This is a genomic window from Candidatus Brocadia sinica JPN1 (assembly GCF_000949635.1).
GTDB classification, from domain to species: Bacteria; Planctomycetota; Brocadiia; order Brocadiales; family Brocadiaceae; genus Brocadia; species Brocadia sinica.
The window spans coordinates 1,671,819-1,729,489 of the sequence record NZ_BAFN01000001.1; the positions used below are offsets into that span (position 1 = coordinate 1,671,819).

Sequence of the window (57,671 nt, forward strand, 5' to 3'; positions counted from 1 at the left end):
GTGCGATATGGAGCGGACCTGAGTCATTGCCTAAAAACAAATTAGAAAGTTTGATAATAGCAGCCGTCTGTGCAAGCGTAGTCCTGCCCATTACACTGATGATATCAGGGCTCTCAACTTCTTTGAGGATTTTTTTGCCTGTTTCAATATCACCTTTGTTTCCGATTATGATTACTTTTAGTTGCTGTTCTTTTATCAGCCTCTGAATAAGAGATATATATTTTTCAAGTGGCCAACACCGGTATCCGGCGTTCCACGATGCACCCGGGTGGACAGTAATTACAGGGGAAGGGATTTCCCGGGTAAGTTTCGTTATCAGAAGCTCCGCTTCATGAATATCCTTTTCAGGCACGCTGAGGTCTATTTCTTCCTTTGTTACCTGTAATCCGGCGTTCCGTAAAATATCCAGGTTTTGCTTTACTATCGGGACGCCTTCTCTGAGTTCAATCATTATGGTATTTAATGAACCTGCCCTGCCTTTTTGAAAACCGATCCGGTGAGGTATCCCAGTGAGAAAATTCATAAGAACTTCTTCTCTCATGCCTTCTCCCCTGTCCGGAGCATAGATGAGGTCGAAATGCCTTTTTCTTAAAGAAAAAATAAGCAGGAACTTTCTGAAAAATCCCCTGTGCCTGCCTTTAAGGTCGTAATCAATTACTTCGGAAATGATATTTTTTTTAGAAAAAAGAGACAAAATCTCTTTTGCCTCCGGAGATGCCAGAACAGAAATAGAGGCAGCGGGAAAATTGTCCTTCAGGCATTCGATGGCAGGGAATACCCGTATAAGGTCTCCTATGCCTCCACCTTCAGCAACGAGTATCTTTCTCATCTCTGAATGAGCTAAGGACTTTTTGTCTCTATTGAGAAAAGGTGCAAATTTTTCAAAAAGAGAAAAAAAAACGTTTTTTATACTCGCCTTTAGGCCTAAAACACTACTCATGTTTTCGATACTATTCCTTCAGAAAAATCTCTTTTGCACGAATAATTCTGACGGCACAATCTATGAAGATTGTAAGGGTATATTGCAATACGCCCCTACGACTATTATCCTTTAACATACATTATTCCTTGTCCGATATTCGATGTTAGAATCCTTATAAATCGTAGGGATACGGAGCGCCGTGTCCCTTGTATGTATTATGTTTTGAACAGGGATTGGATAGGGCTATGCAGCGTTAAGGCCGTCTTTTGTTAGGCTGTGTTTTTTAAGGGTGTTGATAATAATCTCAGAAGCCTTTTCCAATCTGCCTTCCCATGTCCATCCCTGTGAGGCCTGAACATATTTCCGTACCAATTCTTCTTTTTTGCCATCCTCTAAAGCGGCTTCAATATTCTGGATAAATTCTCCAGAAGTACGGGAAAGGCGAATTATTTCCCGATAGTCTTCCAGCTCGGGAATCCATGAGGAAACTACCGGTTTACCGGCAGCCAGATATTCAAATGCCTTGGTTGGCTGGCATGCCTTTAAAAAATCTTCTCCCTGATAAGGAATCAGGCATACATCAAAACCCTTGATACAAGAAGGTAAAAGATTTTGTGGCTTAGTTCCCACAAAGAGAATGTTTTTTTGCTGTGTAATATAGGATGGAGGGTTCTCGACACATGGTCCAATAAAGACAAAATTCCACTGTGGTCTTGCGATTGCGGCCTCCCGTATCCATTCCCAATGCATCTTGGAGTTGACCATACCACCAACAAAACCGATAACTGGACTGGGAATATCTTCCAGTTCTGGTGCAATCTTACAGGCAGGGGATTGGGCTTGTTGAAAAAGTTCGCTGTCAACACCGGAAGGAAGATAATGGGTATTGGGATTTTGCCCTTTTCGGATTCGATAGAGATATTTGGATGTGGCAAACACGGCATCAGCCCTTTTTGCCAGTCTCTCCTCCATATCTGACAACCGGTTTCTCTTGTTGAAGTGATAACAAAAGAAAAAACCCACGTCGTCATTGCAATCATAACAAACCAATTTTTCACCAAACTCTCCCCGGGGATTGATGGCATAGGGATGATAGATCCATACGATTGGATTTGTAAAACCCAGACGTTTGGCTGTTTTTGCGATCGCAGATGTTAAGAAAGACTGATTCAGGCTGTCGACATTTTTATAGTGTCCGTACTGCAATAACAGCGGAGGCGGATAATAGACATACATGTTGTCGTTTACCTGGCGCACTCCGCGCAACCACAGAAATGTTTTTTTCAGGCGGTCTTTCCATAGTGAAGGGCGGATAATGAGGTTGCTATACGCCACGGGCGGATCCACAAACAAGACCCTGTTGTGCCTTGCCAACCGTGTCATCATCTGGTGCATTACGAGGGGGATCGAATCCCATACCAGCCACGAGATGCAGATAATGTTTTCATCGTTGATCATGTGAATCCCTTTTGAGAAATTTTTTGTAAAACCTTTTCCATAAAGAGGGTGTACCTCTGTGCACCATGCAGCATTTTTGACAAAGAGGAGGAAGGTTTTTGCGAAGGAGCCTTCGCATATTCATAGCCCGCTTGTTGTTCCAAATTTTACGAAAGGACATTTCTCTTACATTGCCCATTTTATATCCTGTAAACATGGCACAAGGTACGACATCACCGAATGGGGTGATCATAGCGGATAGCCATGGGGTATTACATCGAAGGACAGAGAATTTCCCTTTCAATAAATGATCTTTGTTTCCGCTGAGCAGTGCCTGGTCCAAATCACACTTGATTTCTGAGCCTCCCCTTTTCTTTATATTTTCTATGACAGACTCCAATTGGTCAATGTGCTCTTTCTGGAGCAAATACTCAGGGCTAATATCTGAAAAGGTATGAAAACCAATAATTTTTTCTCCCATTTCCTGATTCGTAAGTTTCACCGTATTATGATCTACAATGGAAAGATAATTGAAATTTATCCTTCGAACGGCAAGAGACTTTGCAAGATCTGTTATCGCGGGTAAGAAAAAAAAATTCTTTGAAGAAATTGTTGTGTTTATGAAGATCTCGGGAAAATCAGTGTTGTACTCCTTCTGCTTTTGCTTGATTAAACGTATTCCTTCAATGGCATGATCAAATGCTCCCTCAAACCCTCTGATCTCATCATGGAGTTCCTTATTAGCGCTATCGATCGAAATGCCAATGGAATCTATCCCGGAGATGACTATTTGTTTAGCCAAATCAGAGTTGATTAAATATCCATTTGAAATCGTAGAACAATACAGCCCTTTCGATTTACAATATTTGACAATGTCTAAAAAATCTTTCCTTAAAAATGGTTCTCCTCCGCAAAAGTATATGGATTTAATTCCTATAGTATAAAGTTCCTCAATAAGTCCTTCTATTTCGCATTTTGACAGGATATTATTGTCCTTTATTCGTGACGTTTTAAAATCTTTCGTCCACATCTGGCACATCACGCATCGGAAGATACATCTATAGTTAACCTCTATGGTGACCGATTCCGGAGGTGAAGCGTATCCCAGTCCTAAATTGTACGGAAGGTTTCTTTTTGTTGTCCTAATTAGCTTTACCATAGACAAAAGTCAGATTTTATAGAGGGTTTCTTCTTTGTTGAATACTATTCTGTTTACAACTTCCATCCCCTGCATTACCGAATGATCCATATTGCCAACCTCATATTTCCATCCCCCAAACCGCCCCCGGGAATAAATGTTCTGTTCTGAGAGAAAGGATTGAATATTCTTTATTGTAGTATCTCTCCCTACGAAAGGAACAGGAAAAGAGTGTGGCACATCAATGAGAAATGTTGAAACTATCAGCGACCTGTCTTCCTCCTTTAAGAGTTTTGAGTTGATCAATCCCTGGATAGTTTCCTCTACGATAGTTTCTTTTGACACGGTCTTAAACCTTGAGTAAGAGGTCTCAGCCAGAAAAGAAAAAAATTCCCCTGTTGGTGTCATATTGGGTGAATAATTGGAGAGATAGGTGATTCTGTAAAAAGGTGAATTATTTTCGGGGAAATAGATCCAGTTTTTATTGCTGGGGCAGGGTTTCCTGATGCCAATGCCTACCATGTAGCCTCCACTCCAGAGGAATTCCTCCACAGACCTTCCTAACCATTCGGGTTTGTCTTCTATTTTGCCCAAAAGCTCAGTGAGAGGTATTGTGGAGATTAATACGTCGTAAGAAGCCTTTTCTCCATCTTCAAAAATAACCTCTTTTCTGTCAGTGGCGATTCGTACGGCATTTTTGTTCAAATAAAGGTGATCTTGGGTATACGGTAAAAACTTATTGAACAAACCGCCAGTGCCCTCAAAAAGGGGATACCGGAATGTATTATTGGGCCCCCATTCACTGTCATCCCTCAGAGAGATAATATTTTTCAGAACCCTCTTGATATCGATAATGCTTACCCTTTCGGCTATCCAATTATAATCCATCCTGTTTAAAGGACATGCCCATACCTTGTTATTGTAGGGAACCATAAAGTGTCTGGCAATGCCTTCTCCAAAGAAATAGTAAATCCATTCCTCGAAGTTTTTGTAAGAACCTTTTCTCTGAAGGACATCAAAAAGTCCAGAAATGCATTCAAATACAAGCTCCTTATCCGGGTGCAAGTGAAAATTGTTCTGAAAAGGGTACTGAATAAAGCTATCCTTAAGCCATATCCAGCTCTCTCTCTTAAAAGTAAGCACATCATTGTGTAATAAATCATCTACTAACCGATTAAACCGGTCGTTGTTTGAAAAGAGGATATGTCCCCCGATATCCCAGGTAAAACCCTGTTTGTCCCTAAAACTGGCAGAAAGACCGCCGACATAATGGTTTTTTTCATAGATATTCCAGTTCTTATATCCGATTTCGTGGAGTCTGTAGGCGGCTCCAAGACCGGTAGGCCCGGCTCCTAAGATGACAATTTTTTTCATATTCTTCTCAGGATATTTATTTCCGCAGATTTACGATAAATATCTTCCATTTTGTGTGTAATGATTTCCCACGTATAATGATCAAGCATCTTCTTTTTTCCCCATTGTCCCATACGGTTACTGAGTTCCCAGTCCTGGAGCAGAAGTAATATTTTTTCCGCTATCTCTTCGGGGTCCGGATTTACCAGAAATCCTCCCTCTCCGTTATTGGTAAGTTCTATTAAAGGAGGTATCCTGGCCCCGATAACCGGTTTTTCAAACATCCATGCCTCGAGAAACGTCCCTCCCAGGCTCTCCTCCATTGACGGCATGCAGAAGACGTCGCATGCTTTCAATAAGGCGGTTTTTTGGCTTTCTGACACAAAACCCAGGACTTTTATTCTCCGGTCATTATACCGGTTGAATATCTTTTCTGAGTTACCCTCTTTTGGCCCAGCAAAGAAGAAATACGTGTCAGGCAGTTTCTTCCACACGAGGCGGGCTGCCATTAAAAGCTCTTCTATTCCTTTATATTCCACGTTGCGCCCAAGAAATAGCACCATTTTTTTATCTTTAAGATCATACTTTTGCCGAAAGTCTGATGTGGAATCATTGGCAACTAATGGCCCTACACCGACTTTATGTACTTTTTCGGCAGATATGCCATGATGGACAAAAAAATTCTTTTCAAAATCGGTCATAGCAATAAGAACATCTGCTGCGGAGGATACTTTGTACCAGAAATAATCTGTCCAGCCTCTCGGGCTGAGATGAAGTTGCGGGTTATACAGAAAGGACTTATTGCTGGCTCTGCTTTCTTTCATTTCTTTGAGCCAGTCTTTGTGATACAGGTGAAGTACAGGAGTATAAACAAAGGGTATCCCAAGCCTTCGTGCAGCCTTAAATGCTGCGTAGCCAAAGTAAGAGACGCCGCCGTGAATGCAGTGTAAAATATCAGAACCCTTTATCAGGCTGATTAATTTCTTCATATAAAAATTTGACAGCATTTCCATTGCCAACCTGATAACTATGTCAGGCAGTTTTGGGCTTTGTATTCTGACGAGAGGCAAGTTCATGAATTTTTCTATCAGACTTAATGGCAATCTGGTCACCTTTGCCCTGTTATCATTGTATTCAGTTGCTTGTGCGGAAGCATTCAGTATACATGCCACCCAGAGTTCGTGGGAAAGCTTATCCTTCTGATTATCAATTAAGGTTATAACCTGTATGTCATGCCTTTCGGATAGCCTCTTTACAAGTTCATGGGTGTGCAGTTCACACCCGCCTATTGCAGGCCAGTATACCGGTAACACATACGTAATTTTTAAGGAACCCATATTGTCCAAGGAATTTCAATCTTGTATGATTCCCCTCTAGAAAGAGGGGATACAGGGGTGTGTAAATCGGCCATAACACCCCCGCCCCCTCTTTTTAGAGGGGAGCTTAAAAGTCGCTGCTAAAGGCAGCCTAATTTAATATCTTCATTTTGCTCTTAATTGCTTCCTCATAAACCGTGAGGAGCCTTATAACGTGTATCTCTTTGCGGTAGAGTTCGTTTACCCGTTGCTGTCCTTTAAATCCCATCTTCTTTGCCAGGGAAGGGTCTTCCAGCAATTGAAAAATCCTATCGGACAATTCTCTCACATCGCCCCTCCGAACAAGAAAACCCGTTTCGTTATGGATAAGCCACTCCCTTATCCCCCCCGAGTCAAAGGCAACCACGGGTTTCCCAAAAGACATGGCCTCAATTCCCACAAGACCAAATGATTCGGGAACTATTGACGGTATAACAACCACCGTGCAGGCTGCATAGTGTTTATTCAATTCCTCTTTTGATAAATTACCGGGGAAATGAATCCGATCATTCAGTCCCAGTTTATGAACAAGGGTAGTTGCCTCTTCCCGCATGTAGCCTTCTCCAATAATCTCTGCCATCCAATTCCGTTCTTTTAAAAGGCTAAGACATTCTATAAAGTGCAGAATACCTTTAATCCTGTAAAATTTTCCAACAAAGAGGATCTTTTTGCTCTTGCTATCTTTTGTCTCTTTTTCTTGAATTGGGGCTTTATTGACATAGTGCGGTATTACTGTAACGTTGTCTTTCTGAAAACCGTTCCTGACTAGTTGTTCTTTCATATAAGAACTGGGAACTATTATTTTATCGATACTTTTTGAAATCCTGAGTTCATAAAGCATCAGGAAGAACTTATAAAGATTCCAGAAAGGACTCCTCTTCTCAGGATAAAAGGGATAACAGCCGTTTTTAAAACATTTCAATCCCATTGGATAATTACAGATTTTGCCGGAGTCTGGTATCACCTTCCATTTGAACCCGGGACAAATAAGGCGGACGTCATGAACAGTTTTGACAACAGGCTTTGCTCTCAGGAGATATTTTAAGATGAACGGACTGAGAAAAAATTGGGTATTATGGAGATGTACAATATCAGGATTTTCCTTTTTCAGTATTTCTTTCAGTAAACCCTGTGTCTTTAGACTGCTTCTTAACCCATAAGAGCATTTTATAAAATATTCCTTCCTTCCCGGAACATGTATTGTCTCTTTCTCGGAAGAAATGATGATAATTTCATGGCCCATTTCCTCGAGAGCTTTACAAATAGTAAACAGATATTGTTCTGTTCCGCCAAAGTCGCCATAGTACTCATTGATGTGCGCGATCTTCAACCTTAAAACCCATCCGTATCACCATAGGTGAGATGCCAGTTTTTCTGATTCAGGAGATATTCCGTATCAACCTCGCTTGCCAGGGGTGTAACAACTACCCGGATAGGTCTGATCTCCTGGTGTTCCCTGAATCCTATCCTTTTGAGGTACATACTCAGTGGATCCTGCCTCAAAAGACCGCACAAGACATAATCAACACCTTGCTTAAGAAAAAATTTCAAGCAACCTGCCACAAGAGGGGCTATTTTATCATTACGAGAGAAGATATCCATTATATAGCCTACCCTTACATCCTTGTAATTCTCTATCTTGGCGACTGCATATCCAGTTACCTCTTCTCCATTTTCTCCTATAAAAATCCGGTATTGTTTGTCCCTGTATCTCCAGTTTAAATACGACATGTTTCTTACGGTCATAATTTTGTATCTCTCTTTGATACTGTTCCAGAATGTGTTTATTCTCTCATCAAATGCATCAACTGCTTTCACAACAGCGCCTTTATCCAACCCTCTCATAAAAATCTCGAAGCGGTAAAATGCTTTACTGAAATGGTGAAAGAGATTTATTGTCCAGTCAGGACACCATGCAATGTTTCTTTTCAATGCGTTCTTCAGACTCAATCTTTTAAACAATTGAACCATCTCTCCCAGGTCTTTGTATCCGAGAAATCTCTTCCCAACCATGTATGCCGCTTCATTGGGAAAACCAAAGCCAAACAAGGCTATTCCATTAAGGTACTTGGCATGGCGGTCGTAAAGTTTGCCGATAAGATTTATACCGACTTTTGCTGAGGGGTCTATCATCGTATCTACCGGTTGTGCTGACTTAACCATGCGGTTGCCATACACTATCTCCGTTGCCAGGCTGGCATACTGACCGATTATCATGCCATTTTTCTCAGCAACAACGATCCAGCCTTCCGGGTCTTTACTGGCTGGATTATCACGGAACTTCCAATTCCATTCCTCAAGGGTCCTCGATTTATGAAATACATTGTTAAATAGGTTATTGATGGCTTTCTCGTCTCCTTGTCTGTATGGCCTGATCGTTACCGATGTATCTACCATCCTATTGCCACTCCAAGTCTTCGGTATTCATTCGATGGGCAGGCGATAAATATTTCAGCATATCCATCCCTCCCCTTCATCGCCGAATGGTATCTCGATATTCCCTTAACAGCTTCAGTAAAGTCAACGACTTCAAGTTGTGATTTATGTTCTTGCAAAGCCAGGATTTTTGTGTGTAAACAGGTGGTTATGTCTGAAACTATATTAAAGGCGGGCAGCGGTGTCCATATTCCGTAAGAATAGCACATGCAGGAAGCAACCGAGTTTGATATTGAAAAGAATATCTGACTGGTTGCAATATGGTCGTGATGGTTATCGAGAAAAAACGGAAGGAAGACCGCCTCCGGCTTAAGGTTTCTGAGTATTTCAGAAAGCTCTTTGGTAGTCCCGGGAGAAATGCGGAGCTCGGAGTCTCTGTTATCGAGGAATAGAAGTCTATCAATACCAATAATCACCCCTGCTCTCCTTGCCTCTTCTTTTCTTATAGATACCAATTCATCTTCCCTGTGCCTGATATTTCCTTTCCTGCCATCGGTCATGTATACCACGGTGATCTCAGCGCCCATCTGGTGATACCGATGGAGGGTTCCCCCGCATCCGATAATGTCATCGTCAGGATGAGGAGAAAGCACAAGGACTCTCTTTTCTTTCAAGCCATCGACTTTCGGCATTCTCAGGTAGGGAAAGATATCTATGAATTGGCGTATCCTCGCGGGGAGGAGGTTTTTATAGATGAATCTGAGCATTTTCTCGTCTATTTCTAAGGTTCAAAATCAAAAAATTCAACAGTAGCTTACCCTATATACCCGAGATCTCGTAAGGATTCTTTGATCTTTTCTGATTCTTCGCCGGAGTAAATACCTTTATCATGGCTTGGACTTGTTTCTGAGGTTGAGGAATATTGTATTGGATATTCATTGATAAATTTCCTCTCGAAGGCATCTATTAATACTTTCCCATCCATATCGTCCGGAACTGGAAGACCTGTTGCATAGAGGATAGTAGGAGCCACATCAATAATCTTACATCCTTCCAAAGTTACATTCTTTTTTATACCATCTCCTTTTATTATGAATATACCATTCATGCGATGGGTTGCAGAATTCCTGTCGTCTGTCCTGAAAAGTTTCTTGTAATGGATCTCCCTGTGAGAAAGATATGTACCACCTCTCATCACAAAACTTAGGTCTGGAGCATGGTTTATATAAGGTCCATGGTATATTTCTTCCTTTTTATATATTTTATCAAAAACCTTTTGACCTGTTTCTGGATCTACAATCTGATACATTTTGTCTCTTATGAAATCTCTAATTTCTTCATATTCAGAACCGGGTTCAACAATACCCATAGGCTCTCTTCCTTTCAGGTTTATATACAATCCTTGTTCTGTATAATTGGCTGCATATGCCTTGGTTCTTGTCCAGTCAATAAAGTAAGAAAGCTTCAGTCCATCCCGCGGGTCAACCAGATCTTTCAAAACACGATACGAATTCATGGGAATCGTCCATTCTATTCCGGGATGCTTCAATTTTTTCAGTACTTTGTAAACGATGTGCGGAAGTTTAAACCGCAAAAAGGGGAAAAATCCTCTTTTTAAGCGCAGCAAACCCTCTTTCATAAGCCACTTATTCAGGTAGAATGCCTTATGCTCCGGCCCCATACCATGATCCGAAACAACAACCACCTTTGTTGAATCGTTGAGCCTATCAAGAATCTTGCCGATAGAGGTATCGATTTTTTTGTAAAAATCCGGAATCACAGAAGCATATTTCTTTGCCTTATCGGGATCATATCGTGGGTGTGTTTTATCAGAATATTTCCAGAAACGATGTTGAATAAGATCTATAGAACTAAACACAACCATAAAGAAGTCCCAGGAATACTCGTCCATAAGATAGAAGAGGACTTCTTCTCTTTTCTTATGTATCCGATCCCACTGAGCAATATAATTATCTAACTCATGTGAATAGACCCCCATCAGATTGCCATAAGCTACATGGTATTCCCCAAATTTCTCTTTAATCTTTTTGATAAGTTCTGGTGGGTGGGTAAATCCACAATTTACATCAAGACCAAACTGTAATCCGGGTATAATAAATCCATTTACTTTTTCAGGAGGATAAGTAATGGGAACATTTATAACACCGATTTTTTTATTCGCTTCAGACAATAAAGACCAGATTGTCCTGGCTTTTATATAACCTGAATGTAAAACAGGTCTCTCGTAGCCAAAGAAAGGGGATGCGTAAAAGTCAAATACTCCATGTTTACCCGGGTTCTTTCCTGTCATAAAAGATACCCATGCCGGTGGAGTTACCGGAGGAATTGTAGACTCTAATGCCCCGGAACACCCCTCTTTCACCAGTCTTGTGAAATTAGGAAGATGCCCCTCTTTTGCAAGAGGTGTTATAACATCAAATGTTCCGGAATCAATTCCTATTACAAAAATCTTATCTTTTTTCATTTTGCGGCTCAATTCTTATTTCCTGTATCTTATCAACAGGGTGTGTGCGCCAGAGTGATTTTGGCGGAATTTTAGGGACCATCTTAATGCCTCTTTTTGTGAACTTTATTCCGTAATGTATTTCGATTTTATCCCGTACTGTTCTTACAAAAACAGAAAACCTGTTCATGGTATAATAGAAAATTTTCCTGTGCAATCTGACAAGCCTTTGCAGGCTATGGTACTGTTCATAATACGGAGCCGGTAAATCCGATAACCAATACCTGTCATCGATAAAACCTTCACCTTTGGCCTTTGCATATTGTGCAGTTCCGGGAAAGATCATTAATATCTGATTTACGATAACATCGGGTTTTATCACCCGCAAAATCTTCATTGTTTCGTTAATAGACCTGTCGTTCTCCCCGGGGTTTCCGACCATAATAAAAGCGCCAGTGGCTATGCCAGCCTTTTTTGTCAATTCAAATGCTTTTATGATCTTTTCTGTATCGGTTTTTTTTGAAACATTTTTCATTACTTCCTGAGATGCCGATTCAACGCCGTACATAATAAATTTACAACCCGCTTCCGCCGCCTTCCTCAGCATTTCTTCGGAAACATATCTCACCCCTGTTTCGAATCCCCAAAGTATATCTAACTTTCTCCTTAGTATTTCTTCAGATATAGCAATAACCCTCTTCTGATCCACAGAAAAAATATCATCAACAAAATCGATAATCTTGCAATTATATTTATTTACGAGCATTTCTATCTCATCCACGACGTTTATAGCTGTCCTGTCCCTCCACTTCTGTCCCGACATTGCTGATACCGAGCAAAAGGAGCAGTTCCACGGACAACCTCTTGAAGTTATAATTGCAGCGCTTTTGTAGCTGGCATAGTGCTGGTAACCCAGGACACTAGCAACCTTTGTGTGAAGTTCCCAGCCCGCATACATGTCCAGGTCAAAGAAGTGATAGGCGGGAAAAGGAATTGTATCAAGATCTTTGATTAATTCCTGATTTTTTGTTTTCACAACGTTGCCATCTCTTTGAAAGGCGATGCCTTTTACATTCTCAATATCTTCGCCTGCCTCCCATGCCCTGACCAGGTGCAGAAAGGGATTCTCGCCCTCACCCAATACTACTGCATCTACAGGAAAGTGATTTAACAACTGCTCATGCATCAGTGTTGCATGTGTTCCTCCCAGAACAATCCTGATCTCTTTATTAAGAGATTTTACCATGCTCATAAGTCTGTAAATGCTCGCTCTTTGGTCTGTCAGGCATGATATTCCCACGATATCAGGAGCATAGTCCTTCAGTATCTTCCCGAAATTGTCCCATGACATTTGATAGGCATCAACCGCTTTGACCTCGTAACCCGCTTTTTCTAACACCGAAGCGATATATCCAATGCCAATAGGCATGGTGTACGTCTCTATCGGTTTTTCTTCGAGTATCCTTCTATATTTTCCATGATCAAAGACGGGTGGATTTACTAACAATGTCCTCATATTCTTCTTCTCTCCGTTTCCAAAAATAGAGTAATCACCTTGATGCTTTCGGTGCACCCTTTCGCTGCAAACACCTGAAATATTTTTATGGTTTAAGGGTGTTGCTGCAGAGTTACGACGAGTGAGTTGGGCAAAATAGGACTTTCATCAGAAATACCCAAGATCTCGCAAAGATCTTCTGATTTTTTCTGACTCCTCTTCATCAAAAACTCCTTCTCCCCTTTTTATCTTGATCTCAGCGGCTGGACTATGGGTGACAGGATTGTTTCCTAAATATTCTTGTGTAAATACTTCATTGAGTACCCTCCCATCCATGTCTTCAGGAACAGGTACTCCCAAGCAGTAAAGGATTGTAGGTGCGATATCGATAATATCGGCGGTATTTACCGTATAATTTGTTTTAATGCCCTTCCCTTTCATGATAAAAATACCCTCCATCCTGTGTGTGCCGGAGCTTTTATTTGGCAAGCCGAAAAGTCCTGTGTGATATAATTCTTTTTGCATGAGATATTCAATGCCTTTTATTTTTATAAATATGTCAGGGGCTTCATCAACAAAAGGACCGTAGTATACGTCTTCTTTTTTGCAGATCTCAATGTCTAAAGGCTCTCCATTCGACGGATCTTTGATCTCCTTCAATTTTTTTATGATGGAGTCCCTGACTGCCTCATACTCTTTGCCTCTTTCAACTATTCCTAATGGCTCCCTGCCCTTCAGGTTAATGTAGATGCCCTGTTCTAACTGACTTCCGGAGTATGCCGTGGTCTTTTTCCAGTTAACAAAGAACGGAATATTAAACCCTTCTCTCGGATCAATGACTTTTCCAAGGGTCTTGAGTTTATCCAAAGGAACCGTCCATGCCACGCCACGAAATCCAAGCCTTCTTAAAACCTTATAAAAGATATGGGGGAACCTTATCCGCCGTAAGGGGGAGAACATCTTCCGAAAGGCGAGAAATCCCTGATCGTGCAACCAATTATTCACGTAAAATGCGCCTTTTTCCGGACCAGCCCCGTGATCTGAAACGACAATTACGGTGGTATCATCGCCAATTTTTTTTAATATTTCACCAATGGCTGCGTCTATCATTTCATAAAATTCAGGAATAATATTTTCATATTTTTTCGATACGGCAGGATCGTATTGGGGGTGTTTTTTATCAAAAAATCTCCAGAAATGGTGCTGTATGACGTCGATACTATAGAATACCGGCATAAATACATCCCACTCCTTCTGTTCCAGAAGATAGAGGATCGCCTGTTTCCTTATCTCGAATATCTGTCTCCACTCCTCGATGAATCTGTCCAGGTTGTTTGTATAAAGACTTTCAAGGTCTGCATACAAGACGCGATAATTGCCAAATCGTTCTCGTATCTCCTGCATGATCTCCGGGGGATAGGCAAAGTTTCCACTCCCTTCGTCAAAAGATTGCTGCATTCCTGGAATTAAGAAACCATTTACCGTCTCAGGCGGGTAAGTCATCGGCAGGTTGATAACTCCAATCCTTAGTCCAATGTCAGAGAGTATTCTCCAAATGGTCTTTGCCTTGATGTATTTTGAATTCAACGCAGGTCTTATATAGCCATAGGAAGGAGAAACATAAAAATTAAAAACCCCATGTTTACCAGGGTTTTTTCCTGTCATAAAAGAAACCCATGCAGAAGGTGTCGCAGGCGGGATAGTCGATCTTAACGGTCCCGACGCTCCGCCTTCCATCATCCGGGATAAGTTTGGCAACTTACCCTCTTTCAACATGGGGTTTATGATATCGAATGTGGCGCTATCGATACCTAGTATTACTAACTTTCCATTATGCATTTGTGTTCAGACCTCAATCGATACAATGAAGATTTTCCTCTGTTTTCCATCTATTTTGCACCGCACCTTTTCCTTAGGCCGTAACTGACCGAAACAATCCGCTGACGGATACCTTTAAAGGAAATGATGTAAAGGGAATATAATACCAAAGTAAGAATCAAAAGTCCAACATTGCTTAAAGGACTACGGTCAACTAATACCAGTATGACAAATAGGATTCCTGCTGGCCACAAGATCTTCAATAAGGAGCCTTGCGTCTCTAATCTCTTTATGCCCCAAATGCTCTTCAGCAAATAACTCCTTAAAAGGGTTTCAAACACTTTTGTTGCGAGAAAGGCTATTGCCGCGCCAACAAAGCTGTAGTACATGATCAGTGGCACGGCGAGGATGATGTTTATGCCGAACTCCAGCATTGCCCAGGGAATAAACTTCTTTATCTCCCGTGAGGCCGAAAGGGTCACGCTTACAGGGGAGTTAAAGACCTGCAATGCATAAGCCCAGCCGAGAATTGTCAGTGCAGAGGTTGACGGGAGATATTCTTTGCCAAAGATAAGGGTGATAATTTCTTCAGGAAAGAATGTGGTAGCAATGATCAAAGGAACTATGATTAACACGAGGAGTGATTTTGTTGACTCTGCGATAATGTTGCTCACAATGCCAGGATTTTCTGCATGGGAAGAGACGGTCGGGATGGCTGCCTGCCTGAAACTTTCAGGAAGCATCAGGGCGCTCTTACATACAGAAGCGGGGGGATTGTAGTATCCCATTGCTGCTTCTTTTGAAAAGGGTCCCGGGAGTTTGGAAAGAAGGAGGATGTTCATATTATTCGTGGCCTGCTGGAGAAATGAAAGAAGTGCAAAGGGCATGGATTGCAACAGCAAATCTTTCCAAACAGACAGATTAAAGGCAAATCTATATTTAAGGAATCTCTTCCATACCCAGATGCCGGTAATCACTGCGCCTACTATATTTCCGAAAAAAGAAACCAAAACAATACCTTTTAAGCCATAACCAAAATAGAGAATAAGGATATTGGACATATTACTGAAAAGGGATAAGAGAATAGAGGTAACTGCAGGCATCTTAAACCTCTCAAAGGCCATATACAAAATACCAAAAGAGTTTGAAAATGCAGAAAATATGGCAGAGAGTCCTGTTATATAAATAAGGAATTTAACATCTCCGCTGTATCCCAGTATGTTTATTACGAGCACAAGAACAGGATAGAGCAGTATAAAAATGCATACCCTGAGGGAAAGGGTGTGGTTAAACAGTACTTCCGCGTTTGTTCTGTCTCTGGATATTTCTCTTACAGCCATTGGGAAGATACCGAAGTTGCCAAAAGAGGAAAATAGCAACAGCACGGTACCGATAAAGGCATATAAGCCAAAATCCTGCAGTCCAAGAACTCTTGCAGCATAAGCGATGAAAAAGAAGGAAAAAAGTTTATTCGCTATCCCGGAGAGAAAGACAAATCCCGTATTTTTAATGAGTCTGTTACCGATTCCCAAAGGTATTCTCCCAAGTTAAATGGGTAGGGCGGGCATCGCCCACCAGAAGACCGCTCACGTGTCAGCGTTGCTTTGTTTTTCGGTGGGCGGTGCCCACCCTACATGAGGACACGGACAAACGTTATTTGTCCGTGCTACCCAGAAAAACCGCGTAATAAAATGTAAATCTCTATATTGATCGCAGAGAAAAGCAATTTATAGTGTATTGAGATGCGTATATAAAAATTCTACCACATCTGACACCCGCAGATCGTCAACGTTGCGGTCATCGGACAGAAAGAGCGTCTGGAAAGGCAAGCCCTGCCTCTGAAAGTGCTTTTCTATGGCGATGACAAGCTGAACTATCTGAATAGATGTTAATGCAAGATCTGCTACAAGGCGTGTCTCCTTTCCAACGGTACCGAAAAGACCATTTTCCCAGTCGCAAGACATTTCTTCTATAATTTTGATGAGATCGCTTAGAATTGTGTCCCGATCAAAACAATGGTTATTTTTCATCTTAAATTTCTCCGGACGGAACTTAATAATTGTCTGAATAAAAAACAGGGTATCACTACCAGCATAGCCTGCGGTTTGATTAGTCAGAAAACGGCAAGGTTGACCCACTGTTTCTCCTGAAATAGAGCTGCTGTCTTTTTATAATCTTCCTTCTTGTGCCGCCTGCCTAACAAGTTATTTAGCGATGCGTAAAAGAAAATTTGGAGGCAAAACCGATGCAATTTTCCGGGCCGGGCGGCTTCCCAAAACACGCAAGACAAATTTTGGGATATATCGTCTTATTCGTGGTCGTCGATTCAGTACCTGAGCAGCAAACAAAACTAGAGCAGTCTCGTAATTCTTCTGATATTGAATTTTACTTCTCGGTCCGAAAAACCGGATCATCTTTTCAAAAGATGAGTCAACAATACCATCCTTGACTGCCCTTTCATAGATCGGGCTGCCCGGGAAAAAAACCAGGAAAAAAACATTAATTTTCACCCACTCTGAAAGAAGAGAAATCATGTATTTATAGGTTTGAATGATATCGTCTTTCGTTTCATACGGATTATCAATAATAAAATCGACCAAAACAGTCACGTTATACATTTTGCAATATGGCAGGAGTTGCTGAATAACTTCCTTTGTTTTTGCCACTTTAATATTTCGGTTGAACACCTCATCAATTACCCGCTGACTTCCTGTTTGCACACCCATCTGAATAATTTTTAAACCCGTATCTAAAAGTATTTCCAGCTTTTCCTTGCGAAAGGTATTTGCGCTCACGCAAAATCCGAATGGGAGTCCTATCTTCTCTTTATATTGTTTGGCGAAATCCTCTAACTGTTTTTTGTCTCTCAGGAGAAAATCATCGTCACCAAAAAACACACGCTGAAAAAAACCAAGACGCCTGATTGTATATTCCAATTCTTTCAGTACCCGAGTGACACTGAGAAACCGTATGGGAATATGGCCATACAAACTAATATGCCTGACATTAGCGCAATACGTACACCGGTAAGGACAACCCCTGGATGTTATAATAATGTAGGTTGGAATTTTAAATGGGTAGGTTGTACAATTTTTCCTGAAATCTTCCAGGGTCATTTGGGAGACATCATGGTCAAATAAAAATTGATTATCTAAATCATAGTCATAGTAGGGAAGGCTGTCCAGATCGTGTAACGGCGGCAATACATCATTTTTCCTATATGAACCATTTACATGAAAAGCCATATTCGGTGTATTGAAATAATCAGCGCCGCTTTCCATCTTGTTTACGAAATCGACTATAGCCACATCACCCTCGGCAAAACAGGCACCATCGGCGTAACGGAGACTGATTTCTGGCGCAGAAATGCAGTGAGGGCCGCCCCAAATTACTTTCATGCCGGGATATTTTTTATGAACAAATTCTGTAATTTGTACGGCCTTCATGACATGACTCGTATAAACTGCGATCATAACCAGATCGCAGTCTTTCAATATCTCGTGCAACCGGTCAATCTCATGTGGTTCATAGGCAAAATTTTCACGTGTAGCAAGTAAAATATTCCTTACCGAATGGCCGGCCCGTTTCAACAAAGACGAAATTAAGCGTGAGCCATCGCAAGATATTACACCGGTAGTATTAAAAAGTGCGATTCTCATACATGTACCCCTTACGGTAAATGAAAATTCTCTAATGAATTGTTTTACACCATTGAAATCGCAAAAATGAAATCGCCATCATGCCGTGTATGGGCAGTAAAACTCATATCCTTGTAATCGTTCAATTGCCTCGCTAATTCTCCGGAAAGCGCCAATGATACTTCACCTGATTCTGCATCAATCTTCTGAACGAACAGATTGAGGGGATTTCCTGCCATTCCACGGCCAAGGGCTTTCGCTGCCGCTTCCTTGGCGCACCAAAGCCTTAAAATCCATTGTTCTCTTTTTGATACTGGAACTGCGGAAAGGAGCATCTGTTCTTTCGCTGATAAGGCGATTCTTTCCAGCCCCTCATGATTCTGGCCAACTGACTCCATATCAATACCTACACCCAGATGATTACCACACTTACCGGCTACGGCTGCTGCGCTTCTTCCCGAATGGGTAATGGAAATGGTTAAGCGGCAGTCTAACTTCCCGATGAGTTCCCCGCCAGCAAGGGGGCGCCCATGCTTGTCTGTGGTAATTTCTATGTCTGCCGGATTTGCCTTCAACTGGTACTGATCTTTCAGGAAGAGACGCACTGCATCCTTTGCTGCCAGTCTGCCAAGCAACCATTCCATACGGCGTTTCTCCGGTCCGGAAAGACGAAGCCATACCTCCAGTTCCCGGTGACTGAGAACGCCGGGAATCAATGTGTGAAGCAGGCTCTCATCTCCTGTTTCAGAGATACGGCAGCACTGGAACCCCAATGAGGACGGTAAATGAGAGACGATCTGAGGCCATGGGGCGCTGATCATAGTATCACAGGGGATTTTATATGATCCGGCCAGAAATGATGTCATGATTTCCTGCTGTGTAACCAGAAATTGTTCCATCATCTGCAAATGATCCAGCATAGCCCTGGATCGGGAACTGCTCTGAGATTGGAGAACCTTTGGCGCTAAAGAAAAACTCGAATAAGGTAGTGCGTCTGATGTATAGGGTTTACTCCCTGATGCTGGTTGCAATACAGGCAGTTTCTGCGTCAACCTGGCTGATTCCGGTTTCTTTCCTGGCTTTTCTCCTTGTTTATCCACTACGCCAAATGATAACCTTTCCGGCGCCCGGTGTGCATAGAGATAATCAAGACGCATACGGACACCATGAGCAGCCAGCAACCCAATCATATAATTGATCTGTGTTATACCTGAACGCTGTGAGACATTCGACGGTACGGCTATGTAGCGGCGATTTTGCAGGATATCATCAACAAAGCTGGTCAGATTTCCCCTGGGTCCTACCTCGACAAATATTCGTACCCCGTCTGCGTACATTGCATTTATTGTCTCGTGAAAACGTACCGGCCGGCACCACTGTTCAACTGCAAGCCGCCGGATTTCCTCCGGATCATCCTGATGTGATTGTGCTGTCGCACAGGAGTAAATGGGGATGCGGGGAGAGACGATTTTGAGCGCCTGAAAGAAGGGGAAAAATTGGTCGCATACGGGCTTGAAGAGGGGGGTATGATAGGCGCGATGAAACGGTAACAGGTTACATATGGCCCCCTGAGATTGTAGCCGATTCGTTACACTGGCTATGGTTGTTTCGGACCCGCAGAGGACTATCTGATGCGGGCAATTATCCATAGCCACATGGAGCAATCCTCCGCTTTCAGCTGCCACTGAATCCACCACTGAGGGATTTGCAGCGCCTACTGCCAGGAGTCTTGCATCGGGGATTTTTTCTTTTAAGGATTCATGTATGCGTAATAAATCAAGGGCGAGTTGAATAACCTGCTCCTCATTTTGGAGATCAACAGCACCTGAAGCCATCAGCGCTACGAACTCTCCGCTACTGTGACCAACCATTGCATCAGGCCGGATTTCCAGGTAATCAAGTAAAGTAAAGAGCGCCTGGTTCGCAATAAAAACCGCTGCCACGGCAAAGTCCATTTGCCAGAGAATTTGCTCAGAGGTGTCAAACCGTGAGGATTGAGCATGGGGCGGAGGAAATATTATCTGACTGGGCAGTATATTCCTCTTGTTGTTAAGAAATGCCCGGTCGATCCGATCGAAGCAAGCCCTAACATCCTGAAAATGCTGGTATAGATCGGCTAGCATATTGACATATTGCGATCCCTCCCCTGGAAAAAGAAAGGCGAGGGTTCCTTCCCTGCTTAAAGGTTCTTCAAAAAAGAATATTCCGCCTTTGTCCTTAATCCTGTTGCAGCGAGGATTCTCCAATTGTTTAAGGCTATGGTTCAGTTTTTTTTCTAAATCCTGCAGGGAATTTGCAACGATCGCAAGGCGGCATCCGGATTCCTGCAAAGGGCAGTTTAGAGTGAAAGCCAGATCCTTAAGTTCTAGCGCGGGGTTGCCTGAGATAAACCGGCAGAGCCGGTCGACTGCTTTCATCAGGTCATGGCGCGACTCTCCCTGAATGATGAAGACCTCTGTATCCCAGTGGTGAGGAAAATTCATTCGTTGTTTCCTCTGACTGGTGTAGCAACACCGGCGAGCCGATTCAGTGCTTTGCTGCAGGAAGCTTCTACCCCCTCCATGAAAGCCAGCATCCGGCCGGCAGTATCGAGGAAGTAAATATTCACTGAAAGAATATGCCCGCCACTGCGGGGATATGCCTCCAGAGAACACCGAACCGGTGAATCAGAAGGAGAACCAAAACGGCGGTAAGATTTAAAACCGGTAGGAAGCGGTGTCATATCGTAATGGAAACGCTCCCACAGGATAGCGAGCTGTAAGCTACAGTCAAGGAGTACCGGATCGATCAGCCATCGGCTGCCGGTATTCTGATTGAGGCATTGGTCTGGTAGCGACGGAAGAAGGAATGCACATATCCCCTGTTGATTGATTCCTTCAATCGTTGATATGCCTTGAAAACAAGGACCATGGAACAGCCAGCGCCGGTACATGTCATCTACTGTCATGGGAAATGGACGAAGCCCGCAGAGTACACCGGAATCGTACAGTGGGGGAGATGGAAGCCGCTTCCCTATCTGGACTATTGCGCGGTAACAGGGATGACTCGGCTTATTCAATTCGTAAATTTCCATTTTTATCTCGCGAGTCAGATTTTCATGGGAGGAATAAGTTTGTGGTTGAGCTACGATACGGATATCACGGGAGCCATTATCCATAACAATTCCCCGAATGAGAGCAAGGGATTGAATACCCGCAATCTCCCACTCCGGCCATCCCTTTTGAGCGACCTCTGCCATCAACTCCATTGCCATAGTCATCGGCAACACAGGCTTTCCATCAAGACGATGGTCATGCAAGTATAAATCAAATGCCGGATCCAGCGCCCGGACAAACTCAACGGTACCATCACTTACCAGCCGCAGTGGTGCACCATCAAGGAGAGGAAATGTGTTTGGAGGAGAGGCCATTTGTTCGACCTCAAAATCGGACCATGGCCCGTTTCCAACAACGACTTCGGTTTCACCCTTCCTGCCCAATCGGAGTTCCTCATCGAACAATCGCCGGCCTGTGAGGGGTGAAATGAGTTGCACACCGCGCCCAGCAAACTGTCTTTTCGCTTCCGCTGAAACCATTCCTGTCTTATCCCACGGACCCCAATTGATCGCCACAACCCGCCCAGGCCATCGGCTGTCCAGGTAAGCCGCCAGTTTATTCAGCACTTCGTTTGCGGCAGCGTAATCGCTCTGACCACAGTTGCCAAAACACCCGACTACTGAAGAGAAAAAAACCAGGAACTTGAGCGAATCGGGTCGAAGTTTACGACTGAGGATGAAGGCGCTATCGGCTTTTGTATGAAAGACCCGATCGAAAGAATCGGGGGTCTTATCTTCAAGCAGCTTATCTTCAATAACTCCGGCGCCGTGAATGACGCCATCCAGCCTGCCATAAGAACGATAAATCTCATTGATGAGGTTGCTAAAGGCCTCTTCGTTGCAGACATCTACCTGATAATAACGTACTGTTGCCCCAGCTTGCTGCATTGCTGACAGGTTATCCCGCATCTCTCTTTCTTGTAATAAATGAGAGTAGGCGGCTTCGACCTGTACAGGAGTAACTGACTGCCCTGATTGTCGCATCCGATTGATGAAAGCCGCTTTCAAGTCTTGTGGTGAGGTGAGTCTTGCGGTCTCAGGTGGCTCATGAGGTGCAGGGAGTGGTGCACGCCCCACCAGCACAAGGGTAGGTTGGTAGAGCTTTGCCAGTTCGCATGCCACCTCAGCTGTGATGCCTTTTGCGCCACCGGTAATAAGTATGACACTGTTTGAATCAATGGTCAGATTGTCCGGTGCGTTCTGATCCGGGAGAACTTTCCTGGGCTTAAGAATAAATCGATGCGAATCCCTGTAGATAACTTCGGCCTGTTTGCTATTACCGGTCATCTCACAGAGCAGATTATCTGCTATAGCTGGATTCTGTTTTTCTTCTTTGCCTAAATGAATTACCTTGCAACAGACACGTGGCCATTCTAAGGTTAATGTCTTGATCAGTCCGGCAATTCCACCCTGGTCTGGGGAAAAAGGTACAAACTCCTTCGTATTGTTATTGAACGCACAGCCCATGCCGGTTGCTGCTATCAGCCAACCACCTCCCGTTTCAGCAGCCCGTTTCAGGTCTTGACCGGCAGCCTTTGTAAGGTAGAAGAGGCTTTTGACTTCCAGACGAATGCGATCCCTCCAATTTTTCATATCCATCTCTTCAAAGGATATTCCTTTCTTCAAAGGAAGGAGATGTATGATACCAGTGATTGATCCACCTTTCTTACGAATAAGGGTTATAAGATCGTGTACCGCTGTTGGATTAGTCAGGTCTGTCGTGTAAAGGTTTGTTTCCGTTTCAGTGGTTTTATTACCCATTCGAACGAGAATAACATGCCCGCCGAGATTTCTGAGTTTGTCTGACAGGGTACTGGCAATTCCCTGCTCGTCGTCGGTAATGATGAAGACTGAATCCGGAGTTAATTTCAATGGTCGATTACTGAATGGGGCATTAACGGTCGTCAGGAGACAACGGGAGACTTCGGCTATATCAGTACTTACTTCGGAAAAGGTCTGAGTATGTGCAACTTCCTGACGATGAAGAGTTGCCCTATCTGCTTTCATATCAGGTTGAGATTGGAAGGAGTTACTGATATAGTCAATGATGCCGCGTAAGGTCTTGATTTTCGTCAATTCCTCCATTGCCATCTGTGTCTCTCCATAACCGGAAAGATAGGTACGCTGGAGGGCGCCGAGGATCTCTACCCGTTTAATGGAATCAATACCCAGATCGGCTTCAATATTGAGATCCAGGCCAAGCATCTCCGGTGGATAGCCGGTACGCTCGCTCACAATCTGGAGGAGCTGTGTTGTCAACCGTTCTGTATCAAAAGAAGGCCGTTGTTTCAAGTCAGAAGAGGTCTGGGTGGTTACAGCTGCCTGTTGGTCAGTGGCTGGCTTATCTGGTCTTGTCTCAGGCTGAGATTGAAAGATATTACTGATATAGTCTATGATACCCCGCAGGGTCTTGATTTTCGTCAGTTCCTCCATTGCCATCTGTGTCTCTCCATAATTGGAGAGGTAAGCATGCTGGAGGGCGCCCAGGATCTCGACCCGTTTGATAGAATCAATACCCAGATCGGCTTCAATATTGAGATCCAGGCCAAGCATCTCCGGTGGATAGCCAGTGCGCTCGCTTACAATCTGGAGGAGTTGCGTTGTCAGTTGCTCTTTGTCAAAAGAAGGCTTCTGTTCCTGACCAGGAATGGGTTCAGGTTCCTTAGGCAACAGCGGTGAATGTTCCGCCGATTGAGAAAGGGGGGATGTTCGTGCCTGAGGAGACATATTGTCCATGAATTTGAATAAGGCTGAAACTTCGGATTCTGGAATTTGACCACCATTTGAGCCCCGGAGATAAGCAAGCATGACCTGTTGTTGCACCTCCAGGAACCGGTTCATCAATTTCTGGAACTGGAGAATGACGTTTCTGTCTTCTTCGGTTGAAGTAGGAATTTCAATATTACCGGGTGGTATTGACTGTATGGGCGTATTGCTATATGTCCCTGCGGTTTGCCCATGCCTTGCTTGAGCCGTTTCACGAAGGGGACGAACCCGGCTGCCATCAACCAGCAAGGTTGTAAGAGGGAGCGGTTGTTCCCCGGTCTCTTCGGCGAGCGCATCGAGCCTGAGCTGGCGTGCCTCCCTCCCCTGATAGAGGCGATCAAGCTGGAGATGCACTCCGTGAACCGCCAGTTGCCCTAATGCGTGTAAAAGCTGAATGATGCCTGACCGACCAGATATATTTAATGCCACAGCAAGATAGGATTGACCTTCAAGAATCTGATGCGTCAGTCCTGTGAGTACATTGCGCGGTCCAACTTCTATAAAAATGCGGGCGCCTGCACCGTACATTGCCCCGATTTCGCCCGCAAACTCTACCGGCTGTACCAGATGTTTGCTCAGAAGGGCGGTAATGTCTTTCGGGTGCTGAGGATAGGGCGCCGCAGTGGTGTTGGAAAAGACATCCAGTTTTGGAGTAACGACTTCGATGGTTGAGAGGAACCCTGCCAGTTGTTCCCGTGCCGGAGCCATCAATGGCGAATGAAATGCGCAGGAGACAGGTATGGAACGGGTCCGTATCCCCTGCGATTTCAGACGTTTTACAGCCTCTTCTGTGCCGGGTCTTGTTCCGGAAATGATCGTTTGTTTTGGGGCGTTAAGATTGGCAACCCATACACCCTCAACTGGCGATATGATCTCTTTGACTGTCTCACTCCCTGCCTCTACGGCAATCATAGTTCCGGGGTCTTGTCCTGCCATTTCCGTGATGAAGCGTCCTCTTGCCTCAGAAAGAGTGTACAATATCTCTTCACGGAAAACGCCTGCGGCACATAACGCAACATACTCACCGTAGCTGTGTCCGGCAACCATGTTCGGCTTGATTCCGAAGGTTTGCAGCAGGTGGAATAAGCCCATATCTGCTGCACCAATGGCCGGCTGGGCGATGTTGGTCTTTGTAATCTCCCGCTGACGGGTTTGCTCTTCCTCCTGATTGAAACAGGGCGGTGGAAAGATAAAGGCGCTGAGTGACCGGGGGAACCGGCCTGCCAGAGTATGGTCAGCCAGTTCAAACCGCTCCCGCACTTCAGGGAACAGAATTGCCAGATCATGAAGCATGTCGGGGTACTGGGAGCCCTGTCCGGGAAACAGGAATGCAACCTTGCTACCCTTGCCAAGGGGTTCCACGGTGAAATAGATGCCTTTTGGGTCCTGGATTTGATTACACCCTGGTTTCTTTAAATTTTCTCCGGCAGAGGTTAATTTCTGCTGTAAGTCGTCCAGTGAGCTGGCTACAATTGCCAGTTTAACTTCGGAATGATCTTTCTTGGAATGTTTCCACAAAGTATAGGCCAGATCGTGCAATGCCGGCCTGGCGCCATGCGATAGTGCCTGACTTAGCTTATCTATAGCCTCGGTCAGTTCTTTGCGGGAATGCCCCGTCAAAAGGAAGAGTTCGCCCGGCCAGCAATGGGAAGCAGAATCATGGGATGAGGATAAAAAATTCCCGGTGTACTCCTCAATTACAGCATGGAAGTTCGTTCCGCCAAAACCGAAAGCGCTGACGCCGGCCCGGCGCGGCTGATCCATGGTTCCGCAAATCCAGGGACGCGCCCTGGTATTTACGTAGAAAGGGCTTCCTGCCAGAATTGAATTAGGTTTTTCGACTCCGATAGTTGGGGGGAGCACCTTGTAATGAAGCGAGAGTGCAACCTTAATCAGGCTGGCTACTCCCGCCGTAGATTTCGTGTGTCCGATCATTGACTTGACCGACCCAATGGCACAACTCTGGCTGGCTGCACCGGCAGTTTCAAATATTCGTTTGAGTGTTTCAATCTCCGCACGGTCACCGGCCACCGTTCCTGTGCCATGCGCCTCGATTAGACCAACGGTTGCCGGAGAAAACCCTGCCTTCTCGTATGCCCGCTTCAATGCTAAGGCCTGGCCTTCAGGTCGCGGGGCTGTTAACCCCTTGTCCCGCCCGTCACTGGAACCCGAAATGGCCTTGATTACCGCATAGATCCGATCTCCATCCCGTTCGGCATCGGACAAGCGTTTTAAGACAAGGGTAGCAATTCCCTCACTGATCACAATGCCATCGGCGCTTTCATCAAAGGTCCGGCATCGTCCGCGCGGCGAGAGCGCCTGGGTCTTGCTGAAGCAGAGATAAGAAAAGGGGTTTTGCAGCGTGTCGGTCCCGCCGGCAATGACGATATCGCTGGTTTCATTTTCAAGTTCCCTGACTGCCATATATACTGCGGCCAAAGAGGAAGCACATGCCGCATCTATCGTATAGTTGACCCCGCCAAAATCAAAGCGGTTTGCCACCCGACCAGCGGTTACATTGAGAAGGATACCTGCAAAGGAGTCTTCTGTCCATTCCGGAAGTTTGGACAGGGCTTCCGATGGGATATTTTTCACAAACAGGGGCAAATTGGATCGAAAAGAGTACAGCTGTCCCAGATCAGAGAGGCCACCGCTTGAGCCAAGAATTACCGATGTCCTTTCCCTCTGAAACGGACGATGTGCATATCCTGCGTCCTCAATTGCTTTTTGAACCACTTCGAGCGTAAGTAATTGAAGTGGTTCTATGGAGGACAGGGTGTTGGGTGGCATTCCATATTTGATTGGATTAAACGGAACGGGATCGATGAATCCACCCCATTTGGAATAGACCTTATCACGGGCATTGCGATCGGGATTGAAGTAAAGTTGCCAATCCCACCGGTCTTTTGGAATCTCGGTAATTGCATCGACCTTATTGAGGATATTCTCCCAATAGGTTTTTAAGGTACCCGCTTTTGGTAACATGCATGCCATGCCGATAATCGCAACGTCGCTGGGCTTTGTCTTTCGATAGGCCAAAGTCTGAATTGGCTGGAATTCAGCCAACTCTGCCAGTCGTTCGGAAACTTTGACCGAGACCTCGTGATGAATATCCTTAACCGTGCAGGCTCGGTCGCGGAGCGCCGCAAGCTGACCGATCATATACATGCCCTGATTGTGCTGTTCCTCAGCGCTGAGCACGATATATTTCGGTGCCCCTCCGTCCTGTCCTTGTTGTGGATTACGGATAATACCTTTAGAGGCGGCCCGCAACCGGCCAAGATTGAGTTCTTCGAGGGTGTTGCGGATTTTCTCAACCGATGCCCCTTCAGCAGACAAGCGTAACTTTTCCTGAGCGAATATCTTGGTATAGGGTGTATCGACGCAGCGGGTGGCGTGGCCCGGTCCGCTCTCCATGAGAGTGGTTTTGGTGCACCGGATTGCCTCCTCCTGGAAGGACTTGACAATGGCTCCGGTAGCCACCGCTTCCTCAGTAAATAGGTAGGCTGTACCAAGGAGAACACCGATCTTTCCTCCTCGTTCGGCCAAAGGGGCTGCCATAGTTGCTACCATAGAAGCGGAAAGTGAGTCATGAATACCCCCCGCAAAGAGGACGTGGCAGTTCGCCATGTCTTTTCCGTGTAACGACTCGGTGAGTATATCGATCATTGGATTCCACAATACAAAGCTTGACCGTGGCCCCACATGGCCTCCACACTCGCGCCCTTCAAAAATGAAGCGGCGTACCCCGTTTTCGATGAACATCCTGAGTAAGCCGGGTGATGGGACATGCAGGTAAGCATGAATACCCTCCTTTTCGAGCGCATGGGACTGGTCGGGTCTTCCGCCGGCAATGATCGCAAAGGGTGGTTTGTACGTTCTGATAACATCCAGTTGTCTCTGAAGGAGGTCCGGGGATATGAATCCCAGTATACCTACTCCCCAGGGTTTGTCACCAAGCAGCTTTTTCGTTTCTTCGAGCATATCCTTAATCTCCCGTGCATCCAGCATGGAGATAGCAAGGAAAGGCAATGCCCCCTCTTCCGCCACACGGGCTGCGAATGCGGGTGTGTCAGAAATTCTGGCCATCGGACCCTGGACAATCGGGTGGCGCGTGCCATGGGAGCGAGCCAGCGGAGATCCCTCATCAAGGGGACGGATCGTCTTAGCGGTCCTGGTATGTGAGGCAATTGTCTGCCGGAATCCATCCAATACCCCTCCCACGGTGTGGAATCGCTGGGCAAGTGATGCGGCGAAGGCTGCGTCCTGACCAAGAAGCCAGATGTGTTGCCCCGGATCACCCCATCCGGCTCGCTTCTTGATTTCCGAGCGCAAAACAGCAAGAATTTCTGATCCGGGACGAGTGTCTGTGGCAAGGGTATTTACTACGCTGGATAAATCCTGGAGGACGGGTAGTCCCGAACGGGAGTAAACCCGGCAGACCCCGCCTGTCTCAGTTCCCATACAGATTGTTTCGCTACCGTCCATATGAGCTATGACAGTTTTGACTGTTTCCGGCAGGGAGGACTCTCGGGTTAATGCAAGCTGTATATCCAAAACCACACCTGCGGCTCCCGCCGCATTGCAAGCCGCTGCCGTGTGCAGTCCGATGCCCCCCTGAACCCAGACAGGCAATGATATGTGCTTCAATAATTGCTGAAGGAGTATGAAGCTTGTTTCTTCCCCCACCCACCCACCGGCCTCGTTTCCTTTGGCAATGAACCCATTTACTCCTATAGCACTTCCAAGACGTGCCTGATCAAGAGAGGTTACTTCCAGGAGAACGGTAATATTTTTGTGCCTGAGGAGTTGGATATGCTTGTTGAGTATCTCAGGATTATCACAGGTCAGAATGGCCACATTAACCTGCTGAGGAAGTTTGGGTATTACACTGGTTGCAAAAGGACCGTCTCCCGTGTCAAGTTTAACACCACAATCCTTTTTCGTATATTTGGCAAGATGCGAAATGATGTCAAGTCCTTCTTGCTCATTTTTAACATGTTCAAGGTCTACAATTCCGATCTCCCCGGCCCTGCTGGCGGCAATTGCGATGGATGAGTCTGGCAGGCAGGGGGGGGTCAATGCAATGAGTCGAAATGTTTGCATAGTATATTTCTCACGACTAAAAGAGTTTTTGATATGGAAGATACTAAGGTGGTGAGATTACGATAGGCGTCCGTGAGACGTCTATTCTTCCATGAAAAACCTCCTCGTCTATGCGGTCGCCCAAAAGGATACCTTGTTCAGTCCATGCAAGAGGTCGGACAATATTCTCAAAGTGCTTGAAGAATCGATCAACATCAGAGATAAATGTCCGCGGGACATACACGACATCCCCACTTTTTAAGAAGACATTTTGGGATAAATCTCCCGTTGCGAAGGTCTTTTTTAAATCAAGCCTCTTCAGTTCCGGTTTCTCAGGCCCGCCTCTGATTAACACGATACTATTATATTTTCCGTCCAGGGTATATCCGCCTGCCTTTGCGATAGCTTCAATGATGGTTGTTGGCGTATCAACTTGATATACCCCAGGGCTGTGAACTTCTCCTAAGATGAAGATCTTCTGGCCCTTAAATGACGTAATTTCTAAACTTACCTGGGGATCTATAAGGTAAGCTGAAAGGGACTCTTTAATTTTCCCCCGAAGTTGGTGTATGCTCGTTCCCTTTGTGTGAATTTCGCCAATGAGAGGAAATGTATTTATTCCATCTGGCGGAATGCGTACTTTTTTATTAAGGTCATCATGTCTGTATACCGTTAATTCCACCTCGTCGCCCACACCCAAGATAAATTCGGATACAACCACATCTTTTTCTGTCTCGGAAGGTTTTGCGTCAACTTCCTCCTTCGCCGGTTTCTGCGTTGTGGCACATGAAACGGCTATCAAAAAGAGTAGACAGGCAAAGATTATTCTCTTCATCAACAGGCACCAATGCGTTTTATACTAATCATTACGTGTCATGAATGCGGATTCTTTCCATAAATCAGGATATCAGAATGTTCATAAATCTTAGGGAAAGTTTTCGGTAAATGCAAGGTTTTTTTGTGTATCCATAAACATTGCCTCCATTTTGGATAGGCCGGAAAATGTTTTGGGTTGCTTCGTGTCAATACACATTTGCAGTGTTATTTTCTGCTCCCTTGCCATAGCAAGTATTGTTAATCAGGTGGAATTATATTCTCTTCTTACCTCATACCTCTGTTTCATTGGTCGCAGGCTCAGCCTTACCGGTATTTTACCCTCAATGGTTCCATCCTTTTCTCTTGAATGTTGAAGGATTGACCACTATAATTAATTAGACTACGTACGAAAATTCATCGATTTCATGTTGTCAATACGAAACTTGATTGTGTAGGAATTTTCATTTTGTTTATGCAGGTTTTGTGGTCATAAATTCACGTATAAGGATTTTCATGTTACGTAAGGTAGGAGCCAACTCCTGTTGGCGACTTGTGGCGCTTGCAATCCGCTAATTTATCGAATTCTAAATAACCTGATGAAAGAAGAACTTTTATCTGATATCGACTTTGCAAAGGATGTGCTATTCCTCGAAGCGGAAGCTATAAAAAATCTGATCAACCGTCTGGATCATAATTTTCAAAGGGCGGTTAATTTAATCTTTAATTGTAAAGGCCGCGTGGTAGTTACTGGTATTGGGAAGGCGGGGATCATTGGCCAGAAAATTTCAGCTACACTGGCCAGCACGGGAACCCCTTCATACTGGATACATTCGTCGGAGGCAAGGCACGGTGATCTTGGGCGCATTGTTACCAACGACATTGTCCTGGCGCTTTCTAATAGCGGTGAAACAGAGGTTGTTACGCTCTTGCCCTGGGTGAAACAGATTGGGGCAAAGGTGGTCGCCATGACGGGAAACAACAAGTCTTCTTTGGCCCAGCACAGTGACGTTGTTCTTGACATGGGAAAGATTAAGGAGCCGTGCCATTTAGGTCTTGCTCCATCGGCAAGCTCAACTGCAATGCTCGCCCTCGGTGACGCATTGGCCCTTACAGTTTTTAAAAAACGAAATCTTGGGAAAGAAGATTATGCCTTTTATCATCCGGGCGGGGAGCTTGGCAGAAAATTGCTTACGGTAGAAATGGTCATGCGCAAGAATAAAGAGAACCCGGTGGCCGATGAGGACATGCCTTTGTTAGATGTTCTTACAATTATGACAGAAAAAGCGGGTAATCCGGGCGCTGTGAGTGTTGTTGATAAACGGAAAAAACTCGTAGGATTTTTTACTGATGGCGATCTGAGAAGGCATTTGAAAAATGGCATATCATTTTTGCATTGCAGCGTGAAGGATGTTATGACGCGTTCGCCCAAAGTCATCCATGCCCACTGTTTAGTCGCCGAGGCATACAAGATACTAAGAGATCACAAAATCGATCAGCTTCCCGTGGTGGATGACTCCAACACGCCTGTCGGGATTATAGACGTACAGGATTTACTGGGGGTTGGATTTTAAAATTTAATTTGATAAAAAATATAAAGCTCGTCATTGTTGATGTTGATGGTGTTTTAACGGATGGCACCATTTATGTTGATTCTCAAGGGTGCGAAATAAAGGCATTCAGTGTGCTGGATGGCACTGGCATTTCATATCTCCATCGCGCTGGGATCAAAACCGCAATTATCAGCGGGAGGACCTGTGATGCTGTCATACATCGTGCGAAGGAACTGGGTATTGAGGATGTATACCAGGGAGCCAAAGATAAAATAGATGCCTATGGAAAAATCATGGAGAAATATGCACTTCGTGATGAAGAAGTGTGTTATATTGGTGACGACCTTATCGACCTTCCCATACTCCACCGCGTGGGATTCCCTGTTGCAGTTGCCAATGCATCACCCATTGTTAAATGCCAATCTGACTATGTTACAAAAGCAAGGGGAGGACACGGCGCAGTGAGAGAGGTTGCCGAAAAGATACTTAAATTTCAGGATAAATGGCATCTCATTATGGAGCGATACGATATAAGAAACCTGATATACAAGGAGAAAAAATGTGAATTCTAAAAATATAAAAAACCTTCAGCATACGATTAAGGCATTTATTAGAAAAGGAGAAAAATACTATATTGCAGAGTGTTATGAAATTGCTGTTGTTACACAGGGGAAAACCCTGGATGAAACAATTGATAATCTTGAAGAAGCAATAAGGCTTCATTTAGAAAATGAAGATTTATCTGAGTTCGGTTTAGCCCCTAATCCGACTTTATTAGTAACTATGGAGTTGGAAGCTATAGCTGATGTCGCCTAAATTAAAAAGGCTTTCTGGAAAAGAAATTATTTCAATTTTAAACAAATTTGGTTTTGCCATTTTACTCAAAGGGGTAGCCACATAAAACTCAAACGTATTGGTTCTGCCGGAGATAAGCAGACATTAACAATTCCTTCCCATGATGAACTTGACGTAGGAACATTGCGTGCAATAGTAAGACAAGCCAGTCGTTATATTCCAGAAGAACAATTAAAACCCTATTTTTATAGTAAATGATTAAATCATAATAAAGGGTGTTTTTTATTTTTACACTGCCATGACCATTCGAAGATACATACTCATTGGTATTCCCGTTGCCTGCATACTCTCTGTCATCGGATCGCTCGTTATCTCCAAGCCAAAAAAAGAGATTGGGAATCAAAAGGAAATTCCTTCCCCACAAAAACAGGTTCGCAATATAAGCACTATAACTGGTACAGACACAGTAACGCAAACAGTACAGGGTCTGACTATGCCAAATTACGACGAGCAGGGGAAAGAGGTTGTAATTATGCGTGGAGAAAATACCATCCTTCTGAATGATAATGTCTATAAAATCATTGCTCCGGAAATTGAAGTCCTGGATTCTACAAGGCCTGAAAGTGAAACGTATTCTTTTTTGATCACATCCAACACGGGGGAGATGAATAAGACCTCTGATGAAGGTTATCTCTCCGATAATGTGGTTGTTCATATCGATCCGGAAACCCAGCTCAATACCGACTATTTGAGATACTTACCCGAGAAAAAGTTTGTATATACCGACGACCCTGTTGCCATCAATGGGAAGGGTGTAAAAATAGTAGGACAGGGCTGTGAAATAGATCTTATTAATAAGAAGATGTGGATCAAAAAAGACGCGGAGATGGAAATGGATGGTGTTAAAAACGACCTCTTTTTTCTGTCACAGGACAGCGCCCAGCAAACTGCGCAGAATCAGTCAGATGAAAATGGTACAAGAGAAATGCCATTCGAAAAAACCTTTATCCGCTCGAGCGGACAACTTATTTTTGATAGACACCCCGATGCAAATATTATGACGTTTAACGACAATGTTGAGATTAAAAAGGGTAGTTCGACGGTTTTTTCCGACAAGCTGGTCGTTTTTCTTGACCCGGAAACAAAGAAAACAAAACAGGCCATCGCCAGCGGGAATGTACTCGCATCGCAAGGAACAAAAATTGCCAAGGGAAGTTTTTTGACCTGGGATGTCAATACTCAAAGCGCAATTCTGGAAGACGCGCAGAAGGCAGAATTTGTCGAAGATAATCTGAATATTGACGCGCAGAAAATGATTTTCTATAAGGATATGGGTAAAATAGACGTTCCGAGTTCCGGTAGCTTAAAAGCTACGATGAAAGAAAAAGAGGGTAAAAAAAAGGCGTTTGCGGAAACAGGGAATGACGACAAAAATATTCGTGTGAAATGGGATGGGAAAATGAATTTTTTGGATGATACACGAGAGGCAAATTTTGAAAAGAATGTTGAGGTAAGGAAGGAAAATTCAACCTTATCATGTGATAATCTTAAAGTAACGTTTAACGATCATGATTATAACCTGCAGACTTTGAAGGCTACAGAAAAAATACACATCCTTGACAAGAAGGGCAACTTATTCAAAGAGGCCGTTGGAGATCAGGCCACCTGGGATGTAAAAAATAAGGTCACCATCTTACGGGGGCAACCCTTTGCTTTGTTGAGAGAAGGAAACAAAAGACAAATTCTTGCCCCCAGGGTTTTGTTTTATGAGGATGGAAGGAAAGTGTTGTGTGAGGGCAAGGGAAGTTTGTATGAAAAGGGGGAAGAAAAACTTTTTAACGAAAATACTGAGGAAACAGATATAAAAGTGAACTGGGCTAAAAAAATGATCTATTATGACGCATTAAAAAAAACGAGCTTTTATGAAGTGGTGGAGGTTACGAGAGGTGGGCAAAAGTTGAACGGCGACCAGATCGATGCTTATCTGGGCCGTGACAATAAGATAACGAAAATCATTGCCACAGGCAATGTCTATTTTTTTAGCAAGAGTTTGAGTGGCAGTGAAGGGTTAGGGTCACTCTTCACCTGGGATTTAGTAAAAAATGTAGCTATACTGACAGGCAATCCAAATGCGGAATTACGAAAGGAAGGCTCACGAACATTTTCAGAAAAGGTATATTTTGATATGGCTAAAAACCGGGTTACCTGGGAAGGCAGACCACACTGGCAACTCATCAGCAAAGAAACAAAAAGTTCGGAGAAATAAACAGATGCGTTATATTCCAATCGCGATTTCTTTTTTATTAACCTTCCCGGTGGTATCGGTTTTTGCACAGGATACCAGGCAGGTTGAAATCTTTGCGCGTCATGGCGTATTAGAGGATGTGCCGGAAAATACGTTTGCAGCATTAGAAAGGGTTGCCGAGTTAGGTATCGATGGGATTGAAATTGATATTCGGCAAACAAAAGATAATCAGCTTATATTGATGTGCGATGAAACGATCGATAGAACAACCGATGGGAAAGGGCGCGTTGATCAGTTGCTATATGCCGAGATACAACAATATGATGCCGGTTTGTGGCGTGGCATTGCGTTCAGGAAAGAACGGGTGCCCCTGCTTTCCGATGTCCTGAAATTTTGTAAAGTTAACGATCTCAAATTGATCCTGAATGCCAAACAAGCTTGTTTGGAAAAACAAGTGTTGGATCTTGTCAATAAGTTTGGGATGTCTTCGCAGGTATATTTATGGGGGACGCTGAGAAATCTTAACACGGAAGATGCAGAATCCTATGGGAAAGAACTCGTTTTTGTATCGCCGGAGGAAATGGCTGAAGAAAAAATTAATCTGATACACGAGGAAAAGAAATACGCATTTTCGGTTATACTCGAAAATGATGACAGAAAGACCATAAAGGAATGTGTCAAGAGAGGGGCGGATGTTATCCTGGTAGATTATCCCTGTGTTGCCATGGATATCCTGAATATGAAAAGCCAGATAAATGTTAAGGGAAGGCCAGGAAAAAGAGAGATTTCCGGTTCACGGCAAGACGCAAACAACAATGCTGGGTATCTTCAGGGGCAAGTAAAAAATCTGGTAAAAACAATGGAGGGCGCTGACTCTGATAAAGCAAAGACTGCTGCGATGGCGCTGATGGTGTTGCCGCAGAGGTACACGGCGCCCCCTCTTTTAAAACTTCTCGAAGATAAAAAACCACAGGTAAAACAAAACGCTGCCTGGGCGCTCGGATTTTGCGGTGATGATAGTATTGCGGCATACGTACAAGATCTTCTCAAAGACAAAAACACTGCGGTACGCAGAGAAGCGGTTCTTGCACTAAAGCGACTAGGCGCCAAACAATCGGTTCCGGCGCTTGCAGAAGCATTAAAGACCGAAACCGATCCGGATGTAAAATATGATATAGCGCGGGCTTTCGGAACACTTGGAGACCAAAGTACTGTTTTCACATTAAGTACTCTGCTTACGAAAGAAAAAAGCTGGTATGTGAAAAGTGGCTGTGTGGAGGCATTGGGGCACATTGGCAGCGATAAGGCTATGAATATCCTGGCGAAGATTTTGGTTACTGATGCCGGGGAAGACGCTATATGGGCACGAACAAAGGCTGCATGGGCATTGGCTGCGATTGGGGAAAAATCCATTCCTTTGTTGACAGCTGCGCTGAACGACAATGAGGAAGTGACGAGACGCAGGGCGGGATGGGCGCTGGTAAAGATTGGTAGTCCTTCAACAAAGGCGTTAATTGCCTCATTGCGTGAAATTAACAAGTATGCAAGGGAACGTGCAGCACAAATCCTTGGTTGGATTGGCGACGAAAGAGCGGTTACTTCACTCATATGGGCGCTCAAGGATAAAGAACCGTCTGTTGTGGGTTCTGCAGCCTGGGCATTGGGCAGGATTGGCAATCCCAAAGCGCTTTCCGCGCTCCATGGTCTGATCAATAATAATAACGAAGATGTCAGAGCGAATGCGGTTGAGGCTGTGGAAAGAATCGTGGCAAAAACAGAAAAAACGGCCTATTATACAGAACCTGCACAAAAACCATAAAACGTGGTTGATTAATGCGTAATTTTTCAATATTATAGTATTTTAATTTGCATTAAAAATACTTAAGAAAGGTCTTGTTTCGATGAAACGCAGCCTTGTATATCTTGTGGGTGCAGGTCCGGGTGACCCACGACTTATTACCGTAAAAGGCCTGGAATGTATAAAAAAAGCTGATGTAATCATATATGATTATCTGGTAAACATAGACCTCCTCAAAGCCGCCAGGCCTGATGCAGAATTTATCTATGTCGGCAAACAGGGAGGCGCGCACACCCTCGAACAAGACGAGATTAATCAATTGCTTGTGAAAAAGGCGCTGGAAGACAAAATAGTTACCCGGCTAAAAGGTGGCGATCCGTACGTCTTCGGACGCGGTGGAGAAGAGGCGCTGGTGCTCCATGAAAACCGCGTGCCTTTTGAGGTAGTTCCTGGCATTACTGCGGCCATCGCGACTCCTAATTATGCAGGTATCCCTGTTACCCATCGTGACTTTACCTCCACTTTTGGACTAATCACCGGGCACGAAGACCCCACAAAAGACGAAAGCTCAATCGATTGGGCAAAGATAAGCACCGGAATCGGTACACTCGCATTTTATATGGGGATCAAAAACCTTCCGTATATTACCGGACAGCTCATGAAACACGGCCGTTCCAAAGATACCCCTGTTGCCGTGATTCGATGGGGGACCACGCCACAGCAAAAGACGGTGGTGGGAACGCTGGATACAATTGTACAAAAAGCCAAGGATATCCGCCCGCCTGCAATTACCATAGTTGGTGAAGTAGTAAAACTGCGGGAACAACTCAACTGGTTTGAGACCAAGCCGTTATTCGGAAAGACGATCGTCGTGACACGTTCGAGGGAGCAGGCGAGTGAATTTGCAGATCAATTATACGAACATGGCGCGCAGGTCATCGAATTTCCTACCATTGAGATTACAAAACCTGATGCTGTTCAACCCCTGGATGAAGCTATAAACAGCATCCAATCCTATGATTGGCTTGTTTTTACGAGTATCAATGGTGCCGATGCTTTTTTTCAGCGGCTGTTCGAACTGGGAAAGGATATTCGTGATCTTAAAGGCATTAAGGTTTGTGCTATTGGGCCGGCAACAGAAGGTGGTATTGAAAAGTACCATATAAAGGTCGATTGCAGACCGCCGAAGTTTGTTGCGGAGTCTGTGGTAGAGGAATTAAAGAAAATAACGGGTATAAAGGGCGAAAAATTCCTGTTGCCTAGGGCAGATATTGCCAGAAGCTTTCTCCCCGAAGAGCTTCAAAAGTTAGGGGGAGAGGTGACCGATTTAGTAGCTTACAAGACCATCATGGCACAACCGAGGAATATCAATCTTGTTGACAAGATTAAAAACGGAGAAATTCATATTATCACGTTTACCAGCTCCTCGACCGTCAGGAATTTTGCGCAAATTGTCGGTGAGAAAAACATTGCTGCGTTGAATGGGCACGTGCAGTTTGCCAGCATTGGCCCAATTACCACACAAACAGCGGAGGATGTGGGACTTCGCGTTACGATCCGGGCTGATGAATATACCATTCCCGGATTAGTCAGCGCTATCCTGAAAAGCGTCACTTCCGCTACCATCCAAAACAGCTATAAATCATTATGATGCGAATCGTAACTTCTGTTTTGTTGAAGGGAAATTTTATACGGCCTGATGTCTGGTAAAATTTCTGTTAACAATTGAAGAGGTAGAATGATTGAAGAAGTAAAAGACAGGATATTTGCTGTTTTAGATGGATCATCAAACGATAATTTATTTAACAGGATATTCCATCTTTCCATTATGGCATTGATTTCCCTTAACGTCCTTGCCGTTGTTTTGGAAACAGTAGAAAGTCTTTCATCTCAATACGTGATTTTTTTTAAAACATTTGAGGTGTTTTCAGTGTCAGTGTTCACTCTCGAATACCTTTTCCGAATGTGGACTTGTACTGTGGACACCCGGTTTCATGGCGCTATTAACGGGAGAATCAGATTTGCGGTGACACCTTTTGCCCTTGTGGATTTGATGGCGGTTTTGCCATTCTACGTACCGATGTTTCTTCCCCTCGATTTGAGATTTATAAGGGCATTACGGCTTTTTCGTTTGTTTCGCATCCTGAAAATGGGAAGATATTCTGAGTCTTTGAGAATGCTGGGAAATGTGCTGAGAGAAAAGAAGGAAGAGCTGCTAATTACGATATTTGGGGTACTGATTCTGCTGGTGATTACCTCGAGCCTGATGTACTTTATTGAAAATGAGGCACAGCCGGATGCCTTTTCGAGTATCCCGGCGGCAATGTGGTGGGGGGTGGCTACCTTAACCACGGTTGGCTATGGAGACGTTTATCCCGTAACTCCTCTGGGAAAGTTTTTGGGGGCGATAATTGCTCTCCTGGGGATTGGAACACTTGCAGTTCCAGCAGGGATACTTACTTCCGGTTTTGCTGAGAAAATTCAAAGAAAGTATAGAAAAAGCACCATATGCCCGCATTGCAGAAAAGAGATTGATGAACCGAAGGAAAAGTTGCCTGGCAGCAAACAAATAGGATGGTAGGGAAGAGATGTTCCGCCGTCTTTCAAAAGAAAAGGAATTTAAAATAGATAAATCTACCTATGCTTGCCGGCTTTTGTCATTTCTCCGGAGATTTACTATGGAGTATTAAACAGGCGTTTACTAATCATTGTCAGAACCTTTTCATGAAATTTTGCAATCTCCGAAAATTGTTTGTTCCCAAAAAGGACAACAAGAGGAGAAAAAAGGATCGTATTTCTGCCGGATAGATTCTCATCGCTGATAAAAAACATTTCCGGCCCTTCTTTGTATTTTCACTACTGCAATAAAGCACACCAAGACGAATATGATATTGACTGTAAGCTTTACGATTAGAAGAAAAGATGTTGCTGTATCTTTCCAACATTAATTCAATTCCCCTTATTCTTGTCTTAGCATTAGCGGAAATATTGTTTTTGTGAATATGGTACTTTACCAGGGGTTTTTCAATATATTCAAAGTAAAATTCTTTCGAAATGCGAATCCACAGATCATAATCTGTCGGGTAGGGTATCATTTTATCAAACAACCCTATTCTTTCAAAGCATATCCTCCGTATCATAACTGTCGATGGCACTCCAACATAGTTTTTGATAAGAAGAAACTTATAAATATCGCCTTTTTTGGAAGGACGCCTTTTTTTTAATATTTTCTGACTTGTTAAGTCTACTTCAACATAGCCACTATACACCACACCAACCCTTGTTGGGCTATTTTTTAATAAATCAACCTGTAATGTCAATTTCTCTGGCAGCCATTCATCATCATCATCTAAAAATGCAATATATTCAGAATCGGAATTCATTATTCCGGTATTCCTAGCCTCTGCTTCGCCTTTGTTTATTTCGTTACGTATATATTTTATTCTCTTGTTATTCAGTTTACTCACAATCTCCGGGGTATTATCCCCGGAACAATCATCTACCACGATTATCTCAAAATCCTGAAATGTTTGATTTAAAACACTTGTAATTGCAGAGTACAGAAGCTCTGAACGATTATGGGTAGGAATAATTACACTAACTTTAGACACTTGTAGCTCCCCCCGGAGGGTCCCCCTTATAAATTCTTCTCACGTAATAATATCGGAAGATTTACAAAAATATTATAAAATAATAATGCAACTGAAGACGCAAGACAAATTTTAGAAAATAGTAACTAAATGGAATATGAGATGTATCGGTCTTTAAAAACATCTGAGTGTATTTGCCTTATCGGGCATTTGCTCCGGTATGGCTATCGATTCCTGGTTTGCCGGTATATATAGTCTCCTGTGTCCTTCACGCCCTGCACGCCGGAGCGACAGCCAGAATGCAAAAGGCCCGGTTAGATTACCAATAATTTCGATTATAAGAAGTGGCAACGGATAGATATTTCTGCCATAGAAGCGATGTATGATCCGCCGGAGATGCGTTATTGGCAACTCTAGCAACAGTCGCAACAGTGCACGCAAATCGCCATCGAAAATCAGTGTGGCAAGATGATAGGCAACCTGTCCCTTCCCATAGTTGTAAAGATGATGGCGCAGAGACGGCATATTGGGGTAATACCTGCTCCACACATAAGCGTCTGGCTCATAGACAAGTGTATAGCCTGCCTTGAGTACCTTATAGAAGAGATATACATCCTCGCCGCCACCTGAAGGCGTGCCAGGCCCCAGCGTTTCGTCCATCAGGCCTATTCCGGGATTTCTGAAGATACTGGCACGTAACGCTGCATTGGTTGTTGCGCCAAGCTTTCCTATGGGTACAGCGCGGCGCCAAAACGATTTAAGCCAGTCCCCGTCTGCCTCCAATGGCTCAAAGCCGTATCTGAATTCTTCGTGGATATCAAAGAATCTTTGCGATCTGGTTTCGAGTTCGGCTGGCAAAATATTGCCAGTAACAACCATAACATCGCTGCGGCCAAACGGTGCAACCAGTTTTTCTAACCAATCTGGCGGCATTGCCACATCGTCATTGATAGTGATAACAATCTTGCCCTTGCTCATCATGAAACCTTTATTTCTGGCGCAAGCCAGCCCCCCGAACGGTTCGTTTATCAGCATGACCGCGGAAAACTCAGCAACCACAGGTGCAGTCAGGCCAGAGGATGGATTACGATCCACGACAATAATCTCGGCCTGGCGAGAAGTTTCTTGAGACACGAGGCAGTTTAAACATCTGCGCAAATCGTCAGGGCGGTCAAGTGTTGCTATTACGACTGAGACTGTAATATCAAGCGGCAATCTTACCGTCTCGCATGCCATTCCCTCATTGGTCGGTACAGAGTGCCGGGTTAAGGCTGACAGTACGCCAGCCTGCATGGAATTTGCATCAGGATTATGATATAGTTCGAGAAGCTTGAGGTTAAAGCAATCAACGATAGCCTCACAAAGACGGGTTACACTCACTGACTGGTGACGATTCGCTATATCCACACTGCCCAGTAAATTGCCATCCCTGACTACAAACACGCGTACGCTTGCGTAGTCAGTTACATCGGTAAGCGCACGCAGTGGTTGGCTAATATCTACGGTGCGCACAGCGACAGCATGCGGATTCTTGAGGGTAACCTTTCGTGATATAATTTTCTCAGGCAACGCCGCTTGTGTAAGGGGGCCAAATCTATGCGTGATTTTTTCTGCGGTGCGTCGTGCTTTTTTGTAGCAGTACAAACCGCGGAATGAACCCTTTAGCCTGGCCAGGAGAATATCACGAGGGAAGTACGACGGATACACCGAGGAAATTAACAAAGAGCGCATCTGCCGCAAAAGCCAGCGGAACCCCAGCCGGAAAAAAGCAATCCGTTCATCAGGATATGCAAGAATACTGCGCGTCAGGTACGCATAAAAGGCAGTGCCCCAGGTGGAAAGCTGAGTTTTTAGGTGTGCATAATCGCGACGGTGACAATGCCGCACAATCGCCCCCGGCTCATAGACCAATGAATATCCCGCTTTCAGCACACGAAAGAACATCTCGAGGTCGCCGCCACCATTAGTGACAGTGCCTACATCCAATGCAGGATCGAAGTAGCCAATTCGATCGAACAGACAACGGCGGTAGGCCATATTAGCCCCGGTACCGTACTTACCCGTAATTCCATGAAGGGACGCCGCTCGTTCACCTCTTTCGATATTCACCCGACACCACTTGCGCTCAAAACCTCTCCCGAAACCACCGCATTGCTCAAAGAGTAGCTGGGCTTCGGTCTCAAGCTCGTAAGGTACCACAAGCCCGGTAACAGCCATAACCTCAGCATTTTCGGCGAAGACAGCGGCAATGGCTTTAATCCAGCCTGAATCAACCACCACGTCGTCATCGGTGTAGGCGATAATCTCTCCACGGGACTCGATGATTGCCCGATTGCGTGCCCAATCGAGGCCAGGACGAGGCTCACGGACATACCGCATATTCGGGTAACTCGTGCGTACTAATTGCTCGGTTGCAGTACTGTTCGGCGCATTATCAACGACGAGAACGTCCAGTTTCTGGTAATCAATGCGGCTGAGAGAGTCAAGGCATTGTGCAAGATCTGCAACACGGTCACGGGTACAGACCGCAACGGTCACCAATGGTGGTGGTTCATTGTAAACCGGATGCGGTATATCAGACAGATCGCCTGTGCGTAATCCACCCGGTCGTGGCAGCGTCATCAGACCATCATATAAAAGGTGCCGTATGATGGCATGTCCATGCTTTCTCTGGATGGACTTGCTAATCGCCGCCACAGTACATTTACCATCGCTAACAGGTATTTTGATGTACCCAATTGGCGTGCCGTGCAAACGAACCAATGCCTGTAATGACCCATACCCATCCATGCCCTCAATATCTGCAAGTGGACGGCTCAATTCTATGTCGGTTACTTTTATCGGCTTATACACAGTAGTATTCGAATTGTTTTTAGTAATTTTTGCATGCAGCTTCTCTTGGATTTGGCAAGTTCTATGCCAAACATTGATTTAGGTCGATATTGGTCGCTTGTCAAGTAGGATATTACATCTGATGAACATCGAGCTTTGCGATGAAACTTTGCAAGTTATCGGAATCCCCCGCCTCGATACGGGGCAGTGCAAGCAGGGAATCATCCAGTTTGCTTATTTCTGCCTGGCAGGTCAGGCCAAAGATGTAACCACATGCCCCTATGAGATGTTGAACTATTCTGTTTGTCGCCCCGTATGGGTATGCAAAGGCCTTGACTGCCACCCCAAGTTCATGACCTAAAGCTGCTCGTGAACAAGCTCCTTCGCGAACAATTTCCTCGTGGGTGAGTTTTGTAAGTGAACGATGACTGGCCGAATGGGAGCCGAATTCTATACCTTCTGTCTGAAGGGTGCGAATTTCATCCCATCCGAGCAGGGGGATCTGCCCGCCGTATTCGCTATCACGTTTACGCAATGTTTCCACCCAGTCAGTGACAATAAAAATTGTCGCCGAGAAGCCATAACGGCGTAAAATTGGCCATGCGAAAGTTAAGAAATCCAGGTAGCCGTTATCAAAAGTAAGAAGAACCGCCCGCCTAGGAAGTGGTTTTTTCTCAAGCATCGCCACACCCCAATCCTCCAGTCTGATGCTATAGAATCCGGCACTATGCAGGCTGGAGATATGTTCTTCAAATGTTTCCGGAGTTATAGAGTCGTCTGCTGTTGCTGGCGACGTAGCAGGACAAATCCTGTGATACAAAAGGATCGGAAGTTGATTGGTCACAACGTTTTCATTACTGTGATTCTGATAGGTGTCTGTTGCTTTTTCCCGTTGAATCTTACGAGAAATATTTGGGTTAAAAAAGGGTTCTTGTTTTTGCAACAATTGATGCCAAATGAGATCGGGTGAGTGAATGATGCGTTTAGTGTGTCCATTTTGAGACGATGCCCGGACTATTGGTTCTCCATTGGCCAGTGCTGCATCAATGATATCTTTTTCAGTAACGGCCGGAAGTGTTGTCCATCTGGAAGCACTCGTTCCAATCAATCCATATGTGTTCCGGCCGAGTATCAGGTTGTATGTGTCAGGAATCAGTGTTTTACAGGCAGCATAGTCAAGCGCACGAATGTTATTTCCGAATGTAAATAGAGAATAGCCGTCTTTGGAAAATCGGTTTACGGTTGCTGCCGATTGGGAAAGTCGGTCCCGAAGGGACAGGGGATCTGTGACAGACTTACCAAGAATCCCTTCTCGGACCGCAACACGGCACAATTCAAAACCACTTGCTTTTGTAAGTATTGCACGTAATTCTTCGGCACGGAGTATATCACCTGTAATGGGAATGGTTACGGCTCCGACTGCAGCTCCGCCCACGGTTAACAGTACGTTTATTTCAGGACATGAAACCCTCATATCAGAAATATCTTTACTGACTTCAACTATCAGCCAGCTATCATTAACACAGTACCTTGTGGCTTTTTTTGAACCTTCAAATAAAAAGATTTGTGGCCGGTACGTGAATTTCTCTTGTGGCTTATTGCCTCTGTCCAGATAAAAATGTTCTAGAGATACATTAGGGCAGCCCCACACCTCCTGTAAGAATATTACCCAGCCAATCAGATCATGTAATTGTATCCATAGAGCACGCTCGTCTTTTGGAAGACCGCCAACAAGGCATAATTTTTCTTTGTAAATGGATAAGCCAGCAGGTTCATGCTTAACACGGATATTTCGGTAGATTGTGCGTTCAAAAAAATGACGAACAATAGGCCAAGCAAAATCGGCTGCAATAGCATCTGAAAGGACATATGCGGGAACGAGTCCATCGCAAATGGGCAACTCAAGTGTGCCGATGTAGGACCCCATAAATTCGATTTGGCATAAGAGACGCCTTGCGGAAGTGTGAGGGACAACATTGTTTACTGGCTCCGTAACCTCAATCTTGATTATATCGGCGTCCTCTACAGTCATTGGCAATGTCTCCGCTGCAATTTTCTTAGAATTCTTTTGATAAATTTTTGGATGGACAATTGCGAGTTGAGAGATATTCGTATTTTCCAGTTCTCTTTCAAGGAGAGGATAATTGCCGATGCAATTATCTTTAACAAAGATAAAAATATTTTGAGCATAATAGGGTTCTACATTTTCATTGTCCCATATTGCTTTCCGTAAACAATCAATTATTAAATATTTATTCTTTTTAAAGTGTTTTAGCCAGTAATGAGGCCATTGTTCATTTACGTGACATACTCCTCCTTGAAAAGGGATAGCTGCTGAAAAAAGAATAACTTGTCCAAGTTTTGTAACTGAATCTATAAAAATTTCCGCACATTCAGCGGGGAGATGTTCCGCAACTTCCAGGGACACAACTAAGTCAAATTCCCTGTTTAATTGAAGAGGCTTTGTGAGGTCAAACGGCAGGAATTCTTCCTGGGGAATTTGCAACATATTTTTCTTTATATAATCACCATCAATTCCTAGGCATTCTGTGATGCCAAATTCCTTAAAGACAGTTAACCAAGTTCCTAAGCCGCAACCGACATCAACGATACTTTTAGGATGAATAAATCCAAGAAGCAAAGGTATAATTTCCCTTGCCGACCTTTTCGAGGTCTCTTTTTGAATTCTGTAAAAATCTTCTTTATATAGTTTATTCATCGGCATGTTGTATTGACTTCTTCCTGTGCATTATCAGAACTTTTTTTAAATATACCTTTTATCTAACAAATAAAACTTGTGGTTTTATTTAATCCTCAAAGAATTCTTCCCATGGGGTATTTTTAAATTCTTTCTTCAATTCAAAATAATTTGTGATTATTTTAGAAAGCGGTTGTCTTGTCTGTCTATATGTGGATGGTTTAAGGATTTTATAATTTACACCTAAAAACTCTTGCATGCGTCTCATTTCGTTTTCGTAATTACGGGATAGATTTTCATAGAAAACGTCAATCTTGTGATGGTTTTCAAAATAGATATCGTATTGTTTTTTAATCTCTTGCGCCCAGGTAAATTCATGAAGACATTCTTCATAGCCAAGCGAAACAGAAAAATCTTCTTCCTCGGAACCGGTAATATCAGTCCATTTATTCGTTTTAAATGCCCTCTTAAGGGAGAGCAGGACTTTAAGGGTGTTATTCCTCTTTAGGTGAATTATCTTTAAATCTTTTTGATTCTTTAAAAATGTCCAGACAGTTTTACGGGAATCGTTTTGTGCATGGTAATAGAATATTTTGAATCCCACTGCCCCTATTTGTTTTGGGAATTTTTTAAATACCTTTTCTTTTAAAAATCTATCCGGGTTATTTTGAATTAATGTTTTTAAGCTCCTAGATTGCAGATATTTATCATAATCGGGTAAATCCCATCCGATAGAATCGTATGAACGAAACAATTCCCCGAAAGTAACGATCTGATTATGGGAATTTAATAAACCACGGAGAAAGTTCGATCCGGATCTTCCTCTTGTAAGAATAATAAATTTACAATAATCTGAGTGGCCATCACGTATTCCTAAAGTAAGGGCCAGGTTCTTTAAATGAAAACAAATTAAACCTTTTAGATTCAGGAGGCTTCCAACAGTCATTTTTTATTGTAAGGAGCTATAAAATTATTGTATTTTTTCTGTATAGCCATTTACTAAAACTAAAAGACACACTGGATCTTTTCTGTAGTCCAATTGGATGCAGATACCTTTTACACACCTTTTCAAGGGTATTTGCTGCAGCTACATGCATCTGGGGCGAAGGATAGTACCAATTCTTATCCCATACACCACCCCACGGATCTTCAATGGTGATTGGCTTGCCTGTAAACCGGTTAATAAGTGTATGTGGTATCCCTTTCCTTGATACACATTCAACATATTCATCACAATGTTTTCGTATTAGATTAATCATATGTGTATTAACCAATTGGGGAAATTCTCCAAATAATGTGTGAATGTCTTTGTATTTTTCCTTATAGTGTGGCTTTCTGGTGGAGAACCAGAACAATATTTTGGGTGGGGTAATTTCTTCCAGGAGTTCTCTATAGTTATCAACCCAATTATTTCTGGTTTCAGTAATTATTGTTTTTATATAATCTTTATCGTGCTGTTTTAATAACTCTCTAAAAGCATCATCGCATCCAATCGGAGTACCATCGGATACTCTCGTGTAAAATCCCAGACCTTTACTGGTAAATAATGAATTACTCTCAGATCTTCCCGACATAATTTGTATGATGGCAAACCTGGCACTGTTGATATATTTTAATAGTTTATCGTTGTCTTTTGAGAAAAACGATGGTCCTGCACCTCCCCGGCCAAGATTTACTGTTTGTATACCAAGCCTCTTTTGCAGTAAGGTTGGATATGGTTCTTCACAAAAACGTCCAAAAGTTTGTGCTGCACCAATAGATACGAAGTATTTGCCCTCTTCTAATTTTTGAGGTTTAGGTCCTCTGAATAGCAATTGAGTATTGGTTTGACGATCAATTATTTCCGGGTCCAAACAATACATTTGATAATCAATTACTTTCCAATCCTGGTTTGTGTACCCTTCAGCCACTGAGTCAGTCTCCCGTAACTTTACGTTTTTGTTTCTGTGTGTGTTTATAATTATTATCTTCTCAATGCAATTTCCGTTAGATTTCCTAAGTGGACTAACGGTTCATTAAAGATTGTATCATTCAGAATGTCAATAAACTCATAATGACTTGGGTGCGTGGGAAAATGAACGGCCCTATTTCTAAATTCCTCTTCAGAGTATGTTCCGTAATTCACTAACTGGCTAAAATAAACGGTATCAAAATTAAAATACTTGCCAAGACGCACAAAATCAGGCATCTCTTTAAAGTTGTTTTTTTGAACAACCATGCTTATGCCTACCCACTCTAAGGGACCGTTTTTACGAAGGGAGCTGATAAATTTGAGGTTTTCAAGAAGCCTTGCGAAACTCCCACCCCTACGATTGATTGCATAAGTTTCCGGGTTTGCCGCATCAATTGAAATATCTGCGCTTTTGATAAGCTGTTGTATATCCTTTGCGATCGTATCCCACATTTTTACTGTCCATAATTGCGCGTTTGTTTGTAAATGTATTTTATCAATATTCGGCATATCCTTTCTTTTCATAGTTTGCAGCCATTTTCTGAAAAAAGGACTGCCAAAAGGATCACCTGATCCCGTAATGTGTAAATAGTTAGCATGTTTCATAGCCTCCTGTTGAATCTTGTGCTGGACTCTTAATATTTGTTTCTTGTTTTTCTTCTCTATAATAATATTTATTCGACATGAAGGGCAGGATAGATTACAAGATTTATCATATGTACAAATAATTTGTTTCGGTCCATAGGGTAGGAGTGTGAGTTCATTTTCTATTACGGTTTTTAAATCATTGTCTTTAACATCTTCAATTTTTTCAACCGGCCCGGATACCGTTTGTAAAAAAGCGCATCTGGAGCGATTGCAATAGGTAAATGAACCATCCAAAATTGAGCGCCGTATTTCTTGTGCCTTTTCACCATTCCATATCTCTTCAATCGACTGATCTTGTAAATTTCCTATGGATGTATCAAGCCATGCCGGACAGCACAGAAATACCTCCCCGATTTTTTTTAAATGGGTAATCTCAAACCATGTAAAAGGTTTCGAGCAAAACAAATGTCTGTTTTCTGACATGATATTTACCCTTTTAATTTTTTTAACCTTTTTATCAGATGCGAAAGTTTCAACTTGTTGATAATTGATTCTTTGTTGCGTTTATTTATATCATAACAATAGGGTAAATTAATTTTCTGGCCGGTCCAATCATTAACATTTTTTGGTTCCTGTAATTTTTTAAAGAAAGCAGTATTATTCATGATTTTTATTAATTCCCATTCTTCCTCTATACTTAAAAAATCATATAATATTTTAACTGATGGTATCTTAAAGTCGTCTACGCATACAATGCCTCCCGGCTTTAACTTGAATGCTGTGTAATACCAATCAATAATCGGTATAGGGAAACGATGTGCTCCGTCAATGAATATAAGATCTAATTCTGATTGTATCAATCCATTCTGTGGAAGGATTTTATCTGAACTTTCAATAATGAAAGTTATATTTTCTGTGAGGCCTAATTTTGCGCAATATTGTTGTACCCGTTCAGCTTCTCCCAGATCAGGCGTAATACAAATATGTTTTGTATTTACTATAGAGAAGATAACGGTTGTATGCCCACAACCAGTTTCCAATGTTGACATGCTGGGTGTTAACATGCTGTAAAGAAAGCGTAAGGTGTCAGGGTGAATAGCCCAGCTTGTAGAGACACCTTCATGCAGATGGAATTGCGGGTTGTCTTTAATCAATCTTTCTAGTAACATATTTACTCCTGATTTATTATGAAATTAACCATTACCTGCCAGTTTTGAATAGACTGCTTCATACAGCGGAGCAATAGTGTGCCATGCTAGCTCTTCCGCCCTTTTACGGGCTTTTTGTCCCATAGTAACACGTTCATCCTGGTTATGAAATAAGTGCAGGAGGGCTTCTGATAATTGTTCGGGGTTGTTGTTTTTTATCAAGATGGCTTCGCTTCCTGGCAAATAGGCCTTTACCGATGGCAGGCTGGTTGACACCACAGGCAATCCGCATGCAATCCCTTCAAGAAGGGCATTATTTGCAGTAGACTGCACTAATGGAAGGAATAATACATCTGATTGTTGATACAATTTCAGTAATTGAGCATCATCTATGTTTTTGTATATGGTGATGTTTTTTAAACCTTCCACTTCTCCCGCCTGTGAAGATACCACATTAAATCCTATTTCATGAAAATCTTTCAGCTTCTCTGCTACAAGTCTAACTGCCTTGAAATCCCGTAAATAGTGTCCTACGGTAATGCACTGAAATTTCCCCTTCGTTTTTGGAATATCCCGGGGTTTAAAATAGTCAGTATCTATACCATGAAGAATTAAATGGATTTTATCATGGTCTATAAATTCCCTAAAATAGGATACTTGCTCTGGCGATACGACGGTAATGCAATCGTGCTTACGGATGACGTCCTTAATAATAAGTGAATCGAGTATTTCTGGTGGTTGATGATAGGTTGCAACGACCCTTGGTCGTATTTTACGAAGCCGCTTCAGTAATCCGGGAAGAAACTGTGCTGAATGTTCACCGTCAAGATAATGTATGATATCCACCTTTCTAAAATAGCAGTGGGCTAGTGCTTTTATTTCAGCAGTCAGATCACTAAGTTTATACCATTTCATACCGCGTTTTTGAATAATGTTACGTAAGTATTTCCGTATTAATCTATTCTGTACAGGAAAATCTTCGTCATTGTCTGGTATCTGTTTTACTTTTATTTTATAATTAATTATATCAATGTATTTTAAAAATTGATTTATACCAGAATGAGTGCACCAATGAGGATAACGAGTATGGATCAAATATATATGCATAATTATTCTACCTTCGCCCGGCTCCAAGCAAACCTGCTATATGCCCAACCGTAATTAATGCGAAGCATTTTTCGGTAAATCGCTTTGGGTCCTTTCTCGGCAATATGAGATTTATAATTGTTCGTGGAGATTGCAATAAAGAATATAGTTTAATAGCAGCGCAATTTATACGTTCTGCTATTGATGGTGTTTCTTCAATTAATTGCATGATAGCATCGGAAATCCCCTGCCAATAATATCTGCAAGTAAACCAGCGTTGGTTAAGTCGTGACGTGGGTGTAAGATGATGAATGGCTATCTCCGGATGGTAAAAACAAGTATATCCTGCCTTCTGGATTTGCTTTTCAAGAAAAACATCGCCTCCCGACAAAAGGTGTTTGCCCTTACGGTCAAGGTCATGGGTAAATCCACCGACATGTTTAAGAACTGCGGTTGGAAAGGCAATATTGGCGCCAACGAGCCATTTCCGGTTCAGGTCGGTTAAATTATGTGGTATGTCAGACCAGTTAATAATCGTGAGACTGGTTAAAAGTTCATCCGATATCCAGCTGGGTCTGGGGGCTTCCCAAATGGGATTTACCTTTCCCCCTACACAGCCTGGTCTTGGTTTTACCGTTTCAAATACCTCCAAGATTTTGCTGAGCCAGGTTGGACAAGCAATGGCGTCGTCATCCAGGTAAGCAACATATTTTCCCCGCGCATTCTGCCAACCAGTATTCCGCGCATAAGAGAGACCCAGCTTCGATTCATAGAGGTATCTGATGTTCTTGTTTAAAGTCTTTTTTATTACTTCTTCGGTGGAATCCGTAGAGCAATTATCTACTATAATAATTTCGTACGTGTCTTTATGCAGATTTTGATCAAGTAAGCTTTGAAGTGCTTTCACTAGATATTCGGCACGGTTGTGTGTACATATTATTGCAGAAATAAGAATATTCATTTTACTTGTTTTTCATGTTAATTATATGAGAAATAAAATTTGACAACCAGATAGGAATATGCGTGTTGTCTTATTTTTTACTTTTTTAAAAAACAGCAAAGCCTTCCTTAAAGTTTCTTTATGAAAAAAGTAAAGTAACATATGTTCCAGAATACATTGAAATAATTTATTTTGTGTTGAATTTGCAATTACTGAATTTGCCATGTAAGCCTGAGCAAGAAGGGCAATTTCCTTAGCATCGCGGTTAATAAGGTCTGGAAATCTTTCAAAAAGTTTCCTCTGCGTTCTTCCACAAACTCCTGTATTCGCAAAATGCAACGTTGATTCTTTTCTCTGTCTAAGTTCTCCCAATATTTCCGGAATAGTAGCAGCAGCCCATCCGGCAGCCATCACTGCATTGAAAAGGTCCCACGTGTCATATTCCTCACTTATTGTGGAGCGAAAGTAACCGGCTTCTCGCAATGACTGTGTGCGAACGACACCAAAGGGAATCGCTTCATTTGAAAGCCACTGATAAGGGAAGGATGGGCAGAAGTTCGTCAAAATTTTATCCTTAACCCCAATATACTGAGCCCAGCAGGAGACAAGGCCAACTTCTGGAGATCTTTTAAGAATAGATTCACAGGTGGCTATAAAGTTAGGTTTTAACCTGTCATGGGCATTGAGGAAAGAGAAACCGAGGGGTTTCGTTCCTGAATTAAGTATTGCTTCAATGCCAGTATTCTTAGCCGGCGTTACATCGCCATTTTTTTTGAGAATAACATGCCATCCTCCCTGTTGCGCAATAGCTAGGGTTTTCAATGCCTGATTTTGTGTAGATCTATCATCTACAATAATTACAGCAGCGGGTTTTTGTGTTTGCTGTTCAATGCTTTGCAGGCATTCAGTAAGAAATTGTGCTGTATTAAAGCAGGTAACAACAATGGCAATTCCTTTTTCGGAATTATTTTGCAAAACCTTATGCGTTTGCCTCTCATAAAGGGGTCTTGTAGACCATGATAAATTTACCGGCAGGTTTAAAGATTGTTTTGGTCCTTGATTGACGATTTGACTGCGGAAGTCTAAATGCCTTTCCAGGATTTTCTTGTTATCGCACATCTGGCGGATGGATGCTGATGCATTACTCCCCATTTCAGCAATTTTTTTGGGAGGTGTTTCTAATGCCCGTTCTAGGGCTTCTGCAAGGCCATTATTTTCAGTTTTTTTTGCCAGCCAACCCGTTTTGCCGTCTTCGATCATTTCGACCATTCCTCCCTCACGCGATGCAAGAACCGGTAGTCCTGAACACATCGCTTCAACGCAACTATAAGGAAAATTTTCCCAACGGGATGGTACTACGGCAATACGTGCTTTAGCCAGAAATTGCGGAAGCAAAGAACGTTCTTGGTGGCCCAGAAAGTGAAACCTTGTCTTTAACTCGTCGGGGATGCGACGCATTACAAAATCTTCACCACTCATGTTCTTTGTGGCAAGAATATTGGCGCCAATAAACTCAAAATGAACATCCGGGTATTTATGGGCAACCCCTGCTGCAGCATCGATCCATTCTATTATTCCCTTGCGTCGCTCAAGTCTTCCCATATAACAAATTTTTCCGTATTCCCATGTGTCTTTATTCCGTTCGAGGATGGGATTGTCTCCAATTGGTAATGGAATAACCCGAATGCTCCCTGCCTGCAATCCGTAATGCTCTTCTGCTTGGTTGGCTAAATAGCGACTGGGGCAAAGGAGGGCATCGGCCGTCGTGATACTAAAGTCCTCAAGCCTTTTTATTTCCAAAAGAGAAGGAGAATAAATATCCCAATCATTGTGTTGGGTGATAAATTCAATTGGAGAATGTAAATGAATAAAACAGGGGGGACGCCTTTTTGGTCCTAATCCCATGGCCCGGCGAAGTTGAAAAAAATATAAAGGCGCCTCATAATCCTGTGATTCAATTATATCGATCCCTTCCTGTTCAATAAGTTTCTCTGTAAGAAGGCTAGCTTGCCAGGAAAAAGATTGGGAGTGAAGACTCCATTTAAAAAGATGATTCACTTTCTTAAATTTGATTAAGGAATTTGATTCGTGAGTCATAAAAGATTTACAGTTCATATAGGGAAGACGATGGATAATTAACCGCCCGTTGCACTGTTCTTCAGTCTGCCTATTGGAGCCTTCATAAAATTTACCGATTACATGTACTGTTTCTCCCTTTTCGGCAAGTAACCGGGCAATATGGACTCCATACGTCCCAATACCGCCTCCTGGCGCCGGTGGATATTCGCTACAAACTATAAGATGTTTCATAATGGTTCGCTAATTTGTCAATAAATGTGTAATAATCCTTCCTGTTTTACGTAAAAATATTTTAAGTAAAGGAAGAGTATGGTTTGAATTGTTATAGGGTGCAGATAGGGTTTGTTCAGTATAAACATATTGTTTCAATTGATTTTCTAATTGCATGGCAATTTCAACGGTAAATTTGGATACCGTTTCACGATGGGTATTCAACATAAGTTCCCTCATAACCTGATTCTGCACAGAGGTCATGCTTCGGTAAAGTGAATCCCTGCGAACCCTGTATCTTGTAAGGTGCATGGGAATTGTTATAATGGGCCATCCTGATGCAAGCATTCGAACGCCTAATTCCCAATCTTCATAGTTATAACGCTGGCGAGTATCGTAACTACCGAGGCCCTGCAAAAGTTCTGTGCGTGTCAGGCAGGGAACGATCACACTGTTCTCAATAAATAGAAAGGGCAGTTCCGTCTGCGGAGCGTTCCAGAAGCCATCAGGGATATCATTCCCAAAAATAAAGGCCCAGGCGGCAACACCACCTAAACGTGGATATTTATCGAGTATCTGAAGGGCAATCCTGTAAAAAGGAGGCTCAATCATATCGTCTCCGTCAAGGAAGGAAATAAATTCTCCGTTTGCTGCTTCAAGTCCAGTATTTCTTGCCGCTGCCAGTCCCTGGTTTTGCTTGTGAATAACTGTAAGGGGAAGACCTTTTAAAGATGCCTCTTTTTGAAGTTCCCTTATATACGAGTGGGTTTCTTTTCCGTGTGACCCGTCGTTAATCAGAAGAACCTCATCAGGCTGACGTTCAGATGCCCAAACACTTGTAATGGCATCCTTTATCAAAGACCCCATTTCATAACAGGTTACGACAACCGTTAGTGTTCCCTTCCTGGTATGAGGTTTGGGCTCCGGTAATAAAGGTGGTTTATCCGCCTCTGCATGTGCACGGAGAGAAATGCGGCGATCAAGGAACATAAGAGCTACCCGTGACAGATTCTGTGATTGATGGGGAGAATGAAGAAGTTGTTCTAAGGCTGCAGTAGTTTTTGTGATCAGGCATTGCCGCGTATTTCCACAGTGCGCGCTGATAATACGCTTACACAGTTCCCGTCTTATCTGATCAAGTTTTTCAACATCGGTTACCATGATTTTCCCCATGAAATCTGCCACATTCTCAGGAGTAGGATCTCCACGAATTAAAATCTCTTCAGGAAGGTTTTCTCCCGGCGCCAATCCTTCTGCAGCCGCTGGAGAGAGTAACACAAAGGACCCTTTGGCAAGTTCATGCCAGACATTTGGGAGATGATCAAAAAAACTTGGGTAGAGACGCACAGGAAAGATTTGATATGGATGTTGTGGATATTCTCTTCTCCATTCCCATTGTTGTTCCCGTACCAGATCCTTTACAAATCCTCGGGATGACCAATAGTCAACAAAATCTCTGGGTTTCATAGGGGCAAAGACCATGGACGGTCCTGCACTGATTACCGGATCTTTAAATGACACTCCTTTGTTTGTTAAAAGAGTAACTGCGTCAAGCGCCGTTAGTACTCCCGAAGAGGCTTGCTGAGGTTCGTAGAGAAAAAATCCAGGATATTTGCGGGTATCGGTGGTGTATGCTGCAGACGCATGAGAGATTGCATCAAGTATTTGTTTATCAATAAAACGTGGTGCAAAAACAGGGGGTGAAGATTCGGGCAATCTGCCGTCAATGGCTATCTTATTTCCTCTGGGTCCAAAAACTAGCACAAGATCTGCTAAAGCCAATGACACATCTTCCATCTGTCGCCGGATGATTGCATGGCGGATCCATATGCCTTCCTGATTAGCCATCTGTCGGTTAACGGATTTATCGGTAACTGCAACTACGAAAGGCACATCTACCGTATCGGGAACCTTGGTTGCCTTTGCCATCTGTGAGACATATCCGAGACCGCCCCACATTGGCAGGATAATAACCTGAAATGGGTCTTTTTTGTAAAGTACCTGAAGTTCTTTATTCAGACAATAAGAAACAAAAGATAATAGCCCCCCATCATTGATTAATCCGTGAGAACGTGGGCTTAAGCCTTTTTCATCGAACGGAAGCCAATATTCAGGGTCCCTCGCAGGAATTGGAATCCGTTTGACCCTTTCTGATCTGAAAGGATCCGGCACAGTGTCAAAGTTTGGTTGTAATACTGGACGTGTTGCCGGAGTCGGTACCCAGGTTTTCCCTGTTTCGTAATGGTACCACTCACTCCAGCAAAGAATAGTGATTCGGCAGTCAAGATACTCGGAGATTTCTTCAACCGGAAGACCTAATCCTCTCATGGATATTCTTTCTTCTGTCTCATCTGAAAGAAATTCACAGTACCCCTCATACCCTTCTATAATAACAATATGATGTCTGCCTTTTTTGTCCATTGTTTAACTCTACAATTGCTTAAAATAATCCTTAATGCATCCTTTGGGTGATAAACAACTTATTTTCTCTGTGTTGCGATATTTGTTTCTATTGTTTGATTTTGAATATTTAAAATAGACCATACCGGACGTAGTGAAATAACGCCCGTATCTCCAGAGTTTGCTCCATTTTTACTTAAAATATGTAAGGGGTGCATTTGCCAGTGATAATCATAGATATAATCCCAATCAAGAGGATAGAGACCGACGTTGATGTAATACATGCCGGGAAGCAGAGGTAATTCTGGCAAATGGCAAATAAAATTGCCGTGCTGGTCTATATGCCCAAAGGTTGTGCATGCAGAGAGAATATAGGTTTCAAAACACTTGATATCTGCCTCATTGTATATACCGAAGATAACTGCAATATCGGGCATGGGTTTTGTGATGTTATATTCAAGGCTAATCGTCAGGCTATCGCCACTGCTTATTGTATCAGTAGTTTTGCCCTGTGTGTCATATAAATAGACAGCGCATATCTCCGCTTCCTGAGTTCCTAAACGTTTGCCATATTGAGTTACTGTATTAGGTTGATTTGTTTTACCAAAAAGCTTCTCGGCCCGTTTTTCTGTCCGCTGACGCATAAGATCGTTGTAATAACGAATAGCGCTTTCCGGATCCCCTTGCATTACTATACGCCCTTCCTCCAGTACAAGCACTTCATCACATAAACTCCTGATCTGGCCAGAATCATGCGATGTCAGGATTGTGGTTTTATCTGATGCTCGAAAAGCTGCCAATCGTTCAAGGCATTTCTTCTGAAAACGGGAATCGCCAACCGCCAGCACTTCATCAATGATCAAAACGTCAGGATCGAAATGGATGGTTGTGGCAAAGGCAAGCCTCAAATACATGCCGTTAGAGTAAGTTCTAACCGGCTGATCAATGAATTCTTCCAGTTCAGCAAAGGCAACAATTTCTTCCTCCCTTGCCAGCACCTGGCGTCTTGTAAGGCCGCTCAGGATGCCCCCCGTCATAAGATTTTCTCGACCGGTCATCTCAGGATGGAATCCACTTCCCAGTTCAAGCAATCCACTAACTTGACCTACACGACGGATACATCCGGTGGTAGGTCTTCCCAGACCGCACAGTAAACGCAGTAAGGTGCTTTTTCCTGCACCGTTATGACCAACAATGCCCAGCGCCCGTCCCTGTTCCACAGAAAAAGTGACATCACGCAGCGCCCAAAAGTCATTGTCTCTGTTGTAACGGCCTGTAAACCGTCTGATTATTGACTCTTTGAGGGTAACCGGACGATTGCGTTGAATCCGGTAGCGTTTTGAGACAGAGTTCACTGTTAGAACTGCAGACATATTATACTCTTAAGTCTGACGATGGAAGTATATTGAAATAAGTTCGTTTCTGATGCAAAACTATATCTTTAGAATAGTCATAATACTATAGTTTTTTCCTGGAAACGTATTTTTGTACCTCAAACATACTAGATGGTATCAATAATATCATGAAGAAAAAACCTGTAAAGAAGGTAACCAGAGACGCATACGAAGATACTTGTTGTGCCCGCAAACAGGAGCGATCTCCATTCAGGGAACGTACCGTAAAAAAAAATCGCTCGGTAGCCTTGTATCAGCACCGCAATCGGGCTAAACATGTATAAAATACGGAAATTTTCACTGACTGCCTGCGGCTGGTAAAAAACTGGTGTCATGTAAAAGAGAAGCATAAGTACTATGCTCATAATGTGCTGCACATCACGATAAAAGACGTTTAGCATAGCGATGATCAGGCTTAGGCCAACTATTAATACACCCTGAATCAATATCAGCAATGGAAGAATCAGAAGGGCCAATGTCATAGTTTTATCATAGATGGCTAACATAACAAAAAGTATTGGCAGGACTACTAAATAGTTTAGCATGTTTGACAAGGTGTTGGTAATTATAAGGGTTGCTGGTGTAAAATTAGGCCTCCGAACCAAACCAC

38 protein-coding genes (2 of these 38 cut by a window edge) are annotated in these 57,671 nt (G+C 43.3%); 8 read left to right on the forward strand and 30 right to left on the reverse strand.

What is annotated here, in order from left to right; all coding sequences use genetic code 11:
- The 17 genes from BROSI_RS07510 to BROSI_RS07590 all read right to left on the reverse strand — a co-directional run.
- Positions 1-940, reverse strand: partial view of a glycosyltransferase family 9 protein gene (locus tag BROSI_RS07510; protein ID WP_052563125.1) — the 5' portion only. The gene continues 242 nt to the left of window position 1, outside the view; only the first 940 of its 1,182 coding nucleotides appear in the window; its start codon is at positions 938-940; its stop codon lies beyond the left edge, outside the window.
- A gap of 225 nt (positions 941-1,165) precedes the next feature.
- Positions 1,166-2,380 (reverse strand): glycosyltransferase, encoded by a 1,215-nt coding sequence (locus BROSI_RS07515; RefSeq protein WP_052563126.1) that lies wholly within the window; start codon positions 2,378-2,380, stop codon positions 1,166-1,168.
- Positions 2,367-3,518, reverse strand: coding sequence for a radical SAM/SPASM domain-containing protein (locus BROSI_RS07520; protein ID WP_052563127.1), 1,152 nt, complete (start codon positions 3,516-3,518; stop codon positions 2,367-2,369). The genes BROSI_RS07515 and BROSI_RS07520 overlap by 14 nt, the downstream gene beginning before the upstream one ends.
- A gap of 9 nt (positions 3,519-3,527) precedes the next feature.
- Positions 3,528-4,871: a protoporphyrinogen/coproporphyrinogen oxidase gene (locus BROSI_RS07525; RefSeq protein ID WP_052563128.1), complete on the reverse strand. Its 1,344-nt coding sequence runs from the start codon at positions 4,869-4,871 to the stop codon at positions 3,528-3,530.
- The gene (locus tag BROSI_RS07530; protein ID WP_052563129.1) at positions 4,868-6,187 is read right to left on the reverse strand and encodes a glycosyltransferase family 4 protein; all 1,320 of its coding nucleotides are present in this window, start codon (positions 6,185-6,187) and stop codon (positions 4,868-4,870) included. The genes BROSI_RS07525 and BROSI_RS07530 overlap by 4 nt, the downstream gene beginning before the upstream one ends.
- 130 nt (positions 6,188-6,317) lie before the next feature.
- Positions 6,318-7,535 carry a glycosyltransferase family 4 protein gene (locus BROSI_RS07535; protein WP_052563130.1) on the reverse strand — a complete coding sequence of 406 codons (1,218 nt, stop codon included), beginning with the start codon at positions 7,533-7,535 and terminating at the stop codon, positions 6,318-6,320.
- A gap of 2 nt (positions 7,536-7,537) precedes the next feature.
- Entirely contained in the window at positions 7,538-8,602 is a 1,065-nt protein-coding gene (locus BROSI_RS07540; protein ID WP_052563131.1) for a GNAT family N-acetyltransferase, read from the reverse strand.
- Positions 8,596-9,348 carry a PIG-L deacetylase family protein gene (locus tag BROSI_RS07545; protein WP_052563132.1) on the reverse strand — a complete coding sequence of 251 codons (753 nt, stop codon included), beginning with the start codon at positions 9,346-9,348 and terminating at the stop codon, positions 8,596-8,598. Before BROSI_RS07545 ends, BROSI_RS07540 begins: the two co-directional genes overlap by 7 nt.
- A gap of 47 nt (positions 9,349-9,395) precedes the next feature.
- Positions 9,396-11,066, reverse strand: coding sequence for an alkaline phosphatase family protein (locus BROSI_RS07550; RefSeq protein ID WP_052563133.1), 1,671 nt, complete (start codon positions 11,064-11,066; stop codon positions 9,396-9,398).
- On the reverse strand, positions 11,053-12,561 hold the full coding sequence (locus BROSI_RS07555; RefSeq protein WP_052563134.1) for a B12-binding domain-containing radical SAM protein: 1,509 nt from the start codon (positions 12,559-12,561) through the stop codon (positions 11,053-11,055). Before BROSI_RS07555 ends, BROSI_RS07550 begins: the two co-directional genes overlap by 14 nt.
- Before the next feature lie 147 nt (positions 12,562-12,708).
- On the reverse strand, positions 12,709-14,379 hold the full coding sequence (locus BROSI_RS07560; RefSeq protein ID WP_052563135.1) for an alkaline phosphatase family protein: 1,671 nt from the start codon (positions 14,377-14,379) through the stop codon (positions 12,709-12,711).
- A gap of 50 nt (positions 14,380-14,429) precedes the next feature.
- Positions 14,430-15,890: a flippase gene (locus BROSI_RS07565; RefSeq protein WP_052563136.1), complete on the reverse strand. Its 1,461-nt coding sequence runs from the start codon at positions 15,888-15,890 to the stop codon at positions 14,430-14,432.
- A 195-nt stretch (positions 15,891-16,085) separates the two neighbouring features.
- Positions 16,086-16,388, reverse strand: coding sequence for an acyl carrier protein (locus BROSI_RS07570; RefSeq protein WP_157842429.1), 303 nt, complete (start codon positions 16,386-16,388; stop codon positions 16,086-16,088).
- A 174-nt stretch (positions 16,389-16,562) separates the two neighbouring features.
- The gene (locus tag BROSI_RS07575) at positions 16,563-18,017 is read right to left on the reverse strand and encodes a B12-binding domain-containing radical SAM protein (RefSeq protein WP_052563138.1); all 1,455 of its coding nucleotides are present in this window, start codon (positions 18,015-18,017) and stop codon (positions 16,563-16,565) included.
- 44 nt (positions 18,018-18,061) lie between these two features.
- Positions 18,062-20,479, reverse strand: a complete 2,418-nt coding sequence (locus BROSI_RS07580) for a type I polyketide synthase (RefSeq protein ID WP_052563139.1) — start codon at positions 20,477-20,479, stop codon at positions 18,062-18,064.
- On the reverse strand, positions 20,476-28,962 hold the full coding sequence (locus BROSI_RS07585; protein WP_052563140.1) for a type I polyketide synthase: 8,487 nt from the start codon (positions 28,960-28,962) through the stop codon (positions 20,476-20,478). The genes BROSI_RS07580 and BROSI_RS07585 overlap by 4 nt, the downstream gene beginning before the upstream one ends.
- Positions 28,963-29,005: 43 nt before the next feature.
- Positions 29,006-29,776 (reverse strand): polysaccharide biosynthesis/export family protein, encoded by a 771-nt coding sequence (locus BROSI_RS07590; protein ID WP_052563141.1) that lies wholly within the window; start codon positions 29,774-29,776, stop codon positions 29,006-29,008.
- Positions 29,777-30,353: 577 nt separating this feature from the next.
- Here BROSI_RS07590 and BROSI_RS07595 point away from each other — a divergent pair.
- From BROSI_RS07595 to BROSI_RS07625, 8 genes are all read left to right on the forward strand, one after another.
- Entirely contained in the window at positions 30,354-31,328 is a 975-nt protein-coding gene (locus BROSI_RS07595) for a KpsF/GutQ family sugar-phosphate isomerase (protein ID WP_052563142.1), read from the forward strand.
- A gap of 8 nt (positions 31,329-31,336) precedes the next feature.
- Positions 31,337-31,879, forward strand: coding sequence for a KdsC family phosphatase (locus tag BROSI_RS07600; RefSeq protein WP_230400656.1), 543 nt, complete (start codon positions 31,337-31,339; stop codon positions 31,877-31,879).
- Positions 31,869-32,123 carry a type II toxin-antitoxin system HicB family antitoxin gene (locus BROSI_RS07605; protein ID WP_200891718.1) on the forward strand — a complete coding sequence of 85 codons (255 nt, stop codon included), beginning with the start codon at positions 31,869-31,871 and terminating at the stop codon, positions 32,121-32,123. Before BROSI_RS07600 ends, BROSI_RS07605 begins: the two co-directional genes overlap by 11 nt.
- Before the next feature lie 96 nt (positions 32,124-32,219).
- Positions 32,220-32,360 (forward strand): type II toxin-antitoxin system HicA family toxin, encoded by a 141-nt coding sequence (locus BROSI_RS21300; protein ID WP_420886072.1) that lies wholly within the window; start codon positions 32,220-32,222, stop codon positions 32,358-32,360.
- Between the two features lie 40 nt (positions 32,361-32,400).
- The gene (lptC, locus tag BROSI_RS07610; protein ID WP_052563144.1) at positions 32,401-34,368 is read left to right on the forward strand and encodes an LPS export ABC transporter periplasmic protein LptC; all 1,968 of its coding nucleotides are present in this window, start codon (positions 32,401-32,403) and stop codon (positions 34,366-34,368) included.
- A 4-nt stretch (positions 34,369-34,372) separates the two neighbouring features.
- Positions 34,373-36,166 (forward strand): HEAT repeat domain-containing protein, encoded by a 1,794-nt coding sequence (locus BROSI_RS07615; protein WP_052563145.1) that lies wholly within the window; start codon positions 34,373-34,375, stop codon positions 36,164-36,166.
- 82 nt (positions 36,167-36,248) lie between these two features.
- The gene (gene cobA, locus BROSI_RS07620; protein ID WP_052563146.1) at positions 36,249-37,796 is read left to right on the forward strand and encodes a uroporphyrinogen-III C-methyltransferase; all 1,548 of its coding nucleotides are present in this window, start codon (positions 36,249-36,251) and stop codon (positions 37,794-37,796) included.
- An 87-nt stretch (positions 37,797-37,883) separates the two neighbouring features.
- Positions 37,884-38,726: an ion transporter gene (locus BROSI_RS07625; RefSeq protein ID WP_052563147.1), complete on the forward strand. Its 843-nt coding sequence runs from the start codon at positions 37,884-37,886 to the stop codon at positions 38,724-38,726.
- 130 nt (positions 38,727-38,856) lie between these two features.
- On the opposite strand, the gene BROSI_RS07630 is transcribed toward BROSI_RS07625, so the two are convergent.
- From BROSI_RS07630 to BROSI_RS07690, 13 genes are all read right to left on the reverse strand, one after another.
- Positions 38,857-39,756, reverse strand: a complete 900-nt coding sequence (locus BROSI_RS07630) for a glycosyltransferase family 2 protein (protein WP_052563148.1) — start codon at positions 39,754-39,756, stop codon at positions 38,857-38,859.
- 153 nt (positions 39,757-39,909) lie between these two features.
- A complete protein-coding gene (locus tag BROSI_RS07635; RefSeq protein ID WP_052563149.1) occupies positions 39,910-42,588 on the reverse strand; it encodes a glycosyltransferase family 2 protein in 2,679 nt (892 codons plus the stop codon).
- A 112-nt stretch (positions 42,589-42,700) separates the two neighbouring features.
- Positions 42,701-45,292 (reverse strand): polysaccharide deacetylase family protein, encoded by a 2,592-nt coding sequence (locus tag BROSI_RS19020; protein ID WP_082059105.1) that lies wholly within the window; start codon positions 45,290-45,292, stop codon positions 42,701-42,703.
- A gap of 82 nt (positions 45,293-45,374) precedes the next feature.
- The gene (locus BROSI_RS07645; protein ID WP_052563150.1) at positions 45,375-46,211 is read right to left on the reverse strand and encodes a sulfotransferase; all 837 of its coding nucleotides are present in this window, start codon (positions 46,209-46,211) and stop codon (positions 45,375-45,377) included.
- 16 nt (positions 46,212-46,227) lie between these two features.
- Complete coding sequence (locus BROSI_RS07650) at positions 46,228-47,175, reverse strand: DUF6473 family protein (protein ID WP_200891719.1); 948 nt, start codon at positions 47,173-47,175, stop codon at positions 46,228-46,230.
- Positions 47,176-47,228: 53 nt separating this feature from the next.
- Positions 47,229-48,287, reverse strand: coding sequence for a radical SAM/SPASM domain-containing protein (locus BROSI_RS07655; RefSeq protein WP_052563151.1), 1,059 nt, complete (start codon positions 48,285-48,287; stop codon positions 47,229-47,231).
- 5 nt (positions 48,288-48,292) lie between these two features.
- Positions 48,293-48,973 (reverse strand): class I SAM-dependent methyltransferase, encoded by a 681-nt coding sequence (locus tag BROSI_RS07660; protein WP_052563152.1) that lies wholly within the window; start codon positions 48,971-48,973, stop codon positions 48,293-48,295.
- 24 nt (positions 48,974-48,997) lie between these two features.
- Positions 48,998-50,059 carry a glycosyltransferase family 4 protein gene (locus BROSI_RS07665; protein WP_052563153.1) on the reverse strand — a complete coding sequence of 354 codons (1,062 nt, stop codon included), beginning with the start codon at positions 50,057-50,059 and terminating at the stop codon, positions 48,998-49,000.
- 7 nt (positions 50,060-50,066) lie between these two features.
- Positions 50,067-50,999, reverse strand: coding sequence for a glycosyltransferase family 2 protein (locus BROSI_RS07670; protein ID WP_052563154.1), 933 nt, complete (start codon positions 50,997-50,999; stop codon positions 50,067-50,069).
- A gap of 21 nt (positions 51,000-51,020) precedes the next feature.
- Positions 51,021-53,288, reverse strand: coding sequence for a glycosyltransferase (locus tag BROSI_RS07675; RefSeq protein ID WP_052563155.1), 2,268 nt, complete (start codon positions 53,286-53,288; stop codon positions 51,021-51,023).
- Between the two features lie 9 nt (positions 53,289-53,297).
- A complete protein-coding gene (locus BROSI_RS07680; RefSeq protein WP_052563156.1) occupies positions 53,298-55,688 on the reverse strand; it encodes a glycosyltransferase family 2 protein in 2,391 nt (796 codons plus the stop codon).
- A 59-nt stretch (positions 55,689-55,747) separates the two neighbouring features.
- On the reverse strand, positions 55,748-57,040 hold the full coding sequence (locus BROSI_RS07685) for an ABC transporter ATP-binding protein (protein WP_052563157.1): 1,293 nt from the start codon (positions 57,038-57,040) through the stop codon (positions 55,748-55,750).
- 128 nt (positions 57,041-57,168) lie between these two features.
- On the reverse strand, positions 57,169-57,671 hold the 3' portion of the coding sequence (locus BROSI_RS07690) for an ABC transporter permease (protein ID WP_052563158.1). It continues 262 nt past the right edge of the window; the window shows 503 of its 765 coding nt (coding positions 263-765); the start codon falls outside the window, past its right edge; it ends in the stop codon at positions 57,169-57,171.

Excerpts from the sequence above, each read along its gene's own strand:
- BROSI_RS07515 (WP_052563126.1), bottom strand. The coding sequence starts at position 2,380 with ATGATCAACGATGAAAACATTATCTGCATCTCGTGGCTGGTATGGGAT.
- BROSI_RS07520 (WP_052563127.1), bottom strand. The coding sequence starts at position 3,518 with ATGGTAAAGCTAATTAGGACAACAAAAAGAAACCTTCCGTACAATTTA.
- BROSI_RS07525 (WP_052563128.1), bottom strand. The coding sequence starts at position 4,871 with ATGAAAAAAATTGTCATCTTAGGAGCCGGGCCTACCGGTCTTGGAGCC.
- BROSI_RS07530 (WP_052563129.1), bottom strand. The coding sequence starts at position 6,187 with ATGGGTTCCTTAAAAATTACGTATGTGTTACCGGTATACTGGCCTGCA.
- BROSI_RS07540 (WP_052563131.1), bottom strand. The coding sequence starts at position 8,602 with ATGGTAGATACATCGGTAACGATCAGGCCATACAGACAAGGAGACGAG.
- BROSI_RS07545 (WP_052563132.1), bottom strand. The coding sequence starts at position 9,348 with ATGCTCAGATTCATCTATAAAAACCTCCTCCCCGCGAGGATACGCCAA.
- BROSI_RS07550 (WP_052563133.1), bottom strand. The coding sequence starts at position 11,066 with ATGAAAAAAGATAAGATTTTTGTAATAGGAATTGATTCCGGAACATTT.
- BROSI_RS07555 (WP_052563134.1), bottom strand. The coding sequence starts at position 12,561 with ATGAGGACATTGTTAGTAAATCCACCCGTCTTTGATCATGGAAAATAT.
- BROSI_RS07560 (WP_052563135.1), bottom strand. The coding sequence starts at position 14,379 with ATGCATAATGGAAAGTTAGTAATACTAGGTATCGATAGCGCCACATTC.
- BROSI_RS07570 (WP_157842429.1), bottom strand. The coding sequence starts at position 16,388 with ATGAAAAATAACCATTGTTTTGATCGGGACACAATTCTAAGCGATCTC.
- BROSI_RS07575 (WP_052563138.1), bottom strand. The coding sequence starts at position 18,017 with ATGAGAATCGCACTTTTTAATACTACCGGTGTAATATCTTGCGATGGC.
- BROSI_RS07580 (WP_052563139.1), bottom strand. The coding sequence starts at position 20,479 with ATGAATTTTCCTCACCACTGGGATACAGAGGTCTTCATCATTCAGGGA.
- BROSI_RS07585 (WP_052563140.1), bottom strand. The coding sequence starts at position 28,962 with ATGCAAACATTTCGACTCATTGCATTGACCCCCCCCTGCCTGCCAGAC.
- BROSI_RS07590 (WP_052563141.1), bottom strand. The coding sequence starts at position 29,776 with ATGAAGAGAATAATCTTTGCCTGTCTACTCTTTTTGATAGCCGTTTCA.
- BROSI_RS07595 (WP_052563142.1), top strand. The coding sequence starts at position 30,354 with ATGAAAGAAGAACTTTTATCTGATATCGACTTTGCAAAGGATGTGCTA.
- lptC (WP_052563144.1), top strand. The coding sequence starts at position 32,401 with ATGACCATTCGAAGATACATACTCATTGGTATTCCCGTTGCCTGCATA.
- BROSI_RS07615 (WP_052563145.1), top strand. The coding sequence starts at position 34,373 with ATGCGTTATATTCCAATCGCGATTTCTTTTTTATTAACCTTCCCGGTG.
- cobA (WP_052563146.1), top strand. The coding sequence starts at position 36,249 with ATGAAACGCAGCCTTGTATATCTTGTGGGTGCAGGTCCGGGTGACCCA.
- BROSI_RS07625 (WP_052563147.1), top strand. The coding sequence starts at position 37,884 with ATGATTGAAGAAGTAAAAGACAGGATATTTGCTGTTTTAGATGGATCA.
- BROSI_RS19020 (WP_082059105.1), bottom strand. The coding sequence starts at position 45,292 with ATGCCGATGAATAAACTATATAAAGAAGATTTTTACAGAATTCAAAAA.
- BROSI_RS07645 (WP_052563150.1), bottom strand. The coding sequence starts at position 46,211 with ATGACTGTTGGAAGCCTCCTGAATCTAAAAGGTTTAATTTGTTTTCAT.
- BROSI_RS07655 (WP_052563151.1), bottom strand. The coding sequence starts at position 48,287 with ATGTCAGAAAACAGACATTTGTTTTGCTCGAAACCTTTTACATGGTTT.
- BROSI_RS07660 (WP_052563152.1), bottom strand. The coding sequence starts at position 48,973 with ATGTTACTAGAAAGATTGATTAAAGACAACCCGCAATTCCATCTGCAT.
- BROSI_RS07665 (WP_052563153.1), bottom strand. The coding sequence starts at position 50,059 with ATGCATATATATTTGATCCATACTCGTTATCCTCATTGGTGCACTCAT.
- BROSI_RS07670 (WP_052563154.1), bottom strand. The coding sequence starts at position 50,999 with ATGAATATTCTTATTTCTGCAATAATATGTACACACAACCGTGCCGAA.
- BROSI_RS07675 (WP_052563155.1), bottom strand. The coding sequence starts at position 53,288 with ATGAAACATCTTATAGTTTGTAGCGAATATCCACCGGCGCCAGGAGGC.
- BROSI_RS07680 (WP_052563156.1), bottom strand. The coding sequence starts at position 55,688 with ATGGACAAAAAAGGCAGACATCATATTGTTATTATAGAAGGGTATGAG.
- BROSI_RS07685 (WP_052563157.1), bottom strand. The coding sequence starts at position 57,040 with ATGTCTGCAGTTCTAACAGTGAACTCTGTCTCAAAACGCTACCGGATT.